Annotated in this window: 56 protein-coding genes (1 of these 56 running past the window's edge); 35 read left to right on the top strand and 21 right to left on the bottom strand. The window is 61.2% G+C overall.

Going from position 1 to position 55,718, the window contains the following annotated elements:
- The 4 genes from IE095_RS03290 to IE095_RS03275 form a co-directional block, all read left to right on the top strand.
- A protein-coding gene (locus IE095_RS03290; protein ID WP_189410204.1) for a sugar ABC transporter substrate-binding protein crosses the window boundary here: on the top strand, positions 1–831 show its 3' portion. The gene continues 189 nt to the left of window position 1, outside the view; only the last 831 of its 1,020 coding nucleotides appear in the window; its start codon lies off the left edge, out of view; the stop codon is at positions 829–831.
- A gap of 133 nt (positions 832–964) precedes the next feature.
- Complete coding sequence (locus IE095_RS03285; RefSeq protein WP_189410203.1) at positions 965–2,026, top strand: ABC transporter permease; 1,062 nt, start codon at positions 965–967, stop codon at positions 2,024–2,026.
- A gap of 13 nt (positions 2,027–2,039) precedes the next feature.
- A complete protein-coding gene (locus IE095_RS03280) occupies positions 2,040–2,813 on the top strand; it encodes an ATP-binding cassette domain-containing protein (protein WP_229804462.1) in 774 nt (257 codons plus the stop codon).
- Positions 2,810–3,427, top strand: a complete 618-nt coding sequence (locus IE095_RS03275) for a nucleoside triphosphate hydrolase (RefSeq protein WP_189410201.1) — start codon at positions 2,810–2,812, stop codon at positions 3,425–3,427. Before IE095_RS03280 ends, IE095_RS03275 begins: the two co-directional genes overlap by 4 nt.
- Here IE095_RS03275 and IE095_RS03270 read toward each other — a convergent pair.
- Positions 3,405–3,860, bottom strand: coding sequence for a low affinity iron permease family protein (locus IE095_RS03270; RefSeq protein WP_189410200.1), 456 nt, complete (start codon positions 3,858–3,860; stop codon positions 3,405–3,407). The genes IE095_RS03275 and IE095_RS03270 overlap by 23 nt on opposite strands.
- Before the next feature lie 39 nt (positions 3,861–3,899).
- Positions 3,900–4,640, bottom strand: coding sequence for an esterase/lipase family protein (locus IE095_RS03265; protein WP_229804461.1), 741 nt, complete (start codon positions 4,638–4,640; stop codon positions 3,900–3,902).
- A 75-nt stretch (positions 4,641–4,715) separates the two neighbouring features.
- On the opposite strand from IE095_RS03265, the gene IE095_RS03260 reads away from it, so the two are divergent.
- A complete protein-coding gene (locus tag IE095_RS03260; protein ID WP_189410199.1) occupies positions 4,716–5,168 on the top strand; it encodes an NUDIX domain-containing protein in 453 nt (150 codons plus the stop codon).
- 18 nt (positions 5,169–5,186) lie between these two features.
- Here IE095_RS03260 and IE095_RS03255 read toward each other — a convergent pair whose 3' ends face one another.
- A complete protein-coding gene (locus tag IE095_RS03255; RefSeq protein WP_189410198.1) occupies positions 5,187–6,209 on the bottom strand; it encodes a TraB/GumN family protein in 1,023 nt (340 codons plus the stop codon).
- Between the two features lie 206 nt (positions 6,210–6,415).
- On the opposite strand from IE095_RS03255, the gene IE095_RS03250 reads away from it, so the two are divergent.
- The 3 genes from IE095_RS03250 to IE095_RS03240 all read left to right on the top strand — a co-directional run bounded on the left by IE095_RS03250 (position 6,416) and on the right by IE095_RS03240 (position 9,990).
- Positions 6,416–6,703: a co-chaperone GroES gene (locus IE095_RS03250; RefSeq protein WP_189410197.1), complete on the top strand. Its 288-nt coding sequence runs from the start codon at positions 6,416–6,418 to the stop codon at positions 6,701–6,703.
- 102 nt (positions 6,704–6,805) lie between these two features.
- Positions 6,806–8,443, top strand: coding sequence for a chaperonin GroEL (gene groL / locus IE095_RS03245; protein WP_189410196.1), 1,638 nt, complete (start codon positions 6,806–6,808; stop codon positions 8,441–8,443).
- A gap of 539 nt (positions 8,444–8,982) precedes the next feature.
- Complete coding sequence (locus IE095_RS03240; protein ID WP_189410195.1) at positions 8,983–9,990, top strand: hypothetical protein; 1,008 nt, start codon at positions 8,983–8,985, stop codon at positions 9,988–9,990.
- Positions 9,991–10,444: 454 nt separating this feature from the next.
- On the opposite strand, the gene IE095_RS03235 is transcribed toward IE095_RS03240, so the two are convergent.
- Positions 10,445–11,224 carry an MBL fold metallo-hydrolase gene (locus tag IE095_RS03235; protein WP_189410194.1) on the bottom strand — a complete coding sequence of 260 codons (780 nt, stop codon included), beginning with the start codon at positions 11,222–11,224 and terminating at the stop codon, positions 10,445–10,447.
- 76 nt (positions 11,225–11,300) lie between these two features.
- Between IE095_RS03235 and IE095_RS03230 the strand changes: the two genes are divergently transcribed.
- The 6 genes from IE095_RS03230 to IE095_RS03205 all read left to right on the top strand — a co-directional run bounded on the left by IE095_RS03230 (position 11,301) and on the right by IE095_RS03205 (position 16,074).
- Positions 11,301–12,221 carry a manganese-dependent inorganic pyrophosphatase gene (locus IE095_RS03230; RefSeq protein ID WP_189410193.1) on the top strand — a complete coding sequence of 307 codons (921 nt, stop codon included), beginning with the start codon at positions 11,301–11,303 and terminating at the stop codon, positions 12,219–12,221.
- Positions 12,221–12,631 carry a GNAT family N-acetyltransferase gene (locus IE095_RS03225; protein WP_189410192.1) on the top strand — a complete coding sequence of 137 codons (411 nt, stop codon included), beginning with the start codon at positions 12,221–12,223 and terminating at the stop codon, positions 12,629–12,631. The genes IE095_RS03230 and IE095_RS03225 overlap by 1 nt, the downstream gene beginning before the upstream one ends.
- Before the next feature lie 9 nt (positions 12,632–12,640).
- A complete protein-coding gene (locus tag IE095_RS03220) occupies positions 12,641–13,537 on the top strand; it encodes a TIGR01459 family HAD-type hydrolase (protein ID WP_189410191.1) in 897 nt (298 codons plus the stop codon).
- 40 nt (positions 13,538–13,577) lie between these two features.
- Positions 13,578–14,501 (top strand): bifunctional riboflavin kinase/FAD synthetase, encoded by a 924-nt coding sequence (locus tag IE095_RS03215; protein ID WP_189410523.1) that lies wholly within the window; start codon positions 13,578–13,580, stop codon positions 14,499–14,501.
- 65 nt (positions 14,502–14,566) lie between these two features.
- Positions 14,567–15,022, top strand: a complete 456-nt coding sequence (locus IE095_RS03210) for a YcgN family cysteine cluster protein (RefSeq protein WP_189410190.1) — start codon at positions 14,567–14,569, stop codon at positions 15,020–15,022.
- Complete coding sequence (locus IE095_RS03205; protein WP_189410189.1) at positions 15,022–16,074, top strand: threonine aldolase family protein; 1,053 nt, start codon at positions 15,022–15,024, stop codon at positions 16,072–16,074. The genes IE095_RS03210 and IE095_RS03205 overlap by 1 nt, the downstream gene beginning before the upstream one ends.
- Before the next feature lie 91 nt (positions 16,075–16,165).
- Here the strand turns inward: IE095_RS03205 and IE095_RS03200 are convergent, their stop codons facing one another.
- Positions 16,166–16,759 (bottom strand): 2-hydroxychromene-2-carboxylate isomerase, encoded by a 594-nt coding sequence (locus IE095_RS03200; protein ID WP_189410188.1) that lies wholly within the window; start codon positions 16,757–16,759, stop codon positions 16,166–16,168.
- A gap of 93 nt (positions 16,760–16,852) precedes the next feature.
- Here IE095_RS03200 and IE095_RS03195 point away from each other — a divergent pair, with 93 nt between their 5' ends.
- On the top strand, positions 16,853–17,872 hold the full coding sequence (locus tag IE095_RS03195) for a ribose-phosphate pyrophosphokinase (protein WP_189410187.1): 1,020 nt from the start codon (positions 16,853–16,855) through the stop codon (positions 17,870–17,872).
- Between the two features lie 23 nt (positions 17,873–17,895).
- A complete protein-coding gene (locus IE095_RS03190; protein WP_189410186.1) occupies positions 17,896–18,867 on the top strand; it encodes a phosphatase PAP2 family protein in 972 nt (323 codons plus the stop codon).
- A gap of 13 nt (positions 18,868–18,880) precedes the next feature.
- Here IE095_RS03190 and IE095_RS03185 read toward each other — a convergent pair whose 3' ends face one another.
- From IE095_RS03185 to IE095_RS03150, 8 genes are all read right to left on the bottom strand, one after another.
- Complete coding sequence (locus IE095_RS03185; RefSeq protein WP_308428867.1) at positions 18,881–19,234, bottom strand: H-type lectin domain-containing protein; 354 nt, start codon at positions 19,232–19,234, stop codon at positions 18,881–18,883.
- A gap of 94 nt (positions 19,235–19,328) precedes the next feature.
- Entirely contained in the window at positions 19,329–19,727 is a 399-nt protein-coding gene (locus IE095_RS03180) for a F0F1 ATP synthase subunit epsilon (RefSeq protein ID WP_189410185.1), read from the bottom strand.
- Positions 19,728–19,737: 10 nt separating this feature from the next.
- Positions 19,738–21,177, bottom strand: a complete 1,440-nt coding sequence (atpD, locus tag IE095_RS03175; protein WP_189410184.1) for a F0F1 ATP synthase subunit beta — start codon at positions 21,175–21,177, stop codon at positions 19,738–19,740.
- A gap of 18 nt (positions 21,178–21,195) precedes the next feature.
- A complete protein-coding gene (locus tag IE095_RS03170; RefSeq protein WP_189410183.1) occupies positions 21,196–22,065 on the bottom strand; it encodes a F0F1 ATP synthase subunit gamma in 870 nt (289 codons plus the stop codon).
- A gap of 21 nt (positions 22,066–22,086) precedes the next feature.
- Entirely contained in the window at positions 22,087–23,625 is a 1,539-nt protein-coding gene (gene atpA / locus IE095_RS03165) for a F0F1 ATP synthase subunit alpha (RefSeq protein ID WP_189410182.1), read from the bottom strand.
- Positions 23,625–24,185 (bottom strand): F0F1 ATP synthase subunit delta, encoded by a 561-nt coding sequence (locus tag IE095_RS03160; protein WP_189410181.1) that lies wholly within the window; start codon positions 24,183–24,185, stop codon positions 23,625–23,627. The genes atpA and IE095_RS03160 overlap by 1 nt, the downstream gene beginning before the upstream one ends.
- A 338-nt stretch (positions 24,186–24,523) precedes the next feature.
- Positions 24,524–24,868, bottom strand: coding sequence for a hypothetical protein (locus IE095_RS03155; protein ID WP_189410180.1), 345 nt, complete (start codon positions 24,866–24,868; stop codon positions 24,524–24,526).
- Positions 24,869–24,871: 3 nt separating this feature from the next.
- On the bottom strand, positions 24,872–25,639 hold the full coding sequence (locus IE095_RS03150; protein WP_189410179.1) for a class I SAM-dependent methyltransferase: 768 nt from the start codon (positions 25,637–25,639) through the stop codon (positions 24,872–24,874).
- Between the two features lie 60 nt (positions 25,640–25,699).
- On the opposite strand from IE095_RS03150, the gene gloB reads away from it, so the two are divergent.
- From gloB to IE095_RS03125, 5 genes are all read left to right on the top strand, one after another.
- A complete protein-coding gene (gloB, locus tag IE095_RS03145; protein WP_189410178.1) occupies positions 25,700–26,467 on the top strand; it encodes a hydroxyacylglutathione hydrolase in 768 nt (255 codons plus the stop codon).
- Positions 26,468–26,627: 160 nt separating this feature from the next.
- The gene (gene clpA, locus IE095_RS03140) at positions 26,628–28,946 is read left to right on the top strand and encodes an ATP-dependent Clp protease ATP-binding subunit ClpA (RefSeq protein ID WP_189410177.1); all 2,319 of its coding nucleotides are present in this window, start codon (positions 26,628–26,630) and stop codon (positions 28,944–28,946) included.
- Positions 28,947–29,016: 70 nt separating this feature from the next.
- Positions 29,017–29,244 carry a type II toxin-antitoxin system CcdA family antitoxin gene (locus tag IE095_RS03135; RefSeq protein ID WP_189410176.1) on the top strand — a complete coding sequence of 76 codons (228 nt, stop codon included), beginning with the start codon at positions 29,017–29,019 and terminating at the stop codon, positions 29,242–29,244.
- Positions 29,244–29,552, top strand: coding sequence for a CcdB family protein (locus IE095_RS03130; protein ID WP_189410175.1), 309 nt, complete (start codon positions 29,244–29,246; stop codon positions 29,550–29,552). Before IE095_RS03135 ends, IE095_RS03130 begins: the two co-directional genes overlap by 1 nt.
- 1 nt (position 29,553) lies before the next feature.
- A complete protein-coding gene (locus IE095_RS03125; RefSeq protein ID WP_189410174.1) occupies positions 29,554–30,507 on the top strand; it encodes a M23 family metallopeptidase in 954 nt (317 codons plus the stop codon).
- On the opposite strand, the gene IE095_RS03120 is transcribed toward IE095_RS03125, so the two are convergent.
- The 4 genes from IE095_RS03120 to uraH form a co-directional block, all read right to left on the bottom strand.
- Complete coding sequence (locus tag IE095_RS03120; RefSeq protein WP_189410173.1) at positions 30,491–31,279, bottom strand: CPBP family intramembrane glutamic endopeptidase; 789 nt, start codon at positions 31,277–31,279, stop codon at positions 30,491–30,493. The two genes, IE095_RS03125 and IE095_RS03120, sit on opposite strands and share 17 nt — an antisense overlap.
- Positions 31,280–31,282: 3 nt before the next feature.
- Positions 31,283–32,500, bottom strand: coding sequence for a urate hydroxylase PuuD (locus tag IE095_RS03115; RefSeq protein ID WP_189410172.1), 1,218 nt, complete (start codon positions 32,498–32,500; stop codon positions 31,283–31,285).
- Positions 32,501–32,611: 111 nt separating this feature from the next.
- A complete protein-coding gene (locus tag IE095_RS03110; RefSeq protein WP_189410171.1) occupies positions 32,612–34,138 on the bottom strand; it encodes a DUF2125 domain-containing protein in 1,527 nt (508 codons plus the stop codon).
- 94 nt (positions 34,139–34,232) lie between these two features.
- Positions 34,233–34,586 (bottom strand): hydroxyisourate hydrolase, encoded by a 354-nt coding sequence (gene uraH / locus IE095_RS03105; RefSeq protein WP_189410170.1) that lies wholly within the window; start codon positions 34,584–34,586, stop codon positions 34,233–34,235.
- Between the two features lie 66 nt (positions 34,587–34,652).
- Here uraH and puuE point away from each other — a divergent pair, with 66 nt between their 5' ends.
- From puuE to IE095_RS03090, 3 genes are read left to right on the top strand one after another with little or no spacing between them, the layout of a single operon-like run.
- Positions 34,653–36,077 (top strand): allantoinase PuuE, encoded by a 1,425-nt coding sequence (gene puuE, locus IE095_RS03100; RefSeq protein ID WP_189410169.1) that lies wholly within the window; start codon positions 34,653–34,655, stop codon positions 36,075–36,077.
- The gene (locus IE095_RS03095) at positions 36,074–36,910 is read left to right on the top strand and encodes a bifunctional allantoicase/(S)-ureidoglycine aminohydrolase (protein ID WP_189410168.1); all 837 of its coding nucleotides are present in this window, start codon (positions 36,074–36,076) and stop codon (positions 36,908–36,910) included. Before puuE ends, IE095_RS03095 begins: the two co-directional genes overlap by 4 nt.
- A gap of 1 nt (position 36,911) precedes the next feature.
- Positions 36,912–37,382, top strand: a complete 471-nt coding sequence (locus IE095_RS03090) for an ureidoglycolate lyase (RefSeq protein WP_189410167.1) — start codon at positions 36,912–36,914, stop codon at positions 37,380–37,382.
- 21 nt (positions 37,383–37,403) lie between these two features.
- Here the strand turns inward: IE095_RS03090 and IE095_RS03085 are convergent, their stop codons facing one another.
- The 3 genes from IE095_RS03085 to IE095_RS03075 all read right to left on the bottom strand — a co-directional run bounded on the left by IE095_RS03085 (position 37,404) and on the right by IE095_RS03075 (position 40,417).
- Entirely contained in the window at positions 37,404–38,378 is a 975-nt protein-coding gene (locus IE095_RS03085) for a type I glyceraldehyde-3-phosphate dehydrogenase (protein ID WP_189410166.1), read from the bottom strand.
- A 62-nt stretch (positions 38,379–38,440) separates the two neighbouring features.
- Positions 38,441–39,253 (bottom strand): SDR family oxidoreductase, encoded by an 813-nt coding sequence (locus IE095_RS03080; protein ID WP_189410165.1) that lies wholly within the window; start codon positions 39,251–39,253, stop codon positions 38,441–38,443.
- Positions 39,254–39,262: 9 nt separating this feature from the next.
- Positions 39,263–40,417: a phytanoyl-CoA dioxygenase family protein gene (locus tag IE095_RS03075; protein WP_189410164.1), complete on the bottom strand. Its 1,155-nt coding sequence runs from the start codon at positions 40,415–40,417 to the stop codon at positions 39,263–39,265.
- 85 nt (positions 40,418–40,502) lie between these two features.
- Between IE095_RS03075 and IE095_RS03070 the strand changes: the two genes are divergently transcribed.
- From IE095_RS03070 to IE095_RS03035, 8 genes are all read left to right on the top strand, one after another.
- Positions 40,503–41,528, top strand: coding sequence for a LacI family DNA-binding transcriptional regulator (locus tag IE095_RS03070; RefSeq protein ID WP_189410163.1), 1,026 nt, complete (start codon positions 40,503–40,505; stop codon positions 41,526–41,528).
- Between the two features lie 210 nt (positions 41,529–41,738).
- Positions 41,739–43,814 carry an ABC transporter substrate-binding protein gene (locus IE095_RS03065; RefSeq protein WP_189410162.1) on the top strand — a complete coding sequence of 692 codons (2,076 nt, stop codon included), beginning with the start codon at positions 41,739–41,741 and terminating at the stop codon, positions 43,812–43,814.
- 79 nt (positions 43,815–43,893) lie between these two features.
- Positions 43,894–44,925, top strand: coding sequence for an ABC transporter permease (locus IE095_RS03060; protein ID WP_189410161.1), 1,032 nt, complete (start codon positions 43,894–43,896; stop codon positions 44,923–44,925).
- On the top strand, positions 44,922–46,052 hold the full coding sequence (locus IE095_RS03055) for an ABC transporter permease (RefSeq protein ID WP_189410160.1): 1,131 nt from the start codon (positions 44,922–44,924) through the stop codon (positions 46,050–46,052). The genes IE095_RS03060 and IE095_RS03055 overlap by 4 nt, the downstream gene beginning before the upstream one ends.
- 10 nt (positions 46,053–46,062) lie before the next feature.
- Complete coding sequence (locus IE095_RS03050) at positions 46,063–47,676, top strand: ABC transporter ATP-binding protein (protein ID WP_229804458.1); 1,614 nt, start codon at positions 46,063–46,065, stop codon at positions 47,674–47,676.
- A 10-nt stretch (positions 47,677–47,686) separates the two neighbouring features.
- Positions 47,687–49,054, top strand: a complete 1,368-nt coding sequence (locus IE095_RS03045; RefSeq protein WP_308428866.1) for an alpha-glucosidase/alpha-galactosidase — start codon at positions 47,687–47,689, stop codon at positions 49,052–49,054.
- Positions 49,055–49,057: 3 nt separating this feature from the next.
- Entirely contained in the window at positions 49,058–50,560 is a 1,503-nt protein-coding gene (locus tag IE095_RS03040; RefSeq protein WP_189410158.1) for a tryptophan halogenase family protein, read from the top strand.
- A 1-nt stretch (position 50,561) separates the two neighbouring features.
- Positions 50,562–52,052, top strand: a complete 1,491-nt coding sequence (locus IE095_RS03035; RefSeq protein ID WP_189410157.1) for an alpha-glucosidase/alpha-galactosidase — start codon at positions 50,562–50,564, stop codon at positions 52,050–52,052.
- 224 nt (positions 52,053–52,276) lie between these two features.
- Here the strand turns inward: IE095_RS03035 and IE095_RS03030 are convergent, their stop codons facing one another.
- A complete protein-coding gene (locus tag IE095_RS03030; RefSeq protein ID WP_189410156.1) occupies positions 52,277–52,687 on the bottom strand; it encodes an RrF2 family transcriptional regulator in 411 nt (136 codons plus the stop codon).
- A gap of 76 nt (positions 52,688–52,763) precedes the next feature.
- Here IE095_RS03030 and IE095_RS03025 point away from each other — a divergent pair, with 76 nt between their 5' ends.
- The 3 genes from IE095_RS03025 to IE095_RS03015 are packed head-to-tail and all read left to right on the top strand — an operon-like array spanning position 52,764 to position 55,010.
- Positions 52,764–53,201 (top strand): group III truncated hemoglobin, encoded by a 438-nt coding sequence (locus IE095_RS03025; protein ID WP_229804457.1) that lies wholly within the window; start codon positions 52,764–52,766, stop codon positions 53,199–53,201.
- A complete protein-coding gene (locus tag IE095_RS03020) occupies positions 53,198–53,824 on the top strand; it encodes a 5-formyltetrahydrofolate cyclo-ligase (RefSeq protein ID WP_189410155.1) in 627 nt (208 codons plus the stop codon). Before IE095_RS03025 ends, IE095_RS03020 begins: the two co-directional genes overlap by 4 nt.
- Positions 53,811–55,010 (top strand): NnrS family protein, encoded by a 1,200-nt coding sequence (locus tag IE095_RS03015; RefSeq protein WP_189410154.1) that lies wholly within the window; start codon positions 53,811–53,813, stop codon positions 55,008–55,010. Before IE095_RS03020 ends, IE095_RS03015 begins: the two co-directional genes overlap by 14 nt.
- Positions 55,011–55,718 lie beyond the last annotated feature (708 nt).

The following is a 55,718-nucleotide window of genomic DNA, read 5'->3' as shown; positions in this document are numbered from 1 at the left end:
AAGGTGGACGGCGACCATGACAGCCAGGTGGCGGCCATCGAAAGCTGCATCGCGGATGGGGCAAAGGGCATTCTGATCGCCGCCTCGGACACCAAGGCCATCGTGGATGCGGTGAAAAAAGCGCAAGAGGCGGGGATGGTGGTCATCGCCTTGGACACGCCGCTGGACCCGGCCGAAGCCGCCGATGCGACCTTTGCAACCGACAACCTTGAAGCCGGTCGTCTGATCGGGGCCTGGGCCGCAGCGACGATGGGCGACGGGGCAAAGGATGCCAAGATTGGCTTCCTGGATCTGGTGCCGTCGCAGCCGACGGTGGACGTGCTGCGCGATCAGGGTTTCATGATCGGTTTTGGCATCGACCCGAAAGACCCCAACGTGATCGGCGACGAGGATGATCCGCGGATCGTGGGCCATGACGTGACCAACGGCAACGAAGAAGGTGGCCGCAAGGCGATGGAAAACCTGCTTCAGAAAGACCCCGAGATCAACGTGATCCACACGATCAACGAACCGGCAGCGGTCGGGGCCTATCAGGCGCTGAAGGCGGTGGGGCGTGAAAATGACGTGCTGATCGTGTCGGTGGACGGTGGTTGCCCGGGCGTGGCCTCGGTCAAGGACGGGCAGATCGGGGCGACGTCGCAGCAATATCCGCTGCTGATGGCGGCGCTGGGCGTGGAGGCGATCAAGAAATTCGCCGACACCGGTGAAAAGCCGCAGCCGACACCGGGCAAGGCCTTCTTTGACACGGGCGTGGCGCTGGTCACGGACAAACCGGCGGCGGGCGTCGATTCGATCGACACCGCGAAGGGGACCGAGCTCTGCTGGGGCTGAGGGGCGCAAGAGTGTTGCGCGGAGACTGAGGTTTCCGCATGATCCCGAAAGGGGCCAGACAAGGGCGGCCGAGGAGGGCCGCCCTTGTTTTCAGAAGGCCAAAGGGGAAAGCCCCAAGGCAGGAGGGGATAGGATGAGCCAACCACAGGAATTCGAAAAGGTTCTGACCGGCAGCGTGACGACCGTCGCGCAGTTCGAGGACCACAAGTCGGGGCTGAAACGCTTGCAGCATTTCCTGCATTCCAGCCCGGCGATGGTGCCGCTGATCGTGCTTTTGGCGCTGATCCTGTTCTTTGGAATTGCAAAGGGCGAAAAGTTCTTTTCCGCCTATACGCTGACGCTGATCATGCAGCAGGTCGCCGTGGTGGGGATTCTGGCTGCGGCACAGACCTTGGTGGTGCTGACGGCGGGGATTGATCTGGCCATCGGTGTGATCATGGTGCTGTCCTTTGTCATCATGGGCAACATGGTGGTCAGTTACGGCATGCCTGCGGGCGTGGCCTTGATCGCCGGGTTTCTGGTGGCGGGGTTTTGCGGTTGGGTGAACGGGTTTCTGGTATCCAAGCTGAAACTGCCGCCCTTTATCGTGACGCTTGGCACGTGGAATATCATCATGGCGATCTGCCTGATCTATTCCGAGAATGCGACGATGCGCGAGGCGGATGTAACGGCGGCAACGCCTTGGCTGCATATCTTTGGCATCAGCTTCAAGATCGGGCCGGCAGTGGTGACCTTGGGCGTGCTGGCGATGATCGGCCTGTATGTCGTGCTGTGGTACATGCTGAATTATACGGCCTTTGGACGGCATATCTATGCTGTGGGGGATGACCCGGATGCCGCCGAACTGGCGGGGATCCGCACCAGCAAAGTGCTGACGGCGACCTATACGCTGGCGGGGCTGATCGCGGGGCTGGCGGCTTGGGTGTCCATCGGGCGAAACGGGTCAATCTCGCCCTCGACCGTGGTGACGGATTTCAACTTGCAGGCCATCACCGCGGCGGTGATCGGGGGGATTTCGCTGTTCGGCGGGCGGGGGTCGATTCTGGGGGTGCTGTTCGGGACGCTGATCGTGGGGGTGATGAGCATGGGTCTGAACATGCTGAACGCCGATCCGCAGTGGAAGGTGTTGCTGACGGGGGTGCTGATCATTGGAGCGGTGGCCATCGACCAGTGGATCCGCAAGGTTTCGGGCTAGGGAGGAGATGACGATGGAACCCATTCTTTCGGCCCGCGGGCTGGTGAAACGCTATGGCCGGGTGACGGCCTTGGACCATGCGGATTTCGATCTGATGCCGGGGGAGATTCTGGCGGTGATCGGGGACAACGGGGCGGGCAAGTCGACGCTGATCAAGGCCTTGTGCGGGGCGGTGAACCCGGACGAGGGGGAGATTAGGCTGGAAGGTCAGGTGATGAATTTCACCAACCCGATGCAGGCGCGGAATGCGGGGATCGAGACGGTCTATCAAAATCTGGCCCTGTCCCCTGCCCTGTCGATTTCGGACAATATGTTTCTGGGACGGGAAATCCGCAAGAAGGGCTTGGCGGGCAGCGTATTGCGGATGCTGGACCGGGGGGCGATGGAAAAGCGGGCGCGGGACAAGCTGTCGGAACTGGGGCTGATGACGATCCAGAATATCAGTCAGGCGGTGGAAACCCTGTCAGGGGGGCAGCGTCAGGGGGTTGCGGTGGCGCGTGCAGCGGCCTTTGGATCGAAGGTGGTGATCATGGACGAACCGACAGCGGCCTTGGGGGTCAAGGAAAGCCGTCGGGTGCTGGAATTGATCCTGGATGTGAAAAAGCGGGGGATTCCGATCATCCTGATCAGCCACAACATGCCGCATGTGTTTGAAGTGGCGGATCGGGTGCATATTCACCGGCTGGGGCGGCGTCTGGCGGTGATCAATCCGAAGGAACATTCGATGTCGGATGCGGTGGCCTATATGACCGGGGCGAAAGTGCCGGAAGGGGCGGTGGCGGCGTGACACCCGAGGCCTTGGCGAGCCTGATCCGGGCAAGGGCCGAAGACCAGCCGGGGCGGTTTCTGACCGCCTTGGCGGGGCCGCCGGGTTCGGGCAAATCGACGATGGCAGCGACTGTGGTGCAAGCCTTGGGGCCGGGGGCGCGGGCGGTGCCGATGGACGGGTTTCATCTGGACGACCGGGTGTTGGAGGCGCGGGGGCTGCGGTCGCGGAAGGGTTCGCCCGAGACGTTTGACGCGGCGGGGTTTCTGGCGCTGGTGCATCGGTTGCGGGATGAGGAAGGGGAAGTGGCGATTCCAATCTTTGACCGGGCGATGGAGTTGTCGCGGGCGGCAGCGGATATTGTGCTGCAAGAGGATCGGTTTCTGGTGATCGAGGGGAATTATCTGCTGCTGAACCGCAGCCCTTGGGCGGATTTGCGGGGGTTGTTTGATCTGACCGTGATGATTGACGTGCCCGAGGCAGAGCTGGACCGGCGTTTGCTGGCGCGCTGGGCGCATCATGGGAAAACGCCAGCCGAGGCGCGGGCCTGGATTGATGGGAATGATCTGCCGAACATCCGCTGCGTGCAGCGGGAATCGGGGCGGGCGGATATCAGTCTGCGTTGGGACGCCTGAGGTCGCCAGGCATGGCGTCGAGCAGGGCATCGGGAATGCCGGTGTCGGGTTTGCCTTGGGCGAGCATTTCGCGGGCCTTGGCGGCCATCGCCTCGTACTGATCGCGGAATTGGGCGAGTTTTTCTTCGCTGAGTTCCTCAAGATCGAGCAGCGAGATATGGGCGCCTTCGGTGGCGCGGATCAGTTCGTCAAGCTTCAGCTGGATGGCCATGGTGTCGCGGTTCTGGGTGTTCTGGATCAGAAAGACCATGAGGAAGGTGATGATGGTGGTGCCGGTGTTGATGACCAGTTGCCATGTGTCGGAAAAGCCGAAGATGGGGCCGGAGATCAGCCAGACGACGATGGAGCCGATGGCCATCAGAAAGACGATGGGATGGCCGGTGAAACGGGCCACGGCCTTGGCCGCATCGGAATAGAGTTGTCCGCCTGCCATGTTATCCTCCTGCTGGTGGGGCCCATGCGCCGAGGCACGTCAGGTTCCCTGCCGCAAGACGGCGAGGGCTTGGCCTAGGGTCATTTTCTCACGAAAGGCGCCGCTTTCCAGAAAAATCGCGGTTTGGGCGATGACCTGGGGGTTCATCATCATCCAAGTATGGCTGACGGGCATGGTGAGATGGGCACGCATTCCGGCGAGTTTGGTGCTTTCGACGGAAACCTTGCCATCATCGGGGCCGTTGATCATCGAGGACCAGAAGGGATTGAGGGATCGGCTGCCCGCAATGATGCCCAGATCGTAATGGGCCTTGGGCAGGCTGTCGGGGACGCCATCCGTGCCCAGTTCAAGGCCCGCGGGGCCGTGCATCCAGCGGAAGGCGGCGATGCCGCCCAAACGATCCACAAGTTCCGATCCGTGGTTCGGGGGGGCAAGCATGACGACGCGGCCCAGTTGGGGGATGTCTTGTTCCGCCAGATAGCGGCGCAGAAGAATGCCGCCCATGGAATGGGTGACAACATGGATGCGGGCGTCTTTCGGGCAATGCGAAAGGGCTTTGTGCAGGGTGGTCTGCGCGAGTTCGGCGAGGGCCAGACGGGTGGAGGGATAGGATTGGTTGACGACGTGATAGCCGCGCCGGGCCAGCGCCGCCTCCATCACAGCCAGCGACTTTTCGGTGCGGGCGAGGCCGTGCAGCAGAATGACGCATTCGGCGGCGCGGGCGGGGGCCGGTCCGTGGTGCAGTGCCAGAAAGGCAAGGCTGGCCATCCGTTTGATCATGAGCCAAGGATAGGCTTGGGGCTGGCCGATGCCAAGGGGCGGCCCCGCCCCTGAACCCGTCAAGTGTGGAAAACCATGCCCCGCCCCAAGTCACCGCGTCTGGCTGTTCGTGCCCTGATCCTGCAAGACGACCGGCTGTTGCTGGTGAATGCTTTTCCGGGCGGGCAATCCGACCTGTGGTGCGCGCCGGGGGGTGGGGTGGAAACCGGGGCGAGCCTGCCGGACAATCTGGCGCGGGAGGTGTTCGAGGAGACGGGGCTGCGGATTGCTGTGGGCGAACCGGCGCTGGTGAATGAATTCCACGATCCCAGCAGCGGTTTTCATCAGGTGGATATTTTCTTTCGCTGCCAGATCGTGGGGGGCATTGTGTCCGACGATTGGCGCGACCCCGAGGGGGTTGTGAACCGCCGCCGGTTCTTTGCGCAGTCCGAGATGGGGTCGATCCGGTTCAAGCCGGACAGTCTGGTTGCGGTGGCCTGGGGCAAGGCGGCAGCGGCCTATGATCCGCTGGAGCGGATCGTGTTCTGACCCCTACCCTGCTGGAAATCACAGGGGCAGGCGTTCGATGGTCCAGCCCTTCTGTTCCAGCAGATGCAACACGCCCGTATCGCCGGACAGATGCAGCGCACCGAAGGCCACAAAGACCGTGCCCTTATCGGCGGCCTCTTCGATCACCGGAATCCATGCGGCGTTGCGTTCGGTCAGCATGACCTTTTCCATCAGATCGAAATCGGCGGTGATGTCGGCCTTGGTGAAACCGGGGCGGTCGCTGGCTTGGGCCAGGGCATTGTCGCGGGTCAGTTCCCAGATCACACGGCTGTTCTGGGCAAAATATTCCTCGGCGGTGGTGAAGGTCATGTCCTGAATATGGCTTTCCATTTGCAGGGACATTTCGATCATTTCGATCTGATCCTCAGCCGAAAGGCTGTCGATCATCTTGAAGAGCGTGTCATAGGGTTCCAGCGCCTGCACCGAGAGGCTTTTTTCGGCGGCGAGTTTCATCAGTCGCATATCCAGCCCATTTTCGCGGGCCGCGTCCAAGGCCATGCAGGGCGGGGCCGAAAGCGTCATGGCGGCAAACCAAGGGCGGAACTTGGCGGCCATAAAGCCCGGCACCTGCCGGGCGGCCATGGCGGTTTTCAGCTTTTTCCAGATGTCAGGGGGCAGTTGTTCCATCAGGCTGGGCCCTTGGGTCAGGAACATCATGCCGGGTTCGCGCGCCATATGGGCCTTGAGCTGGCGCACCTCTTGGGGGCCAGCCTCAACCAGCAAACGCCCGGCCTTATCAAGGAGGGGGGCGACGGATTGCATAATCGCGTCATGCCGCCGGTCATCCAGATGATAAGTGCCCAGAATCGTCACCGTTTGCCCATCCCGCGTGGCCTGCCAGAGATTCCCCTGCGGGAAGGGGGCGGCCATGGTCACAGCCTCAATCTCGGCGCGCTTGTCGGAGGGCATGGTGGTCAGCAGGTTAACGCCGCCTTCACATCCTGCCCGTAAAAGGCCTGCGCCCGCCAGAAACATCAGGGCCGTGGCGAGAATCAGCCGGGGAAGGGACGCGTATTTCATGGATACTCCTGCACCTGTTGGGCAAAGCCTTGCACAGGTCGGGCGGTTCCACCAAGCGCGATCACGCTGTCATCAAAATTTTGCGCGGCCGTTCCATGCCAGCGTGGTTGACAGCGCCCTTGGGCCTGCCTAAATGCCCCGCTGTTGGCACTCGCGACAATCGAGTGCCAATCTTATTCAACCTGGAACCCGAGGGAGTTAACCAGATGGCTTTCAAACCGCTGCATGACCGTGTTTTGGTCCGCCGCGTCCAGTCGGACGAAAAAACCAAGGGCGGGCTGATCATCCCGGATACCGCCAAGGAAAAACCGGCAGAAGGCGAGATTGTCTCGGTCGGCGAAGGCGCGCGCAAGGATTCGGGCGAGCTGATCGCACCGTCGGTTAAAGCAGGCGACCGCATCCTGTTCGGCAAATGGTCGGGCACAGAAGTGACGCTGAACGGCGAAGAACTGCTGATCATGAAAGAAAGCGACATTCTGGGGATCATTTCCTGATCGCTTTCGGACGGTGGGTTTCACCCACCCTTGACGAATGACTGATGGTGGGTTTCGCCCACCCTACAAATTCAAACCTATCCACAGACTGGAGCAAGCGAAATGGCTGCTAAGGACGTGAAATTCGACACCGACGCCCGCGATCGGATGCTGCGCGGCGTGAACGTGCTGGCTGATGCGGTGAAGGTGACCTTGGGCCCGAAAGGCCGGAACGTCGTCATCGAGAAATCCTTTGGCGCACCGCGGATCACCAAAGACGGTGTGTCGGTTGCCAAGGAAATCGAACTGTCGGACAAGTTCGAAAACATGGGCGCGCAGATGGTGAAAGAAGTCGCCAGCCGCACCAATGACGAAGCCGGCGACGGCACGACGACCGCAACGGTTCTGGCCCAAGCGATCATCAAAGAGGGCATGAAAGCGGTGGCCGCTGGCATGAACCCGATGGACCTGAAGCGCGGCATCGACCTGGCGACCAGCAAGGTTGTCGAGGCGATCAAGGGTGCAGCCCGTCCGGTGTCGGACAGCGCCGAAGTGGCACAGGTCGGCACGATCTCGGCCAATGGCGAGGCTTTCATCGGCCAGGAAATCGCGAAAGCGATGCAGAAAGTCGGCAACGAAGGCGTGATCACCGTCGAAGAAAACAAGGGTCTGGATACGACCGTTGAAGTCGTCGAAGGCATGCAGTTCGACCGTGGCTTCCTGTCGCCCTATTTCGTGACGAACCCGGACAAGATGGTCGCCGATCTGGAAGACGCGCTGATCCTGATCCACGAAAAGAAACTGTCGTCGCTGCAACCGATGGTTCCGCTGTTGGAATCGGTGATCCAGTCGCAAAAGCCGCTGATCATCATCGCCGAAGACGTGGAAGGCGAAGCCTTGGCGACGCTGGTGGTGAACAAGCTGCGCGGCGGTCTGAAGATTGCTGCGGTGAAGGCACCGGGCTTTGGCGACCGTCGGAAGGCCATGCTGCAAGACATCGCGATCCTGACCGCTGGTCAGGTCATCAGCGATGATCTGGGCATGAAGCTGGAAAACGTGACCCTGGACATGCTGGGCCGCGCCAAGAAAGTGTCGATCAACAAAGACAACACGACCATTGTTGACGGCGCTGGCGACAAGGCCGAGATCGAGGCGCGTGTCGCCCAGATCCGCACCCAGATCGAAGAAACCTCGTCGGACTATGACCGCGAAAAACTGCAAGAGCGCGTGGCCAAACTGGCGGGCGGTGTTGCGGTGATCCGCGTGGGCGGGATGACCGAAGTCGAAGTGAAAGAGCGCAAGGACCGCGTCGATGACGCGCTGAACGCAACGCGCGCTGCCGTGCAAGAAGGCATCGTTGTGGGCGGCGGCGTGGCGCTGATCCAAGCGGGCAAAGTGCTGGAAGGCCTGACCGGCGAGAACAGCGACCAGAACGCCGGCATCGCCTTGGTGCGCCGCGCTTTGGAAGCACCGCTGCGCCAGATCGCGCAGAACGCAGGTGTGGACGGGGCTGTCGTGGCGGGCAAAGTCCGCGAGTCGAGCGACAAGACCTTTGGCTTTAACGCGCAGACCGAAGAATATGGCGACATGTTCAAGTTCGGCGTGATCGACCCGGCCAAGGTTGTGCGGACGGCGCTGGAAGATGCGGCCTCGGTCGCGTCGCTCTTGATCACCACCGAAGCGATGATCGCCGACAAACCGGCGGACAAAGCCCCGGCGATGCCGGGCGGTGGCGGCATGGGCGGTATGGGCGACTTCTGATCGCCGGATCGCTGCGAGAATCAGGAAGGGCGGCCCCGCTTGGGCCGCCCTTTTTCTTGGCGATTCGAAACCTGGGCGCAGTCGGATTTTCGGCCTGACAATTGCCGAAATTGTCAGGCCAACAGAAACAGCCCGCCAAGACGGCTTGGGCCGATGCGCCGAGGAAAGTGCGATGTTCTGCTGAATTACATCACAATTTAAGCAAAGGTTTGCGGATTCTGGCGTTTGCGGGCGAAAGCGCACCAAATCGCGGCTGCGGATGTGTTTCCTGCCATGAAGAAACGATCTTGGGATTAACTATGGATTTGTGACAGACTGTCCCCAATTGTGCCATGATTGCTGATTAGCTGTTGGCTCGGGTGTGGGTTCAAATGGCGAGAGGCCGAATCTGTCCTGTGTTGGTTATGAGTGTTGAAACGGTGCAGCGGCCGATAGGGGCGTGATCCGGTTCGAACAGAGTGAAGTTTCAACGGGGTGGCCGTGAGGGCAGCCTTTGTTGAACGTGGTACATCGGGCGAAACGGGAAAAGGAGCAGGACGATGTTGAAAGGAGCCTTGGGCAAGCTGATCGGTGGCGGCGGCGGCGCAGGCGACGATACGTCGTTTAACTTGGCGACTCCCTATGGGCGTCTTCAGGCGTTTTTCTATGAGATCGACCAGACCACGGCGGCGCGGCGGCTGACATTGGCCATCGGCGACGCGCAGGTGATTTTTGACGTTCAGAACAAGAAGGTTCTGCGTCTGATCGAATTGACACCCGACACCGACGGGCGCGGGGCTATCGCGTCGCGGATCGAGCGGGACTACAATCAGCTGGACGGGCAACTGAAGCTGTTGGCAGAAATCCTGACGACTTTTGTGTCGCGTGCCGGGGAATTCGACATGGTGTCGCGGCCTTCGCCCGTGACTTATCCGCCCAAGACCGATGGTTTCCCAGCGGCGGAATGGCGTTTTGCCTGCGATATGTTCGGCGTCGTGCCAGCCGCCGTGGTGCCGGAAGTCGCACGCGGGCCGGGTGCGGCCCCGGCACCTGCGGCGCCTTCGGGCGGCGCTTCAGCAGCGCCTTCGGCGCGCGAACCGGCGATGGCCGCCGCGGCCCAAGCGGCGGCAGGGCAAGCGGCCCAACCTGCGGCGGTGATGGCATCGGTCGCCAGCGCGTTGGCGGCAGCCCCTGCGGCAGCGGCGGCGGTCGCGACCGCGCCGATGGTGGATACGGCAGTGGTGGAACGGTTCTATGGTGCCGTGGCCAAGCATTGCGATCTGGCGATGATGATCGACGAAGATGGGGCGGTGCTGGAATTCACCGATGATGCCGCTGGCTGGTTCGATCTGGGCGGTGAAATCGCCAAGGATATGAAGGCCTGGGTCGAGGAAACGGCGCATCTGATGCCGGGTTCGCAGCTGGTGATGATGCGGTCGCCGATCCTGCAAAACCAATCGGTGATCTTTATGACGAATGGCAAGAAGACGGCGTTTGGCGCGTTCTCCAGCCATGTGACCGGGCGGATTTTCTCGCTGGCGAATGAATATGTGGGGCATCGCAAGTAAGACTTGTGGGGTTTCGAGAATGGAAAAGCCGGGGTCTGTGCCCCGGCTTTTTGCTTTGATCAGGCGTTTGTGTTGACGGCGGGGGATGGGTGCCCTAGGTTTCTCCTATCCGAAAATGGGGAGTGCCCTGCCAATGGACTATAAATTCACCGACATCTGATCCGACCGGATCATGGAATGCCGTGCCCCGCTACAGGCGGGTGATCTGAATTTGCATTGACAGGAAACATCATGCCGAAAAAACCGTTCGAGCCGCCCTTTGGGGCGTCATTCCCCGCTGCCGTCCCCCCTGCCCCGTTGCGCCCGGCCACACCGCCGGGAGGAACGAAAAAAACGGGGTTTGACCGCAATCTGGTGAAGCCGGGCCATGGTCCGGGCCGCCCGGCGCATCAGGCCCCAAGGCGCAGGCCACCCTCGGTGCGCTAAGCCCAAGACCGGCGGTGAAAGCCGCCGGTCAAGCCGTGGGGTTGTCGCCCAACGGGTCAAAGCCATAGCCCTGATCCCGGCGCAGGAGCCAGCCCATCGCGGGATGGTCCAGATGGCTGCCCGCGATCATCAGCCCCTCGTTCACGACGCGTTCAAAGAGCGAAAGTCGTGTGGCGCGGGCCAGTCCCATATCGGCATCGTCGGCCCAAGTGATTTGCGGATCGGCGAATTGCACGGCAGGAACATGGATGACATCGCCCATGATCATCAAACGCCCCTCGACCAGAAAACCCATATGGCCCGCCATATGACCCGGCAGTTGCACGGCCACCACCCCACGCATCGGCCCGTCACCCTGTTCCAAGGGCATGGTCATTTCACCCAAGGGGCTGTCGCCGATGCGGGCGCGGTAAAGGGCCATATCTTCGACCGGAACCCAGATGCGGCGGAGACCGGGCAGGATTTCGCGGCGGGCCAGACCGATGAGGCCGCCCATATGGTCGAAATGCGGATGGGTGAGGGCGACCTGCGCAATGGCGCGGGGGTCAAGGCCAGCCTCCATCATGGCGCGGTAAAGTCCGCCGGTGGTGGTTTCGGTGGCCCCGCCGCCGGTGTCGATGAGCAAGGCCCCGTCTGGCCCTTGGAGATGAAAGGCCCAGATCGGCAGGCTGGTCGGCCCCAGCACGGGATGCGCGCCTTCGCGCAGGCCGTCGGCCGGCACGGCGACGGTGCCGTCACAAAGGGCCGTGACGGTGATATCGCCCAATTCGGCGGTGACGAACCTTGGCCCTTGCCGGACAATGCGCATATCGTGCCCCCGTGACATTGCTGCTGGGCTTGCCTATAAGCCGCAGCGAAATTCCCAATCTTTGCAGGTTCGCACCATGACAACCCTCGTCTTCGGCCACAAGTCGCCCGACACCGATTCCACCGGCTCGCCCATCATCTGGGCTTGGTATCTGTCGGAAATCAAAGGCACGCCTGCGAAAGCGGTGCTTTTGGGTGAGCCGAACACCGAAGCGGCCTTTGTGCTGCGGCATTGGGATCTGGCCAAGCCCGAGATCATTGCGGATGTGGCGGCTGGGCAGGCCTGCGTGGTGGTGGATACGAACAACCCCGCCGAACTGCCGCCGTCGATTGCTGAGGCGAACCTGATGGGGATCATTGACCACCATATGCTGGTGGGCGGGTTGAAGACGAAGACGCCGATCGACATCACGATCCGCCCCTTGGCCTGCACGGCGACGATCATGCATGACCTGATGGGCGACGATCTGGCGAAAGCGCCACGCGGGATTAAGGGCGCGATGCTGTCCTGCATTCTGTCGGACACGCTGGAATTCCGTTCGCCGACGACGACGCCGCATGACCGCGCTGTGGCTGAAAAGCTGGCGGCGGATCTGGGCGTGTCGATTGCTGATTTTTCGGCGGAAATGTTTGCGGCAAAGTCGGACGTTTCGGCGTTCAGCGATGCGGAACTGCTGCGGATGGACAGCAAGGAATACAATGTGGACGGCAAGGAATTGCGGGTTTCGGTGCTGGAAACCACGGCACCGCAGGTTCTGATCGCGCGGAAAGACGCGCTGATGGCGGCAATGCCGGGTGTTGCGAAAGAGGACGGGGCGGATCAGGTTCTGCTGTTCATCGTGGACATCCTGAAAGAAGAAGCGACCTTGCTGGTGCCGAATGATCTGGTGAAAACGATGGCGGAAGCGTCGTTTGGCTGCTCGGTTTCGGGCGACACGGTGGTTCTGCCGGGGATCATGAGCCGCAAGAAGCAGATCATTCCGGCGTTGAAGCTGTAATGGTGGACATTCGTCCTTCGGACGATCCGGCGCTGTCGGATCGTCTTTTGGCACTGCTGTCGGACCATGCGACGGATCAGGGGTTTCCCTTTGGGCCGGGCGGGCGGATTGCGCTGGAGGCCTGGGAGGACGGGGTTTTTCTGGGTGGGCTGACGGCGCGGCATACGCTGGATTGGGTTTATCTGGAGCGGCTGGCGCTGTCGCCGGAAGGGCGAGGCCGGGGCGCTGGGGCGGGGCTTTTGGCGCAATGCGAAGCGGTCGCGCGTGAGGCGGGCAAGGCGGGGGTGATGTTGGACACCTTTGCCTTTCAGGCCCCCGGTTTTTATGAAAAGGCGGGTTACCTTCGGGTGGGTCAGGTGGATGACCATCCGAAAGGCAGCACACGCTATTTCTATGCCAAGCGGTTCTAAGGAGAAGACATGACCGAGGTGATTGCATCGCTGGCAGGGTTGGACGGGCGCTATCGCGCGTTGTTCTGCGACCTTTGGGGCTGTCTGCATGATGGCAAGCGGCCTTATCCCGCCGCCGTCGCCGCTTTGCAGGCTTTCCGGGCTGGGGGTGGGCGGGTCATTCTGGTGACGAACTCACCACGGCCGCGTTCGGATGTGATCCGGCAGTTGGATGGTTTGGGCGTGCCAAGGGATGCTTGGGACGACATCGCCTCGTCCGGGGATGCGGCGCAATATGCGGCGCTGACGGGGGCGGTGGGGTTCAAGGTGCATCATATTGGGGGGCCAAAGGACGAGTCGTTCTTTAGCGAATTGTCCGAGGATCTGAAGGTGATCGCCGCGCAGAACCCGGCCTTGGAGCGGGTGGCTTTGGCGCAGGCCGAGGGCTTGATCGTGACGGGGCTGCGGGATGATCAGACGGAGACGCCCGAGGATTACCGCGCGGAACTGCTGCTTGCGAAGACAAATGGGCTGACATTGCTGTGTGCGAACCCGGATATCATCGTGGATATTGGCGAAAAGCGGGTCTATTGCGCGGGGGCCTTGGCGCAGGCCTATGAGGAGATGGGGGGCGAGGCGCTGTATTTCGGCAAGCCGCATCCGCCGATCTATGATCTGGCGCGGCGTCGGTTGGCAGCCTTGAACGGCGGGGTGATCGACGACGCAGAGATCCTTTGCGTGGGCGATGGCATCAGCACGGATGTCCTGGGCGGGCAACAGGAGGGATTGGACAGTCTGTTCATCACCGGCGGGTTGGCCCACGCCGAATTCGGGGCGGATGTGGAAAACCCGGATGCCTTGCGCTTGCAGGATTATCTGGATGCCCGCGAACAGGTGGCAACCTATGCGATGGGTCGCCTGCGCTGAGCCTTGCAACTGGCCAAGCCGCGCGCGATAGAAAGCCATGATCAATATCCACCGCCATTGGCCACTGACCGACCCCGCTGCGCGCGGGGCCTCGGTTGCTATGGGCAATTTCGATGGGGTCCATCTGGGGCATCAGGCGGTGATTGATGCTGCAAGGCGGGATGCGCCCTTGGGGATCGTGAGTTTTGAACCCCATCCGCGTCAGGTGTTTCAGCCGGACGCGCCGCCCTTTCGGTTGATGAACCCCGAATCCCGCGCGCATCGGTTGGAAAAGCTGGGCGTGCGGCATTTGTATGAGTTGGCCTTTGACAAGGCGCTGGCGGGGCTTTCGCCCGAGGCATTCGTGGATCAGGTGCTGGCCAAGGGACTAGGCGTGTCGCATGTCGTGGTGGGCAGCGATTTTTGCTTTGGCAAGGGTCGGGCAGGGCGCGCGGCTGATCTGGAGCGGCTTTGCGCGGCGCGAGGCATTGAGACGACGATAGCCCCCCTTGTGGCGTTGGATGGGATCGAGGTTTCCTCAACCGCCATCCGTCTGGCCTTGACCGAAGGCCGCCCGCGCGATGCGGCCCGGATGTTGGGGCATTGGCATCGGATTGATGGCCCGGTGCTGCATGGCGAAAAGCGGGGGCGGGAGCTGGGCTTTCCGACCGCCAATATGGCGCTGTCGGGGCTGCATCTGCCGCGTCTGGGGGTCTATGCCGTGACGGTCGATATCCTGACCGGGCCGCAGCTGGGGCGCTATCATGGGGCGGCGTCCTTGGGCACAAGGCCGATGTTCGGGGAAAACCTGCCGAACCTTGAGAGTTTTATCTTTGACTTTAAGGGCGACCTTTATGGCCAGCATCTTTCGGTGGCCTTGGTCGAATATCTGCGGCCCGAGTTGAAATTCGACGGGCTGCCCGCGCTGATTGCCCAGATGAATGCCGATTGCGACGAAGCCCGGCGGATTTTGACGGCTCTTTAGTTCTGATCCGCCCCAAATGGGGCGGTGCCCTTCCCTTCGACTGTGAAAAGCGCCACGCTGCCCGGATGACCCAACGCCTTCGCCCCCAATTCTGGAAGACGGTTCCGCTGAACCAGATGACCAAGCCCGAATGGGAGGCTTTGTGTGACGGCTGCGGCAAATGCTGCCTGAACAAGCTGGAGTTTGAGGACACGAATGAGGTGCATTTCACGCGGATCGCCTGCCGCCTGCTGGATGGGGAAACCTGCCAATGCGCGCAATATCCGATCCGGCATCAGTTCGTGCCGGAATGCGTGACGCTGTCGCCGTCGAAACTGCCCGAGGTGGCCTATTGGCTGCCGCAGACCTGCGCTTACCGTCTGCTGCATCAGGGTGACCCCCTGCCCGCTTGGCATCCGCTGGAAACCGGCGATCCGATGTCGGTGCATCTGTCGGGCCATTCGGTGCGGGGCTGGACGATCCCCGAATTTGAAGTGCCGGAAGAAGACTGGGAAGACTATATCATCGAAGAGGCCCCCTGATGGAATTCGCATCCGACAACACCAGCCCCGTGCCGCCGCAGGTTTTGGCGGCGCTGACGGCGGCCAACACGGGGGCGCAGATGCCCTATGGCAACGACACGGTGATGGAAGCGGTCCGCGCCCGCGTGCGTGCGGTGTTCGAGGCACCGGAGGCGGCGGTCTATCTGGTGGCGACGGGAACGGCGGCGAATGTGCTGTCGCTGGCGACCTTTTGCCCGCCTTGGGGGGCGATTTATTGCCATCGGGTTGCCCATATCGAAGAAGACGAATGCGGCGCGCCGGAGTTTTATACGGGCGGGTCCAAGCTGGTCCTGATCGACGGGGATCACGCCAAGATGACGCCCGAAGGGCTGCGCCGGGCCTTGGGCTTTACAGCGCGGGCGGGGGTTCACAATGTGCAGCGCGGGATGCTGTCGCTGACGAATTCGACCGAGAATGGCACGATTTATACGCCTGCCGAAGTGGCAGCGCTGACGGCAGAGGCAAAGGCCTATGGCCTGCCCAGCCATATGGACGGGGCGCGGTTCACCAATGCTTTGGTGAGTGCGGGTTGCTCGGCTGCGGAAATGACATGGAAGGCGGGGATCGATGTCTTGTCCTTTGGCGGCACCAAGAACGGGCTGCTGGGGGTTGAGGCGGTGGTGATCTTTGATCCGACGAAAGCGTGGGAGTTTGAACTGCGCCGCAAGCGGGGAGGGCATCTGTTTTCCAAGCATCGCTATTTGTCGGCGCAGATGCTGGCTTATCTGACGGATGATCTGTGGCTGGAAAACGCGCGGCGGGCCAATGCGGCGGCGGCGCGTTTGTCCAAGGGGATTGCGGCGATTCCGGGGGCGAGCCTTGTTCATCCGACGCAAGCGAATGCGGTCTTCGCCGCCTGGCCGCGTTCGGGGCATATTCGGGCGCAGGCGGCGGGGGCGCATTACTATTTGTGGCCGGGGGATCAGTCGATGGAGGGGCCGGGGGAGGAATCCTTGGCGGCGCGGCTGGTGTGCAGTTGGTCCACGACGGATGCCGAGATTGACGCGATGGTTGCGGCCGTTCGGGGTTGATGGGAGGAAGATGGGCAGATTGCCCATCCTACGGGTGCGCAATCACCGAAATGCCGCCGGTAGGATGGGCCATTGGCCCATCGTCGCGCGGTTAGAGTTTCCCTTGCAGGTGCAGGTCCAGATCGGCGATGCGGTCTTGGCCCCAGAATTTCTCCTCGCCCACTACAAAGAATGGCACGCCGAAGACGCCGCGCACCACGGCTTCTTCCAGATTGGCCGCATAGCTTTCCGCCTCGGCCACCATGAAGCGGTCGGCGAGTTTTGGGTCAAAACCGTTGGCACCCAGAATGTCGCGGATCACATCATCGTCGGAAATGTTCTGCCCCTCGGCCCAGACAGCGCGGCCAAAGCCCTGCACCAGCCCGTGCAGATCGCCGCCGCCCGCATTCTGCGCGGCAATGACCGCGTAGGAGGACGGCGCGGGGTTCACTGGGAAGTGCGCAGGTTTCAGGTTCAGGGGCATCCCTCGCTTGGCCGCTTGCCGCCGCAGTTCTTGCAGGCGGTAGGCTTTGCGGCTGTCATGCCGTTCGGCCAGCACCTGCCCGCCGGTGCGGGGAAACAGGGCGGGGGCGTCCAGCGGGATAAAGCGAACAGTCGCGCCGTTGCGTTCAACCACCTGCTGAAACTCGGCGCCGCCCAGATAGACGAAAGGCGAAATCGTCGCAAAAAAGTAATCTATCTGCATCTGTTAGCGCCCCCAATGACTGGCCTTCGGTTCCCAAGACCGTAACCCGGTGATAAGCGGTGTCAACGCTCCCGAATCCGCGCAAGGTGCCCCATGCCCGCCATCACCGAACCCAAGCTTATCTCTGGGAACGCCAATCTTCCGCTTGCCAAATCCATTGCCCGCCGCATGTCGATGCACCGGGGCATGTCGGTCAATCTCGTCGATGGGCGGGTGGAAAGGTTCAACGATCAGGAGATTTTCGTCGAGGTTTACGAAAACGTCCGCGGCGAGGATATGTTCATCATCCAGCCGACATCGAACCCGGCGAACGACAATCTGATGGAACTGCTGGTCATTGCTGATGCTTTGCGCCGGTCGTCGGCAGGGCGGATCACCGCGGTTATCCCCTATTTCGGTTATGCGCGGCAGGATCGCCGCACCAAGGCGCGCACGCCGATCAGCGCGAAACTGGTGGCGAATCTGATTGCCCAATCGGGGATTGAGCGGGTTCTGACGATGGATCTGCATTCGGCACAGATTCAGGGGTTTTTTGATATTCCGGTGGACAACCTGTATGCCTCGCCCATTTTCGCCTTGGATATCGAGCATAATTTCAAGGGCAAGATGGCCGATCTGATGGTGGTTTCCCCAGATGTCGGCGGTGTGGCGCGGGCCCGGGAAATTGCAAAGCGGATCAATGCGCCGCTGTCGATCGTGGACAAGCGCCGCGAAAAGGCGGGCGAGATTGCGGAAATGACCGTGATCGGGAACGTCGAAGGCAAAAGCTGCATTCTGGTGGACGACATCTGCGACACGGCGGGGACGTTGTGCAAAGCGGCGGAAGTGCTGATGGAAAACGGCGCGACTGAGGTGCATGCCTATATCACCCACGGCGTCCTATCCGGCCCGGCGGTGGAGCGGATCACGAAATCGGTGCTGAAATCGCTGGTGATCACCGACAGCATCGAGGCGACGGATCAGGTGAAAGCCTGCAAGTCGATCCGTATTGTGCCGACGGCCCCAATTTTCGCGCAGGCGATCCTGAACATCTGGAACGGGACAAGTGTGTCGTCGCTGTTTGAGACCGAAACCCTTGCCCCGATTTATGAGGGCATGTATTCGCGAGATTAGGATGTCGGCCTGACCGGCGCAGGATGATCGGGACAGGCATGACGACGACAGGTTCTGGATCAGCGGGCCCCTTTTCACCGCATGCCGTCGGATCGCTGCTGCGGCCTGCGGAATGGTTGCTGTTCGGCCTTGTGGTGGCTTTGGGGCTGGGCAGCGTCGCGTTGGCGTTGACTCAGGGGCGGCAGGTGGCTTGGTCAGAGTTCGCTCTGGGAATTCTGGCGGCCTTGGGCATGATCGTGCTGGGGGTCTATGCCAGACGCTACAAAGCGTCGCCGCGTCTGGGACTTTGCGCGATTGGTGTCGGCCTGTTCATGAGCTTTTGCGCCTTTGCAGCCATCTTTATCTTTTCGCTGTTTCCGCTGCCGCATCCTTTGGTGGATAGCGGGCTGATGGCGGTCGATGCGCAGCTGGGTTACGATTGGGGCGGTTTTGTCAGAGGATTGGCCGAATATCCCGCTTTGGGCATTGCGCTGGGTCGGATCTATGACACGGCTTTGGTGCAGGTTGCGCTGCTGATTGTCATTCTAGGGCTGATGGGACGAGAGACGGATCTACACCGGATGCTTTTGGTGGGTATGGCAGCTTTGGGCCTGGCGGTCGGCTGCTGGTGGCTTTGGCCCAGTATCGGCCCGGCGGCCTATATCCAGATCGCGGCCGAGACGGCGGCGCGGATCCATTTGGTGGTGGATTCGGAATATGGCGCCAAGTTGGTGCAACTGGTGGAACGGGGGCCAGATCGGATCGGGCCTGATACGATCATAGGGGTGGTGGCCTTTCCATCCTATCACATGGTGATGGCGCTGTTGGTGGCATGGTATTCCTACAGAACGATGTTCTTCGGGCTCTTTGCCTTGGCAAGTCTGGCGATGATCCCCGCCACCCTTTCGCATGGGGGGCATCATCTGGTGGATGTGCTGGCGGCTGTGGTGCTGTTCCTGTTTTGCGAAATAGTGGCGCGCAGAATGATTAGTGGTAAGGCGGACGGCGCGATCTAGCTGGTTGCTTTTGCTACTCAATCTCCCACACATCTTCGTCTTTGATGGCGCCAATGGCAGTCCAGTCGGCGCGGACGCGGGCGATGCGGGTGTCGGCCCAGGTGCGGAAGATGATGGTAAAGCCTGTCGATGTCACCTCATCCACACCAAGGTCCATGCGGCCGTTCTGACGGTTGTCCATGTCCCACATCGATAGACCTGTCAGGACAGCGGGTGGTTCCAAAAAGGGTTCCTTGAACTTGACCTCGCGCCGCACTTCGCGGGGGCCCTGCCCCGTCCACATTTCACCGCCATCGGCAAAGTCGGAGAACAGCATGAGTTTCCCCTGCTGAATGCCTATGACGCCCCGCGTAATCCGCTTCACCATTCAATTCCTTAAAATCCCGACCCAATCGCATCATAGCAAAAGAAAAAGGCCCCGGTAAACACGGGGCCTTTCGGTTGTCTCACGTTCGGACAGATCAGTGCCCGGTTGCGGCCTTGAGCGCCACGAAATCCGACACCAGCTTGTCCGCCGCATCGCGGCCATCCGGCGGGGCGGCGGCGGCTGCCGCCCGGGCTTGGGCGATCAACTCGTCCATGACCGCTGCGTTCGCCTCTTCCACCGGAATGGCACGTTCGGCCAGAACCGAAACGCCGGTTGCGGTGATTTCGGCAAAACCGCCGGTCACGGCATAGGCCTTGGTGCCTTCGTTCGAAACGGCGCGCAGCAGGCCGGGGCGCAGGGTGGTGATGGTGGGGCTATGCCCCGCCATCGCCGTCATGTCGCCTTCGACCGCCGGGATCTGGACCTCGGTCGCCTGAACCGAAGCCAGGCGACGTTCGGGGCTGACCAGATCGAATTGCAGGGTTCCTGCCATTTCAATCCCCTCAGGCTGCTGCCGCAGCCAGTTTCGCGGCTTTGGCTTTCACGTCTTCGATGTCGCCGACCATATAGAAGGCGGCCTCGGGCAGATGGTCATATTCGCCTGCAACCACGGCCTTGAACGAGGCGATGGTTTTGTCCAGCGGAACCTGAACGCCGTCCGAACCGGTGAAGACTTTCGCCACGTCAAACGGCTGCGACAGGAAACGCTGGATTTTCCGGGCGCGGGCCACGGTCAGCTTGTCCTCTTCCGACAGTTCGTCCATCCCAAGGATGGCGATGATGTCTTGCAGCGATTTGTAGCGTTGCAGAACGCCCTGCACCGAACGGGCCACGTTATAATGCTCTTCGCCCACGATTTTCGGGTCCATCAGACGCGAGGTGCTGTCCAACGGGTCCACCGCCGGATAGATCCCCAGTTCCGAAATGGCGCGGCTCAGGGTCGTCGTTGCGTCCAAGTGGGCGAAAGAGGTGGCCGGGGCCGGGTCGGTCAAGTCGTCGGCCGGAACGTAGATGGCCTGAACCGAGGTGATCGAGCCGTTCTTGGTCGAGGTGATGCGTTCTTGCAGGGCACCCATGTCGGTCGCCAGCGTCGGCTGATAGCCCACGGCCGACGGGATACGGCCCAGCAAAGCCGACACTTCCGAACCCGCTTGGGTAAAGCGGAAGATGTTGTCGACAAAGAACAGAACGTCGGTACCCGACTGGTCACGGAACTGTTCGGCCAGCGTCAGACCGGACAGGGCCACACGCATACGCGCCCCCGGGGGTTCGTTCATCTGACCGAAGACAAGCGCCACTTTGGACTTTTCAAGGTCGTCAATGTTGATAACGCCGGCCTCGATGAATTCGTGATAAAGGTCGTTGCCTTCACGCGTCCGCTCACCCACGCCTGCGAACACGGAATAGCCCGAGTGCACTTTGGCGATGTTGTTGATCAGTTCCTGAATCAGAACCGTCTTGCCCACGCCTGCGCCGCCGAACAGGCCGATCTTGCCGCCCTTGGAATAGGGGGCCAGCAGGTCAATCACCTTGATGCCGGTGACAAGGATCTGGGCTTCGGTCGACTGTTGCGCAAAGTCCGGGGCCGGCTGGTGGATCGCACGGGTTTCCGTCGCCGCAACCGGGCCTTTTTCGTCGATGGGCTCGCCCACCACGTTCAGGATGCGTCCCAGCGTCGCGTTGCCGACGGGAACCGAGATCGCAGCCCCGGTGTCGGTCACAGCGGCACCACGGACCAGACCTTCAGTCGCGTCCATCGCAATCGCGCGAACGGTGTTTTCGCCCAGATGCTGCGCCACTTCCAACACCAGCCGCTTGCCGTTGTTTTCGGTTTCGAGCGCGTTCAGAATTGCGGGCAGAGCCCCTTCGAATTGGACGTCCACAACAGCGCCGATGACCTGCGTCACCTTGCCTGCTGCGGCTGCTTTCGGTGCTTTCGCCATATCTTTGTCTCCGGTTCCTTAAAGCGCTTCGGCGCCCGAGATAATCTCGATCAGTTCTTTGGTGATCGCGGCTTGGCGCGAACGGTTGTACTGGATGGTCAGCTTGTTGATCATCTCGCCCGCGTTGCGGGTCGCGTTGTCCATGGCCGACATCCGTGCGCCCTGTTCCGAGGCCGCGTTTTCCAGCAAGGCGGTGAAGACATGCGTCGCCAGACCGCGCGGCAGAAGATCGGCCAGAATGGCCTCTTCGCCGGGTTCGTAGTCGTAAAGCGCGGAAACCGTCGCCTCGCCTTCGAACTTGGCCGGGATCACCTGCTGCGCCGTCGGGATCTGGCTGATCACCGATTGGAAGCGGTTGAAGAACAGCGTCGCCACATCGAATTCGCCCGCCGCAAAGCGGGACAGGATTTCCTGCGCGATGGTCTGCGCGTTGGAATAACCCACGCGTTTCACTTCGCTGAGGTCAACGTGGTTGACGAACAGATGGCCCAGATCCCGCTTGAGCTGCTCGCGGCCTTTTTTGCCGACGGTCAGAATCTTGACGGTTTTACCCGCCGCGATCAGGGCATTGGCATGGGCGCGTGCCAGACGGACGATGGTGGAGTTGAACCCCCCGCACAGCCCGCGCTCTGAGGTCATGACGACCAAGAGATGCACCTGATCGCCGCCCGTCCCCGCCAGAAGGCGGGGCGCGCTTGTCGATTGGCCTACACCTGCGGCAAGGCCTGCCATCACGGCGTTCATCCGTTCGGCATAGGGACGCGCAGCCTCGGCAGCATCCTGCGCACGGCGCAGTTTTGCGGCAGCGACCATCTGCATCGCCTTGGTGATCTTCCGCGTGTTTTTCACGCTTCCGATCCGGTTTTTAAGGTCCTTTAGGCTCGGCATTCACCCGGCTCCTTTGACCTATTACACGAAGTCTTTGGCGAAAGCGTCCAGCGCAGCGCGGATCGACTTTTCCAGATCGCCCGCCACTTTGCGGTCGTTCTTGGTGATGTCGTCCAGCAGATCCTTGCCGGTGGAACGCAGGTATTTCAGCAATGCCGCCTCATACCGGCCCACGTCTTTCACCGCGACCTTGTCGAGATAGCCGTTGGTGCCTGCATAGATGATGCAGACGATTTCGGCGTTGGTCAGGGGCGAGTATTGCGGCTGTTTCATCAGCTCGGTCAGACGGGCACCCCGGTTCAGCAACTGCTGGGTGGAGGCGTCAAGGTCGGAACCAAACTGGGCAAAGGCCGCCATTTCGCGGTATTGGGCCAGTTCCAGTTTGACCTTACCGGCGACCGATTTCATGGCGTTGGTCTGGGCGGAAGAGCCCACACGCGACACGGAAAGGCCGGTGTTCACAGCCGGGCGGACGCCCTGATAGAACAGTTCGGTTTCCAAGAAGATCTGGCCGTCGGTGATCGAGATCACGTTCGTCGGAATAAAGGCCGACACGTCGCCGCCCTGGGTTTCGATGATCGGCAGAGCGGTCAGCGAGCCAGCGCCATGGTCTTTGTTCAGCTTGGCCGAACGTTCCAGCAGGCGGGAGTGGAGGTAGAACACGTCGCCCGGATAGGCTTCACGCCCCGGCGGACGGCGCAGAAGCAGCGACATCTGACGGTAAGCCACAGCCTGTTTGGAGAGATCATCATAGATAATCAGGGCGTGACGGCCGTTGTCGCGGAAGTATTCCGCAATGGCGGTCGCCGAATAGGGCGCCAGGAACTGCATCGGGGCCGGGTCCGAAGCGGTGGCGGCAACGACGATGGTGTAGTCGATGGCGCCGGTTTCTTCCAGTTTCTTCACCAACTGGGCGACGGTCGAACGCTTTTGGCCGATGGCGACATAGACGCAATACAGCTTTTTCGATTCGTCGGTGCCAGCGGCGTCGTTGTACGACTTCTGGTTCAGGATCGTGTCCAGCGCGATGGCGGTCTTGCCGGTCTGACGGTCACCGATGATCAGCTCGCGCTGGCCACGGCCAACGGGGATCATCGCGTCCACCGATTTCAGGCCGGTGGCCATCGGCTCATGCACGCCACGGCGGGGAATGATGCCCGGGGCCTTGACGTCGGCCACGCGCCGCTCGGTGGCCGCAATCGGACCTTTGCCGTCAATCGGGTTGCCCAGACCATCGACAACACGACCCAGAAGCGCGTCACCAGCAGGTACGTCCACGATGGACTTTGTGCGCTTGACGGTGTCGCCTTCCTTGATCGCGCGGTCGTCACCGAAGATCACGACGCCGACGTTGTCGATTTCAAGGTTCAGCGCCATCCCGCGGATGCCACCGGGGAATTCGACCATTTCACCGGCCTGAACATTGTCCAGCCCGTGGACGCGGGCAATCCCGTCGCCAACGCTCAGCACCCGGCCCACTTCGGCCACGGCGGCGTCTTTGCCGAAGTTCTTGATCTGCTCTTTCAGAATAGCAGAGATTTCAGCAGCCTGGATTCCCATTACCCAACCTCTTTCATTGCATTTTGCAGGGCCGAAAGCTTCGACTTGATCGAGGTGTCGATCATGGTCGAGCCCAGCTTGACGATCATGCCACCGATAAGGGATTCATCGACGGCGGTTTTCAGTTTCACTTCCTTGCCGGCCTTCGCTTTCAGCGTCGCAGCCAGTTTGTCGGCTTGCGTTGCGGTCAGCGCAGTGGCCGAGGTGACTTCGGCGGTGATCTCGCCCTTTTCGGCGGCGATGCGGGCGCGCAGATCGGCGACCAGCGGGGCCAGCGCGAAAAGACGGCGATTAGCGGCCATCAGCGCAAGAGTGTTCTTGGTGATATCCGACAGGTTCAGCGCCGCGCCAAGGGCGGCAATGGCCTTGCCCTGTTCGTCGCGGGTGATGACCGGCGAGGCGATCATGTCGCGCAGATCGGCGCTGGTGGTGAGGGCTGCGTCAAGCGCATCCACATCTTTTTCAAGGGCGTTGAGGGCGCTGGCTTCGCGTGACAGTTCAAACAGGGCCTGCGCATAGCGCGCCGCGATGCCAGAAGAAATCGAAGCTGGTTCCGACACGTCATTCCTTCCGCTTTGGGGCCTTGCCGCTGGCTGAAGGGCTGCTTGGGCAAGGCGTATCATTCGGGGAACGGGCGGTTCCCTGCAAATTCGAGGCGTCTCTAGCAGAGCCTTCCCAACCCCGCAACCGATTAGCTTGGGAAATGTGGAAAGGGGGTTATGGGCAAAAATGAATGATTTCCGTGGCTTGTATTGTTCTGCCCTTCTGGGCTGCAAAATCTGGTCAAAAGTTTCTGGGTCAGGCCGTCGGGGCGCGTAACAGAATGGTGAAGATCGGGTGAATCGGGGGGGCTTTGGGAAAGAACGGTGGCCTTCCCCAAAGCGAGGACGATAACGTTTCAGGCGCGGCGGCAGCCCATAAGATTGCCGTCGTTGTTGTTCCAATCGAGATAGCCGATGTTGTCGTCCAGATGCCCTGTCACACCGAAATCACTGACCAACGGGCCGTCTTGTGGCAGAAGATAGGGGCCGTCATAGGCGAGGGTGCCTGTGCCGTTTGAGGCATTGTCGACCGGATCAAAGGCGGTGTTGGTGGCGGTGAAAGTATAGTTGGTGCCCGTGATCGCGACGATGCCGATGGGGATGTTGCCATTGGCGACACAACGCCAAGTGCCATCGGCCTGCTGGGCCAAGGCTGTCAGGGGCATGATGAGGGCGAGAGAAAGCAGAGTTTTGCCGAACATGGTCTACCTTTCAAGGGTTGGGGTCTGCAGTGGGGTGGGAACAGGTTCGGGGGCAGCGCCCAACGCTTTCAGCGGGCGACGAACGACAGCACCGAGACCGCCACGGGTGGGGGCATAAACCTGCTTTGACGCCTCAACGATCAGCACACCACCCACCAGCCAAGGCATGAAGCGCCCCCCTGCCTTTTCCCAGAACCCCGATGTGCGCAGCCAAAAGCGGCGCGGTGATGGCGGCGAGAACAGCGCCGCCTGATGGCGTTCGGGGGTAAAGCCGTGGAGTTTCAACTGATCCTCCAACTGGCGCAGGGAATAGGGGCGACCAAAGCCAAAAGGGGTGCCGTCGCCCCGCGCCCAAAGGCCGGATCGGTTGGGGACGATGAACAGCGCCTTGCCGCCCGGCCCCAGAACGCGGTGGCTTTCTTCCAGCACGCGGCCCGGATGTTCGCTGGTTTCCAGCCCGTGCATGACGATGAGGCGGTCGACGAGGCCGGTGGGCAGCGGCCAATCGGTTTCTTCGCAAAGGACCGAGACATTCTCGGCCCCCGCAGGCCAAGGCATCACCCCTTGAGGGCCGGGCATAAGGCCGATGACGCGCCGCGCCTCAGGCAGAAAGGGGCGCAGCAGGGGCACTGCAAAGCCGTAGCCGACGACCGTTTGGCCATTGAAACCGGACCAAAGCCCCATGACGCGGTCACGGATCGCCCTTTGGGCAACGCGGCCCAATTGGGTGCGGTAGTAAAAGTTCCGCAGGTCAAGAACATCAAGATGCATTGCGGCGGCTGGCCCTGTGACTACATTGGGCCCAGCATACCGCAGATTGGAACGATGGAAATGGCGCTTGAACTGGTGACGATCCCCTGTCTTTCGGACAATTACGCCTTTCTGGTCCATGATGTGGCCAGCGGGGCCACGGCGCTGATCGACGTGCCCGAGGCTGGGCCGATTCTGGCCGTGTTAAAGGAAAAGGGCTGGACGCTGGACCAGATCTGGCTGACGCACCATCATGACGACCATATTCAGGGCGTGCCGGACATGGTGGTGACGACGGGGGCCAAGGTTCTGGGGGCCAAGGCCGATGCGCACCGCCTGCCGCCTTTGGATCTGGTGGTGGAGCCGGGGCAGAGCTTTGATTTCGCGGGCGAGCCGGTGGAGATTATCGACGTGCCAGGCCATACGGTCGGGCATATCGCGCTGTATCTGCCCAAGTCGGGCTATGCCTTTACCGCCGACAGCCTGATGGCGATGGGCTGCGGGAGGTTGTTTGAGGGGACGCCCGCACAGATGTGGGACACGATGCAGCGTCTGTCCGCCCTGCCCCCGGAAACGGTGATCTGTTCGGGCCATGAATACACCACCGGCAATGCGCGCTTTGCGGCAAGCCTTGAACCCGAAAATCCGGCGCTTATCTTGCGGGTTGCGGCGATTGCGGCCGCACGGGAAAAAGGGCAGCCGACTGTTCCTTCGCTGTTGTCGGATGAACTGGCGACCAACCCCTTCCTGCGTGCCCATCTGCCTGCGCTGAAGGCGGCGGTGGGGATGGAAGGGGCCAGTGATGTCGATGTCTTTGCCGAAATCCGCACCCGGAAGAACAATTTCTGACGCCTTTGATCACGTTTTCCTGCAAGAGACCCTCTGCCCATCAAATGGGCAGAGATTTGACTTGAAGTCGTCGGAATAAAACCGATCTTTAAACTTATGAGACAAGGGTAGGAACTGGGCTATTCCGCCACCCCCGCCCGCAGGACAGGAGCACGCCATCGTGCCATCATTTTCGACGACGCTTGAACAAGCCATCCACGGGGCGCTGGCTCTGGCCAATGCCCGCCGCCACGAGTTGGCAACCCTGGAGCATCTGCTGCTGGCCCTGATCGACGAACCGGATGCGGCAAGGGTGATGAAGGCTTGTTCGGTCAATCTGGACGAATTGCGCAAGACGCTGACCGATTTTATCGAGGATGACCTGTCGACCCTTGTGACGGATGTGGAGGGGTCTGAGGCCGTACCGACCGCCGCCTTCCAGCGTGTGATCCAGCGCGCCGCGATCCATGTTCAGTCGTCGGGGCGGACCGAGGTGACGGGGGCCAATGTCCTTGTCGCGATCTTTGCCGAACGCGAGTCGAACGCGGCCTATTTCCTGCAAGAACAGGACATGACCCGCTATGACGCGGTGAATTTCATCGCGCATGGCGTGGCGAAAGACCCGTCTTATGGCGAAGCCCGTCCTGTCGCCGGGGCCGAAGAACATCATGAGACGCCCAAGGCCGAGGCCGGGGAGGCCAAGGAATCGGCGCTGTCGAAATACTGCGTCGATCTGAACGTGAAAGCCCGCAAGGGCGACGTTGACCCACTGATCGGCCGCGAGTCCGAGGTGGAGCGTTGCATTCAGGTGCTTTGCCGCCGCCGCAAGAACAACCCGCTGCTGGTGGGCGATCCGGGCGTGGGCAAAACGGCCATCGCCGAAGGTCTGGCGCGCAAGATCGTGCAGGGGGAAACCCCAGATATCCTGTCGGGTGCCACGATCTTCTCGCTCGACATGGGCGCATTGCTGGCCGGCACCCGCTATCGCGGCGACTTTGAAGAACGGCTAAAGGCCGTGGTGAAAGAACTTGAGGATCACCCCGACGCTATCCTGTTCATCGACGAAATCCACACGGTGATCGGCGCAGGCGCGACCTCGGGCGGGGCGATGGATGCCTCGAACCTGCTGAAACCGGCGTTGCAGGGCGGCAAACTGCGCTGCATGGGTTCCACCACCTATAAAGAATTCCGTCAGCACTTTGAAAAAGACCGCGCCCTTTCCCGCCGGTTCCAGAAGATCGACGTGAATGAACCTTCGGTGCCGGATGCCATCAAGATCCTGATGGGGCTGAAGCCGCATTTCGAAGAACACCACGACCTGCGCTACACCAACGACGCCATCAAGGCTGCGGTGGAACTGGCCTCGCGCTACATCAACGACCGCAAGCTGCCCGACAGCGCGATTGATGTGATTGATGAGGCTGGGGCGGCACAGCACCTTCTGCCCGAATCGAAAAAGCGCAAGACGCTGGGCCTGAAAGAGATCGAGGCGGTGGTGGCGAAAATCGCCCGCATCCCGCCGAAGAACGTCAGCAAAGACGATGCCGAAACCCTGCGCGATCTGGAAAAGACGCTGAAACGTGTGGTCTTTGGGCAGGACAAGGCGGTGGAAGCCCTGTGTTCCGCCATCAAACTGGCCCGCGCCGGCCTGCGCGAACCGGAAAAGCCCATCGGCAACTATCTCTTCGCCGGGCCGACGGGTGTGGGCAAGACCGAGGTGGCCAAGCAACTGGCCAGCTCCTTGGGTGTGGAACTGCTGCGTTTCGACATGTCGGAGTATATGGAGAAACACGCCGTTTCCCGCCTGATCGGTGCTCCGCCCGGCTATGTCGGCTTTGATCAGGGCGGCATGCTGACCGACGGCATCGACCAGCACCCGCATTGCGTGCTGCTGCTGGATGAAATCGAAAAGGCGCATCCGGATGTCTACAACATCCTGCTGCAGGTGATGGACCACGGCAAACTGACCGACCATAACGGCCGTCAGGTGGATTTCCGCAACGTGATCCTCATCATGACCTCGAACGCCGGGGCCGCCGACATGCAGAAAGCCGCCATCGGTTTCGGCCGCGACAAGCGCGAGGGCGAAGATACCGCCGCCATCGAAAAGCTGTTCACCCCCGAATTCCGCAATCGTCTGGACGCTGTGGTCAGCTTTGCGGCGCTGCCGAAAGAGGTGATCCTGCAAGTCGTCGAAAAGTTTGTGCTTCAGCTTGAGGCGCAGCTGATAGACCGCAACGTGCATATCGAACTGACGCCCGAGGCGGCGCTTTGGCTGGGAGACAAGGGTTATGACGACAAGATGGGCGCGCGGCCTTTGGGCCGGGTGATCCAGGAACACATCAAAAAGCCGCTGGCCGAGGAGCTGCTGTTCGGCAAGCTGCAAAAGGGTGGTGTGGTGATCGTTCGGGTCAAGGACGATGCCATCGTGCTGGATGTGCAGGAACCACAGAAGCCACGGCTGACGGGTCAAAAGCCGCCCCTGCTGACGGCGGAATGAAGGAGGGGCGGGTGAAAACCCGCCCTTTTCATTGTGGATCGGTGGTCTGTTTTGCGGTATGTTTCAGACCATGACAGCCCATCGCCGCCCCACCAGCATGACCTTGGACGCCGCCCTTTTGGACGAGGCGAAAAGCCATGGCATCAACCTGTCCCGCGCCGCCGAGGCGGGGATATTTGCGGAGCTGAAACAGGCGCGGGCTGAGGCCTGGAAGCGCGAGAATGCCGAGGCGATCCAGCGTTACAACGCCTTTGTGGAAGCCGAGGGTTTGCCCCTAGAAGCCTATCGGGTTTTCTGATGGCCGTCGCCGCGCGGCAGTTCGACATTTGCAGGCTTGGCAAAAGCGCCCTTACCGTGGTTTTGCAAGACGACCTACATGAGGGGCTTGCCACACGAATCGTCGCCCCTTTGATCCCATTGGCGAAAATCGGGCCACAACCGCGCGGGCTTTGTCCCACTGTGCAATTCAACAGTCAGCCCTATGCGGTTCTTATCCAATCGCTAAGCGCGGTGCCGTTGGGCGATTTGCGGGAAACGCTTGGGCAAGCCCGCCAGCTGCGCGACGATCTGACCCGCGCGGTTGACCTGCTGTTCAAGGGGCTTTGACATGCGTCTGATGCTTGCCCTGAGCCTTTTCGCCCTGCCGGCCCAAGCCTTTGACCTTGGCTTTCCAGTGGATTGCACGCTGGGCGAGACATGTTTCATCCAGCAATTTTCCGACCACGACCCCGGCCCCGCCGCCACGGATTTTACCTGCGGCACCTTGGCCTATGACGGGCATGACGGCACCGACTTTGCCCTGCCCTCACTGGCGGCGATGGAGGCGGGGGTGAATGTTCTGGCTGCGGCCGAAGGGGTTGTGCTGGGGGTGCGGGATGGAATGGCGGATGTTCTGGTGACGGATGCCAACCGGCCCGAGATTGCTGGGCGGGAATGCGGAAACGGTGTGGTTCTGGGCCATCCGGGCGGCTGGCAGACGCAGTATTGCCACATGAAACAGGGCAGTCTGAACGTCGGCAAGGGCGAGACCGTGGAACAGGGCCAAATCCTGGGACAGGTCGGGCTTTCGGGCGAAACGCAGTTTCCGCATGTACATCTTTCGGTGCGGCGGGGGGATAAGAAGATCGACCCTTTCGCGCCCGAAGATCAGGCCCGTTGCGGTGCCGCGCAGGCCACGCTGTGGGAGGAGCCGATCACCTATCAGGCGGGCGGCATCATCGCGGCGGGCTATGCCGATCATTTGCCGGAATTTGAGGCGATCAAGGCAGGGATGACCGTGCCCGACGCGTTGCTGCCCGATGCCTCGGCGATGGTGGCTTGGGCGTATGTGTTTGGCGCGCAAGCGGGGGACGAGTTGCACCATGCCACGACCACAGCCGAGGGCGACATGCTGATCGATTTTTTTCCGCTGGAAAAGACGCAGGCCCAACTTTACCGCGCCTTTGGCAAGAAACTTTCGGCGGGAGGTTGGCCGCCCGGCACCTATACGACGGTCTTCACGCTTATGCGGGATGGGGTTGAAATCGACAGCGCGACGGCGACGGTCACGGTTCTGCCCTGACCCGGTGGATGTGGCGCAGCAGGTAAAGCGCATAAAGCGCGATGGGCAGTTGGAATGCAATCGCCAAGAGACCTTGGCGCAGACCAACACTGGCGGCAGCTTCGGTCATGTCCACCTGCCCCATCGCGGCCCCCCCCGCCGTGAGCAGGGCAAAATTCCAGACGGCATGAAACACAATCGGCGGCCAAAGCGACCTGCTGCGCAGGCGCAGGGCGATCAGGAACAGGCCCGAAAGGCTGGCCGCAACCGATTGCAGCAGGGCTAAGAACAACATTCCCGTGCCAAAGGCGTTCAGGCTGTGGATGGCCCCGAACAGCAGCGAACTGGCCAGAATGGCGGGCCAGATCGGCCAGCGGCGGGCGAAGGCGGCAAAGAGGATGCCGCGGAACATCAGCTCTTCGGAAAGGCCGACGAACAGGCAGTTGATCAGCACAATCAGCACAAAGCCCAAAGGTGGCAGGCCGACGATCAGGGCCATCAGGGCAAAAAGCAGAATGTAAAGCGAGGGGAACCACGCCAGTTGCAAAGCGGCCAAGCTGTTGGTTTGGACAAAGCCCAGATCACGCCAACCCAGCCAACGCGCCACTAGCAAAAGGAACAGCGCCGCCAGCAGGATTTGCCAAGTGACACCGGCACTGATCGCCTCGATCTGCGTGCGCTGGACGCCGCCGGAATTCAGGGTGCTGCCCAGAACGGTGATCGCCATCCAAAGAAACAAGATCAGCAGGGCGGCGGTGATAGGATGGCGTTGCAGCCAGTTGCGCAGGACCATGTCTTAGCCGCGCCCCGCCCGGAACCATGCGACGATGGCGGCGCGTTCTTCGGGTTCCATAGAACTTAGGTTGGCGGGGGGCATGGCGTGGCTGTATCCGGCTTGCATGGCGATCTGTTCGGCATGTTCGGCAATCTGTTCGGGTGTTTCCAGCCGCACGCCCTTGGGGGGCCAGTATAGCCCCGCCCAGGCGGGTTCAGCGGCGTGGCACATGGAGCAGCGGCCCTGCACAATGCTGACCACATCCTCAAACCCCGCCGCCTGTGCAAAGCTGTGCGCCTTTGGCCCCAAAGCCTCCCCCTCGGCCTTGCGCATGGGCTGGGCGGACAGCCACATCGCCAGCAGGAACAGGGCAACGGTCAGGGGCCATGTCCAATGCGGGTTGCCTTTGCGGGCATGGACGGTGTTGAACCAATGGCGGATGGTGACGCCCATCAGGAACACCAGCGCCGCGATCAGCCAGTTGTATTCGGTGGCAAAGACCAGCGGATAATGGTTCGACAGCATCAGGAACAGGACGGGCAGCGTCAGATAGTTGTTGTGGGTGCTGCGCTGCTTGGCGATTTTGCCATATTTCGGATCGGGTTTGCGACCGGCCTTTAGATCGGCCACGACGATCTTTTGATTGGGGATGATGACCAGGAAGACGTTCCCGCTCATGATTGTGGCGGTAAAGGCCCCCAGATGCAGCAGGGCGGCGCGGCCGGAAAAGACCTGCGTATAGCCCCAAGCCATCGCCACCAGCAGCACGAACAGCGCGACCATCAGGGCCGTCTGGTTGGCGTTCACAAAGACGCGGCAGAGCGTGTTGTAGGCCAGCCAGCCAAAGGCCAGCGAGGCGATGGAGATCAGGACGGCTTGGGTGACGGTCAGTTCCATGACCGAAGGGTCAATCAGATAGAATTCGGCCCCAAGGTAATAGACCAGCACCAGCATGGTGAAACCCGACAGCCAGGTGGCATAGCTTTCCCATTTGAACCAAGTGAGATGTTCGGGCATCGAGGCGGGGGCGACCAGATATTTCTGGATGTGGTAAAAGCCGCCGCCGTGGACCTGCCATTCCTCACCATCGGCCCCGCTGGCCAGATTGCGGTCGCGGTAAAGGCCAAGGTCCAGCGCGATGAAGTAAAAGGACGAGCCGATCCAGGCGATGGCGGTGATGACATGCGTCCAGCGCGCCGCAATTTCGATCCACGCCCATAACACCGCCCAGTCATACATTTTGGCACCTCTGCTTTGCTACAGGCTAGCGCCTTCGCGGGCGTCTGGGAATCGCCAAACGAAAAAGGCCGCCCCGAAAGGCGGCCCTTGGTGGCATTCCCTTGGGAATGCTTATTGGATTTGCATGCCGTTGACGAAGATGCTGCCGTCTTCTTTCGCCTCAATCGCGGTGACAAGGCTGTCATCGCCATTGCCGGGTTTGAAGAACATGCCCATCATCATGCGCGCGCTGTCGACCTGCTGTTGCGGCAGAAGACCCAGCGCCACCAGCTTGTCCATCAGGCCATTGGCCCCATCGAGTTGGACATCGGCAACGCCAGCCGGAACCGGAACACCCATCGAATTGTCGAAGGTGAAGTTGCCGGTTGCGGCGACCGAAGCGCCTGCCACCGACAGGTTCATCGCCGAAATCGACAGGCTGTCGATGGCGGGAGCCGACGGTTCGGTGCCGGCTTCTTCGGCGGCAATCATGCCGAAAACGTCGAACACGGCCTTGCCCGAGGTGTCGATTTTCAGCATCAGCGGATCACGCGGCAGCGTGGCCCCCGCATCGACCATGGCCCAGACTTCTTCGTTCAGGGTCAGCGATTCTAGGCCCAGCAGGAATTTGAAGTCCTGTGCTTCGTTGCCCATGATGGGCATCCGGAAATCGATGGAGACCGGGCCGAAGACGGCATTGACCGGCACGGGGACCATCGGCGAGGTAAAGGCTGCGTCACCACCCGTCGAAGCGGCCGACATACCAAGGCCGGTCTTGTCAAAGGACAGGCTGATCTTGCTGGGCTGACCGTTGGTCACGACTTCATACGCAAACATTGGGTTCAGTTCCTTGGTGGTGCCACGGGTTGCCCCTTGGTCGATCACCGCTGAAATGGCCAAGCCGTCGTTCATCAGCGCCAGAAAATCCGCAGCGGTCTTGACGTTGAACAGGCTTTGCGTCGCCCCAAAGGTGATCGTGGAATCACCCGCCATCGTGTCAACTTCGCCGGTCTGATCCGAAACGATCGTGCCATCAATGGCTTTCGTTTGGGTGCTGTGGGTCGTTTTGCCCGCCGTGAATTTGACGCCCAGTGTATCATTGCTGCCGGTGGTGTAGACATAGCTGCCCAACTGATCCAGCGTTTCGCCGCTGAAGGTAAAGACGCCCGGCACAACTTCCATCGACATGTCGTCCACCACTGGGGGCGGACTGAAATCGCCAGTCACGGTCTGTTTTGGGACGGCATAGTCATAGGTGGTGACGCCACCTTCGGACTTGGCGGTCACAGCCAGACCTTCGTTGACGATGGTCATGGCACCATGGCCGAAAACACCGCCCTCGGCACCATAGCTGGCCTTCATTTCCGGTGCGGTTGTGATCGCCACCGAACCATCACTGTTGTCGGTCATCGTGACTTCGGCCAGTGACACGTCCAGATTCAGGCCCTCGGTCGGCACCGACTGTTTCAGGCTCAGGCCGGTCAGTTTCAGCACGCCGCCTTCGCTGGCGACCGATTCAGCGGCCAAGGTCAGGCCGGATTTGGTGGCGGTGTCCTGCCAGCTGGCCCAGATTTCATCGCCGGTCAGGGCATGGGCGGCGGTGGAACCCAACAGCAGGGCGGTAACACCGACAACCGGCGCGAATTTGCGGAAATACATCGAGGCCTCCAAAGGTTCAGGTTGCGCTGCTATCTATGCCATCTTTTTGCCATAACAAGCGCAAAGTGCTGCAACTGCGAGAGTTTTGCGAAAATCAGCTGCCGCGATAGGTGGAATAGCCAAAGGGCGACAGCAGAAGGGGCACATGATAGTGCTGATCCGCATGGGGCACGCCAAAGCGGATGGGGATCTGGTCAAGGAACAGGATGCCGTCACCCTGCCCCGTGGCGCGCAGATAGTCGCCTGCAAAAAAGATCAGCTCGTAGTGGCCTTCGGTCAGCGCCTTGCCTTCCAACAGGGGGCCATCGGTGCGGCCATCGGCATTGGTGACGGTTTCGGCGATCTTGCGGTGGCTGTTGCCGGTGACGCGATAAAGGGCGATGGTGATGCCCGCCGCCGGTTTGCCCAGCGCCGTATCCAGAACATGGGTTGTCAGACGCCCCGTCATTTTGCCCCCGCTTTTCATTGCCTGAAAAACGGTTAGCATCATTTCGGAACAAGTCGATAGGCCATCATGAACAATCCCCCCCGCTATCCCCGCGATTTCACCGGCCATGGGGCGAATGCGCCGGATGCCCAATGGCCCGGCGGGGCGCGGATCGCGATTTCGCTGGTGCTAAATTACGAAGAGGGCGGCGAGAACAACGTGTTGCATGGCGATACGGGGTCTGAGGCGTTTCTGTCCGACATCGCCGGGGCCCAGCCTTGGCCGGGCAAGCGGCATTGGAACATGGAATCGCTGTATGACTATGGCGCGCGGGCGGGGTTCTGGCGCTTGCATCGGTTGTTCACCGGGCGGGGTTTGCCGGTGACGATCTATGGCGTGACCTCGGCCTTGGCGCGGAACCCGGAACAGGTGGCCGCGATGAAGGCGGCGGGCTGGGAGATTGCGAGCCATGGGCTGAAATGGGTCGATCACCGCGATATGCCGATGGAGGAGGAACGGGCGGCGATTGCAGAATCGATCCGGCTGCATACCGAGGTGGTGGGTGAACCGCCGCGCGGCTGGTATACGGGGCGCTGTTCGGAAAACACGGTGCAGTTGACGGCCGAGACGGGGCAGTTTGACTGGGTGTCGGACACCTATGACGACGACCTGCCCTATTGGCGCGAGGTGGGGGCGCGGGATCAATTGGTGATCCCCTATACGCTGGAAGCGAACGACATGCGCTTTGCCACGGCCCCTGGCTATATCGAAGGCGAGCAGTTCTTTACCTATCTGCGGGATACGTTCGATGTTTTATATGCCGAAGGCGCGGCCGGGGCGGCCAAGATGTTTTCCATTGGGTTGCACTGCCGGTTGATCGGGCGTCCGGGCAAGATTGCGGGATTGATCCGCTTTCTGGACCATGCGGCGAAACATGAGGGTGTCTGGTTTGCCAGCCGTGGGCAGATTGCCGAACATTGGGCGAAAACCCATCCGCATCAGCGCTTTGAACGGCCCTCGCAGATGGGGCGTGATCGGTTCATGGCGCTCTATGGCGGGATTTATGAACATTCGCCCTGGATTGCCGAACGGGCGTTCGGTTTGGAGCTGGGGCCTGCGCATGACAGTGCCTTAGGTCTGGCGAATGCCTTGGCGCGGGTGTTTCGGAGTGCGTCGCAGGGCGAAAAGCTGGGCGTGTTGCGCGCGCACCCTGATCTTGCGGGGAAGCTGGCGGCGGCGAAACGGCTGACGCCGGAAAGCACTGCGGAACAGGCGAGTGCCGCCTTGGATGCGCTGACGGATGCGGAACGCGAAAGGTTCAGCGCATTGAACGCGGCCTATACCGCGAAACACGGCTTTCCCTTTATCATCGCCGTGCGCGACAACACCAAGGCCAGCATCCTGCGGGCCTTTGAAACCCGTATCGCCAACGACACCGCCACCGAATTCGCCACCGCCTGCGGGCAGGTGGAACGCATCGCTTATCACCGTCTGAAAGGTCTGCTGAAATGACCGGCTATTATTTCCCCCCCGGCGGCCTGCCGCCGCAAACGCAAAAGATGACGGGACAGGCGGTGTTCACCAATGCCTATGCCTTTATCCCGAAGGGCTGTTTTTCGGACATCCTGACCAGTTATCTGCCGGGTTGGACGGGCACGAAAATGTGGCTGATCGCGCGGCCCATGACCGGGTTCAGCGAGACCTTTTCGCAATATGTGATGCAGGTGGCCCCCGGTGGCGGATCGCAGATGCCCGACCCGGACCCTGCGGCGCAGCATGTGATTTTCGTGACGGATGGGCTGATCGAACTGACGATTGCCGGGGATTGTCAGGAATTGGAGGCGGGGGGCTATGCCTATATCCCCGCCGGAACGCCCTGGACCTTGCGGGCCGAGGGGCAAAGCCCGGCGCGGTTTCATTGGGTGCGCAAGATCTGGGAACCGGCAGCGGGGATGAGCAAGCCGAAACCCTTTGTCACCTCGGACAAAGAGATCAAGCCGATTGCTATGCCCGATACGAATGGCGTCTGGGCCACGACGCGCTTTGTGGAACCGGATGATCTGTCGCATGACATGCATGTGAACATCGTGACCTTTCAGCCGGGCGGGGTGATCCCGTTTGAGGAAACCCATGTGATGGAACACGGGCTTTACGTGTTGCAGGGCAAGGCGGTCTATAAGCTCAATCAAGACTGGGTGGAGGTGGAGGCAGGCGATTTCATGTGGCTGCGCGCCTATTGCCCGCAGGCCTGCTATGCGGCGGGGCCGGGGCCGTTCCGCTATCTGCTTTACAAGGACGTGAACCGGCACGCGAAACTGCGCGGGCCGTTTTCCGTGGCGGGTTAAGATGCGCCAGATCCAGATCGAACCGCTGACGCCCGAGGCTTTTGCGCCCTATGGCGATGTGCTGGAGGCGGCGGGGGATTTTCGTCTGATCAACGAGGGGCTTTGCCAGCGGCATCATGACCGGGCGCGGTTGGACTTTGGCGAGGGGCGGGCCGGGATTTCGATGTTCCGGGCCAAGGCGCGGGCGCTGCCCTATGCGCTGACCTTGATCGAACGGCATCCTTTGGGATCACAGGCCTTTGTGCCGATGACGGAACATCCGTTTCTGGTCATCGTGTCGGACGGGCCAGAGGCGCGGCCTAGGGCGTTGCTGACCAATGGGCAGCAGGGGATCAATCTGCATCGGGGCACTTGGCATGGGGTGCTGACGCCCTTGCAGGAACCAGGGTTGTTCGCGGTGGTGGACATGATTGGTGAGGGGGCCAATCTGGAGGAGTTCCGCTTTGCCGAGCCTTGGATGGTTGTGGCGTAGGATGGGCCATTGGCCCATCCATCACCCCATGCGCAAGGCCACATCCAGCATGCGGTTGGAAAAGCCCCATTCGTTGTCATACCAACCATAGACCCGCAGCAGCCCGCCCGCCGTCACCCGTGTCTCTGGCAGGGCCATGACGATGCTTTCCCCCCTGCCCCGCAGATCGGAGGACACCAAGGGCCGGTCGGTCGCGCCAATGACGCCGCCTGTGGCGCGGAACAGAGCGTTCACCTGATCGGCTGTGACGGGTTGCGAGGTCATCACCGCCAGATCGACGGCAGAAACGCTCGCCACCGGCACCCGCACGGCGCTGCCCTGCACGCGGCCCGCCAGATGCGGCAGGACAAGGTCCAGCAGCCGTTGCGCGCTGGTGGTGGTGGGGACCATCGACAATGCCGCCGCCCGGCTGCGGGCGGCATCGGCGGCAGGGGCATCGACGGTGGGCTGGCTGCCGGTATAGCAATGGATGGTGGTCATGCTGCCGGTGATCAGGCCGAAATGATCATCCAGCAGCCGCACCAAAGGGGCCAAGGCGTTGGTGGTGCATGAGGCGTTGGAGACGATCTTTTGCCCCGCCAGCCCCTGATCATTGGCGCCCAGAACCACAGTGAATTCGGCGGCGGCCGAGGGACCCGAGACCAGAACCCGCGCGGCCCCGGCGGCCAGCCCGCGGCCCGCGACCGCGGCACTGTCGGCGCGGCCGGTGCATTCCATCACCAGATCGACGCCAGACAGGTCCAGCGTGGAAATATCCGCCGTGCGATGCAAGGGGATGGTACGGCCATTCACCAGCAAGGCCCCGTCTTGCAGCGCCACAGTGCCGGGAAACGGACCAAAGACGCTGTCATATTCAAACAGATAGGCGCACATCTCGGGCGTGGCGATGTCGTTCAAGCCGACGATCTGCAGCCCCGGCCAGCGATGCCCGTGCAAGGCCCAAGCCCGCAGAACCGAACGCCCGATCCGCCCGAATCCGTTGACGAACACCCGCATGACTGGCCCCCTGCTTGCCCCTTGGCCGCATTGGTGAACCGCCTTGCGGGCGCCTGCAACCCCTATCCCAAAGGCTGCGCGGGAGCGGGGGCCTGTCCGTCATAGCCACCCCAGACGGATTGGTCATAATGGATCACCGAACCCGTCATCATACCGCTGTCAGCGCTGGCCAGAAACAGCACCGCCCGCGCCACCTCGGCGGGGTCGATCAGGCGGCCAAATGGCAGGCCTGCGGCGGCCTTTTCTTCCCATGCCGGGTCGCCGCTTTCGGCGGCTTGCAGGGCGCGTTCGTGGTCCGAGGCCATCCAACCGATGTCCAACTGGTTCACCCGCACGCCATTGCGCATCAGGGCAAAGCCCGCGTTGCGGGTCAGCGTGGCCAAAGCGCCTTTCGAGGCCGAATAGGCCGAAAGGAAAGGCTGCCCCGCGCGGGAGGAGGCAGAACCGATGTTGATGATCGCGCCCCCGTTGCCGTCGCGGTTCATGCGCTTGACCGCCTCTTGCATCAGAAAGAATGGGGCGCGGAGGTTCACGGCCATGATCCGGTCGAACAGATCGGCGCTGGTGTCCAAAAGCGTGCCCCGGTCGGTCAGTCCCGCCGCATTGACCAGAATGTCGATGCGTCCAAAGGCGTGATCGGCCTGTTCGACCACGCTCATGACCTGCGCCTGATCCCCCAGATCGGCGGCGATGGTGATGACCCTGACCCCGGTTTCTGCGGTAATCGCCTGCGCCAGCCTGTCGCCCTTGGCCCGGTCGCGGCCCACAAGCGCCACACCCTGCGCCCCGGCCCGCGCGAAAGCCCAAGCGATGGCGGCCCCCAAACCTTGGGTGCCGCCGGTGACAATGGCAAACTTGCCTTCAATACGGTTCATCATCGCCCCTTAGGTCAGGTTCTTGTGGTCCAGATCGGCCAAGACGGCGCGGAACTTGTCAAGATCCCAACCCTCGGCCAAGGCTTGGCGGAAGAAATCGGCTTGGGTTTTCGGGGCCAGTCCACCGATGGGCGGGTTGCGGTCCAGATTGGTGGGGAAAGGATAGCCTTCGGCGCTGGCCGCAATGACATTTTCGGCGTCAAGGTTCGCCGGGGCGGCTTGCAGCACAGGGAACAGGGCCTGCACCATGCGGCTGCGGTTCACCGATTCCATCGCGCGGCCAAAGGCCGAGGAGACCTGCAAAAGGTTGACCAGACGGAAGCGGTCGGTGGTGTGGTTTGTGCCCGCGCCGTGAAAAACGGCGGGGTTAAAGAACAGCACATCGCCCTTTTGCAGCGGCAGTTGCACGTGATGTTCGGCGAAATAGGCCTGATATTCCGGTCGGGTAAAGGCGAGATAACCCTCATAGAATTGCTGCGAGAAGGGCAGCAGCAGGGTCGGGCCGGTTTCCACCGGCATATCGCAATGGGCGACGGCCCCTTGCAGAGTCAGCACGGGTGAAACGCCGTGGATATGGGCTGGGAACTGCGCCATGCGGGCAGCGGACATAAAGCCCAGATGATAGTCGCGGTGCGGGGTTTGGGCGGCACCGCCGGGGTTCACTCGGTTGACTTGGGCGGTCATTTGATAGGCCGGGCCAAGCCAAGCCCTGGACGCCAAAGCGATCGAGGCACAGGAATAATAGGCGGCAAAGTTGGCGGGGTCGGCGAGGCAATGCTTTTCCAGCGAATTCCAGATGCGGTCATTCGCCCCCGGCTTGGCGAAATGGTCGCCGCCGCCTTTGGCTGCGGCTTTTTCCTCGGCGATGATCTGGTCAAAGACGACGCTGGCGCGGTCGATCATGGCGTGATCGATCATGGCCTGCCGGATCACCACGATGCCCGCACCATGGGCAAAGACATTGGCCCATTCCTGCATCAGCGCCTGCGGATCGGCGGCCTCGACTTTTGCGCCGTCATAGATTGGGATGTTGCGGATCACGTCGCTGGCATGGGGCACATCGGCGGCACTGGTCGTCTGGCTGACGATCCGCCGAAAGGTTTCGAAGTCACCGCTGTCGGCGTTCAGCCACACGGGGCGGCGGGTCGGGGTCTGGATGTTCATGATGGCTCCTCCTGCTTTGCAACATCGCTGGGATGGGCGGGCGGAAACAGTGGACTTTCACCTCAAAATCACCTCAAATCTGGGGATGGGTCGCAAATTCACCATCAAGGAAATCGCGCATCAGGCGGGGCTTTCACCCGCGACGGTGGACCGGGTGCTGTATGACCGCGCCCATGTGCGGGGGGCGACGCGAGACCGGGTGGCGGCGGCTTTGGCTGAATTGGAAGGGCAATATGCCGCCAGCGCCTTGCAGGGGCGCAAGATCACGCTGGATGTTCTGATCCAGGCACCGGGGCGTTTTTCATCCGCCGTGCAGCAGGCGTTTCAGGCGGAACTGCCGCTGATGAAGCCCGCCACCTTTCGCGCGCGGTTTCATCTGGCCGAAGTGATGGACGAGACCGAGGTGATCGCACGGCTGCGGGCCATTGCGCGGCGGGGAACGCAGGGCATCGTGTTGAAAGTACCCGCAACCCCGGCGATTGAGGGCTGTCTGGCCGATCTGGCGCGCAGGGGCGTGCCGGTGGTGACCTATGTGACGGATGTGGCAGCCCCCCTGCGTCTGGCCTATGTCGGCATGGAAAACGCAAGGGCGGGGGCGACGGCAGCCTATCTTTTGGGGCGGATGGCGAGGGGTGGGCGGGTGCTGATCACCCTGTCGAGCCAGATGTTTCAGGGCGAGGATCTGCGGCGCAAAGGTTTTATCGACCATCTGGCACGGCACTTTCCGGATCTGGCGACGACGACGGTTTCCGAAGGTTTCGGGGTGAACCGCACCACGGGGGATATTGTGGGTCGGGCGTTGGAGGAACACACCGATATCGCGCATGTCTATTCCATCGGGGGTGGCAATGCCGCGATCCTTGACGCCTTCGCTGCCGCGCGCCGGCCTATTGCGGTCTTTGCGGCACATGATCTGGACCGGACCAACCGCCAGCTTTTGAGGACAGGTCAGGTGAGTTTCGTCATCCACCATGATTTTCGTCAGGATGCACGGCGGGTCTGTCTGCATTTCAGCCAGCACTATCGGCTGATCGACCGCGATCTGCATCTGGGCGAGACCGAAATCCGCATTGCCTGCCCACTGCCCGGTTTTGATTCGACCGCCGATTAGCGGTCAGAGCGTCAACGTTTCCGGCATTGTCCATTAATTGACAACAATGCAAAATCTTAGAAAGCCGGAATACAATCTGCCAATCGGATATTGTTGCACCGACCCGCCCTGCCCCATGCTGATCCCATCCTGAAGGTGGTGAGGAGACTACCGGGGGGATTCGTGTCTGGAACCACGAAAATCAGGCCGGAAGCGGCCATGGGAGGAAAGATGAACAAGACACTCCGTCGCGCCGCTTGGTCGGCGCTGATGCTGGGTGCGTCGACGTTGGCGGTGCAGGCCGAAATGGTTGCGCCCACCACGCCGCCGGACCCGCCCAAGTTCGATGCGCAGGGCGAGCCGATCTTCGTCAACCGCAGCGACATCTTTGAATACAAAGCCCTGCCCGCCTATTCCGAACCGGCTTGGGTCACGGCTTTTGTCGATGCGGGCAAGCTGCCGCCCGTGGCGGAACGGCTGCCCAAGGAACCGCTGGTCTATAAGACGGCGAATATGCCGGACGGGGCCGGGGTTTATGGCGATGTGATGCGCCATGTGATCGGCGGGCGTCCCGAAGGCTGGAACTTCTGGGCGGGGCAATCCTATGGCTGGGGCGGGATCGACATTGGTCTGGTCGAATGCCTGACGCGGACGGGGCCTTTGTTCACGGTGAACCCGGCGGATCTGCAACCGCTGCCGAACCTCGCGAAATCCTGGGAATGGTCGGAAGACGGCAAGCTGCTGACGGTGCATCTGATCGAAGGCGCGAAATGGTCGGACGGCGATGCCTTTGACACCGAAGACATTGATTTCTACTGGAACGACGTGATCATGGACGCCGAAGTGACCCCGCTGATGGGTGCGACCGAGGCGACCTATGGCAATGCCAAGCTGACGGTGGTGGATGCCTATACGTTCACGATGGCCTTTGAACAGCCGTTCCCGGAATCGGTGCTTTATGCGATGGCCTATGGCAACTTCTGCCCCGGCCCGTCGCATATTCTGAAACCGAAGCATCCGAAACATGGCGGCGAAAGCTATGAGGCTTTCCAAAAGGCCTTCCCCTCGGACATGATGAACTTCCCGGTGATGGGGGCCTGGGGCGTGGTGGAACACCGGCCCGATGACATCATCGTGCTGCGTCGGAACCCTTATTACTGGAAGGTCGACGAAAACGGCCAGCAACTGCCCTACCTAGACGAAATGCAGTATCGCCTTTCGACTTGGGGCGACCGTGACGTTCAGGCTGTCGCAGGGACGGGCGATTTCTCGAACCTTGAACAGGCTGAAAACTATGTCGAAAGCCTGAAGAAAGCCGCTGATCCGGCCAGCCCGGCGCGTCTGGCCTTTGGGCCGCGGACCATCGGCTATTCGCTGCTGCCGAACCTGTCGGGCAATGGCTGGGGTGAGCCGAACGAGGGCAGCCAAGCCGTGCGCGAGATGAACCGGAACGCCGATTTCCGCATGGCGATCAGCTATGGTCTGGACCGTCAGCGTCTGGGCGACAGCCTTGTGAAAGGCCCGTTCACGACGATCTATCCGGGCGGCCTGTATGCGGGAACATCCTATTACGACAAGGATTCGACCGTTTACTATCCGTTCTCGGTGGAAACGGCCAAGGCGCATCTGGAAAAGGCCGGTCTGGTCGATACCGATGGCAATGGTTTCGTGAACCTGCCGGATGGTGGCGCCGATCTGAACGTCACGCTGCTGGCGAACGCCGAATATGCGACGGATAAGAACCTTGCCGAAGGCGTGGTGGCGATGATGGGCGATATTGGGGTCAAGGTTTCCCTGTCGCTGCTGCCGGGCAAGGATCTGGACAATGCGCGCGATTCTGGGCGCTACGACTGGTTTGTGTTCCGCAATGCGACCGACCTGATCACGGTCGTTCAAGGCACGGCGGCGCTGGCCCCTGTGGGTCCGCAGACGGCGGTGAACCACCGGGCGAATGGTGCGGGCGAGCTGGATCTGATGCCGTTCGAGGAAGAGATGGTGAAAACCGTCAACGCCTTTATCAGCAGCCGCGATCCGGCGGAGCGGGTGGAGCTGATGAAGACCTATCAGAAGCTCTATACTGAAAACCTGTTCGCCATTGGCCTGACGGCCTATCCCGGCGCGCTGGTGGTCAACAAGCGTTTCGCCAACATCCCGGCGGGGGCCCCGATCTTTATGTACAACTGGGCCGAGGACAACATCATCCGCGAACGGGTCTATGTGCCGGCAGATGCGCAGATTGGCGCGGAACTGCACCCGAACACCCTGCCGGGTGAATTGGGCGGCGCTGGTCCTGTGACCGCGAACTAAGGCGTTCCTCCCGCGATGCTGGTGGGCGGCAGACAACCGTCCGCCCACCGGCCCCCTTCCCCTACCCCATAGGTGCCCCATGTTGCGCTATCTGCTGGTCCGCCTTGGGCAGGCCATTCCCGTGCTGGTGGTGATGAGCATCATCACCTTTGCCATCATCCAAGCCCCGCCCGGCGACTATGGCGACTTTATCCGCACGAACATGATCACCCAAGGCAATGCGACGCCCGAAGCCGCCAGTGCCGCCGCCGACGCCTACCGTGAACGCAACGGGCTGAACGATCCGATGATCGTGCAATATGGCCGCTGGGTCTGGGGCATCGTCAGCCGCGGGGATTTCGGTCAATCCTATGCCTATAACAAACCGGTCAGCGAAGTGGTGATGCAGCGCCTTCCCGCGACCATTGCAATTGCCTTGACCTGCCACCTGCTGGCCTCGCTTTTGGGCATCAGTTTCGGGATCATCGCAGCGACCAAACAATACACTTGGATCGACAGCCTTTTGTCCTTTGTCTCGTTCCTAGGCATGACGATCCCGCGCTTCCTGCTGGCACTGATCATCCTCTATGTGCTGGCCTATAAGCTGAACGTGCAGGAAATCGGGTCGTTCTATTCATCGAAATTCGGTGGGCAGCCCTATTGGCTGGGCTGGTTCGACTTCAACTGGGCCAAGCTGTGGAACCTGATCCAGCATATCTGGCCGGTCATCGCCGTGGCGACGATTGGTGGCCTTGCCTACAACATGCGGGTGATGCGGGCGAACCTGCTGGACACGCTGAACGCGCAATATGTGGAAACCGCGCGGGCCAAGGGCCTATCGGAAAGTGCTGTCGTCTTGAAACATGCGGTGCCCAATGCGCTGCATCCCTTGGTCGCCTATCAGGGGGTGGTGCTGCCCTATATGCTGACGGGCGAGATCGAGGTGGCCATCGTCTTTGGTTTGGCAACCATCGGGCCGGCCATCGTGGGGTCGATGAACATCGGGGATACCTATGTGACGGCGACCCTGCTGCTGGTGCTGGGGGCGACGCTGATCATCGGGAACATCATCGCCGACCTGTTGCTGGTGGCGCTTGATCCACGCATTCGCGTTGGCGGAGGTGCAGCATGAGCGGGCCTGTGATCCACGAAGGCGAAGAAACCGATGCGCGCCTGTCCAGTGCGCCAAAGGAAAGCCAAAGCTATCCAGCGCTGGTCTGGCGGCGGTTCCGCAAGTCGCTGCCGGGGATGATCGGGCTGATCCTGGTGGGGACGATGCTGTTCGTATCGATCTTTGCGGAGTTCTTTTCGCCGATGGACCCGAATGCCTCGACCACCTCTTTCGCGCCGCCGGACAAGGTGTCGTTCTTTACCAAAGATGGTTTCACCCTGATGCCGGTCGCCTATCCGATTGCGGAAAGCGACGAGCTGGACCCGGTGACCTTTCAGCCCCTGATGGGGCCGGATCTGGACAATCCCCGCGGTCTGCGGCTGTTCGGCAAGGGCTGGTCCTATCGCCTGTTTGGCCTGATCCCGATGGACCGGCATTTCATCGTGACCAGTGACGGTTCCCCCTTGCACCTTTTGGGCACCGACAAGCTGGGGCGGGATATCCTGTCGCGGGGGATCATGGGGTCGCGGATCACGCTGATGATCGCCTTGGTGTCGATCACGCTGATCACGGTGGCGGGGACGCTTCTGGGCATCACCTCGGGCTATCTGGGGGGCAAGTTTGACCTGTGGTTCCAGCGGTTTGTGGAAATCATCCTCGCCTTCCCGCAACTGCCTTTGTATCTGGCTTTGGCCAGCCTGATCCCTGTCACGGCGCCGTCCAGTGTGTTCCTGTCCTTTGTGATCCTTGTGATCGCAGGTCTTGGCTGGGCGCAGTTGTCGCGGGAAGTGCGGGGGAAAACCATGTCGATGGCCCGCGTCGACTACGTCCGCGCCGCGATGGCGGTGGGGGCGAGTGATGGGCGGATCATCACGCGGCATATCCTGCCAAACGTTTCCAGCCATGTGATCGTGGCGGTGACCTTGGGTATTCCCAGCATCGTTCTGCTGGAAAGCTTCCTTGGGTTCTTGGGCTTTGCCGTGAAGGCACCGCTGATTTCCTGGGGGATGATGTTGCAGGATGCGGGCACCTTCAGCGTGATCGGTTCCTATCCTTGGATCCTGTCGCCCGTGGGTTTCGTGCTGCTGACCGTCTTTGCCTTCAACGCGCTGGGTGACGGTCTGCGCGATGCCATTGATCCGTATTGAGGGGGTGATGATGACCGAGAATCTGGTGATCGAGGCCCGCAAGCTGGGCGTGACCTTCAAGGTCGATGGTGGGGTTGTCGAGGCGGTCAAGGATGTGTCCTTTCGCCTGCACAAGGGACAGACGATTGCGTTGGTCGGCGAAAGCGGATCGGGCAAATCGGTGACGGCGCGGGCGGTGATGCGGCTGTTGTCGAAACGGGCGAGGGTGACGGCGGGCAGCGAGATCACCTATGCCGGGCAGAACATGGCGCGGCTGTCGGCCGCGGCGATGCGTGGGCTACGCGGCAATCGGCTGTCGATGATCTTTCAGGAACCGATGTCGTCCTTGAACCCGGTGTACACCATCGGTTCGCAACTGGCCGAGGCTTTGCGGATTCACCAAAAGATGACCCGGGCCGAAGCCTTGGCACGGGCGGTGGAACTGCTTCGCGAGGTGCAGATCCCCGACCCGGAACCGCGGGTGGGGCAGTATCCGCATCAGTTGTCAGGCGGGCAGCGGCAGCGGGTGATGATCGCCATGGCCTTGGCGAACAACCCGGATGTGCTGATTGCGGATGAACCGACAACGGCGCTGGATGTGACGGTTCAGGCGGAAATCCTGAACCTGATCAAGGCGCTGAAGGAAAAGACGGGGATGGCGGTGATCTTGATCACGCACGACCTGACGGTGGTGAAACAATTCGCGGATCATGTCTATGTCATGCAGCACGGCGTGGTGCGCGAAGAGGGGCCGACGGAGCAAGTCTTTGCCAATCCGCAGCATCCCTATACGCGGCGTCTGCTGGGGTCGGAACCGAAGGGTCGGGCGAATGCGCTGGTGGGCACGCCGGACACCGTGCTGGAGGGCCGGAATGTCCGCGTGACTTTCACCTTACGCAAGGGTGGGGCCTTCCGGGGAACCTATTCCGATTTGCAGGCGGTGGATGGGCTTTCGCTTTCGCTGAAGCGGGGGGAAACTTTGGGCTTGGTCGGCGAAAGCGGATCGGGCAAGACGACCTTTGGTCAGGCGCTGATGCGGTTGAACCGCATGAACGAAGGGGCGGTTGAGTTTCTGGGACAAAGGATCGACGGTTTTGACCGGGGCCAGATGAAACCCTTGCGGCAAAAGATGCAGATCGTGTTCCAAGACCCGTTCAGCAGCCTGAACCCCCGCATGTCGGTGCGCCAGATCATCGAGGAGGGTCTGATCGTGAACGGCATCGGCAATGGCCGGGCCGACCGTTTGGACCGGGTGCGCCAAGCCCTGCGCGATTCGGGGATGCCGGACGGCATTTTGTCGCGCTTTCCGCATGAATTTTCCGGCGGTCAGCGGCAAAGGCTTGCCATCGCGCGGGCGATTGCGCTGGAGCCGGAATTCATTCTGCTGGACGAACCGACCTCTGCCTTGGACCTGTCGGTGCAGGCGCAGATCATCGACCTTTTGCGCAAATTGCAGGCCGACAAGGGGCTGTCCTATCTGTTCATCAGCCACGACCTGAAAGTGGTGCGCGCCCTGTGCCACCGCGTCATCGTCATGCAACACGGGCGGATCGTCGAGGAAGGCCCCGTCGCCGAAGTGCTGGAAAACCCCGCAAGCGAATACACCCGCCGCCTTGTGCGCGCGGCGTTCGAAATCTCAACCTAAGGATAAGATCATGGCGAAACCCGTCATCACATTCATCGGCGCAGGCAGCGCCGTTTTCACCAAGAACATCGCGGGGGACATCCTGCAAAGGCCAGCGCTGGCTGGGGCTGAAATCCGGCTGATGGACATCAACCCGGAACGGCTGGCCGAAAGTGAGATTATCGTGGGCAAGATGGCCCAGACGCTGGGCGGCAAGGCCACGATCAAGACCTATACCAACCAGCGCGCTTCGCTGGATGGGACCGATTTCGTGGTCTGCTGCTTTCAGGTCGGAGGCTATGATCCCTGCACGATCACCGATTTTGAGGTGCCGAAGAAATTCGGCCTTCGCCAGACCATCGCCGACACCTTGGGCATCGGTGGCATCATGCGGGGTCTGCGGACGGTGCCCGTGCTGTGGGGCATCTGCGAGGATATGCTCGCGGTCGCGCCGCAGGCGATCATGCTGCAATATGTGAACCCGATGGCGATCAACACCTGGGCGATTGCGGCGAAATATCCGACGATCCGGCAGGTGGGGCTTTGCCATTCGGTGCAGGGCACGGCCTATGAACTGGCGCGCGATCTGGACATTCCTGTCGAGGAAATCCGCTATCGGGCCGGTGGGATCAACCACATGGCGTTCTATCTGAACTTTGAACATCGGCAGGCGGATGGCTCTTACCGCGATCTGTATCCTGATCTGGTGAAAGGCTACCGCGAGGGGCGTTTCCCGAAACCCAGCCACTGGAACCCGCGCTGCCCGAACAAGGTGCGATATGAAATGCTGAGCCGTCTGGGGCATTTCGTGACCGAATCCAGCGAACATTTCGCGGAATACACGCCTTGGTTCATCAAGCGTGACCGCCCGGACCTGATCGAACGCTTTGGCATTCCTCTGGACGAATATCCGAAACGCTGCATCGAACAGGTGGCGCGCTGGAAGAAAGAGGCCGAGGTGTTGAAAAACGCCGAAACGGTGGAGATGAAGGACAGCCATGAATATGCCTCGGAAATCATCAACTCGGTGGTGACGGGCCAGCCTTCGGTGATCTACGGCAACCATGCGAACCGGGGCTATATCCCGCAACTGCCGGATGGCTGCGCGATTGAGGTGCCGACTTTGGTCGATCACATGGGCCTGCAACCGACCATCGTGCATGACATCCCGCCGCAACTGATTGCCCTGATGCGGACGAATATCAACGTGCAGGAACTGACGGTTGCGGCGCTGATTAAGGAAAACCCGGAGCATATCTATCATGCGGCGATGCTGGACCCGCATACCGGGGCGGAACTGGATCTCGACCAGATCTGGGCGCTGACGCATGACCTGCTGGCCGCGCACGGCGATTGGTTGCCGGAATGGGCGCGGGTGCCCATGCGCAAGGCGGGCTGAACCATGTGGCCCGCGCATATCGTCATTCTGGGCGGTGGAACCGCGGGCTGGCTTTCGGCCATGATGCTGACCGACGTGGCCGCGAAAAGCGGCCACGCGACAAAGGTGACGGTGATTGAATCGTCGAAAATTGGCGTGATCGGGGTGGGCGAGGGTTCCACCGCCGTCTTCCGCCAGATGCTGCGCCGCTTTGGTCTGGATGAGGAAGAATTCCTGCGGGAAACCGGGGCGACGATCAAGCTGGGCATCCGGCACAAGGACTGGCGGCGGGTGGGTTTCACCTATGACGGGCCGATTGACGACCCGCATCTGGTGGCGGATGGGGCGCCGCTGGACCGCTATGCGATTGCCGCCGGGCGTCCGGTGACCGAGGCGCATTTGTTCCAGCATCTGCTGAACGGCAACAAGGGGCCCTATGCCTTGCGGGATGGCAGGCGGCTGCCGGTGGGGCCGTTCCATTATGCCTTTCATTTTGATCAGGCCTTGGTCGGCCAATGGCTGCGGAAAAAGGCGCGCGGCATTGCCTTGATCGACGATCAGGTGACGGGAGTTGAGCTTGGCGGCGATGGGATCAAAGCCGTCACCTTGGAAAGCGGGCAGCGGGTAGAGGTGGACTTTTTCCTCGATTGCTCCGGTTTCCGCCGCCGTCTGATTTCGGAACTATCGCCGCGCTGGATCAGCTTTGGCGATGTGCTGCCCATCAACCGCGCTTTGCCCTTTTGGATTGATCTGAAAGAGGGGGAGGAGATCGCGCCCTGCACCCTTGCTTGGGCGCAAAAGAACGGCTGGATGTGGGGGATTCCCACGCAAAGCCGCTTTGGCGCGGGCTATGTCTATTCCGACCGCCATATTTCGCCCGATGAGGCGAAGGCGGAAATCGAGGCGGCGCTGGGCCATCCGGTCGAAGCGCGGGGCGATATCAAGATCGACGCGGGGCGGATGGCCGAGGCTTGGATCGGGAATTGTCTGGCGATGGGGCTAGCCTCGAGCTTTCTGGAGCCGCTTGAGGCGACCTCGATCCACGGGACCATCGTGCAACTGATCATGTTCACCGAATGGTTGGGCCAACCCGAAGGCCGCGCGAAATACAACGTCGCCTTTGCGCGCCAAGTGGATGATTTCCGCGATTTTGTGCGCCTGCACTATGTGACCGAACGCCGCGATTCGGCTTTCTGGCGCGATGTGACGGCGAACCATCCGGATTTCGTCACCGACCGCTTAAAACTGTGGCAGACGAAAACCCCCACGCGCGACGATTTTCCCCGCTTTCCCCCCGGCCTTGAAAACCTTGGTCTCGCCCATGTGCAGGAACAGCTTTACGTGCCCGTTCTGGATGGCCTTGGCCTGTTGAACCGCGACGTGGCCCGCGCCGAGATGGCCGCTGATCCCCGCGCCCGCGACCATGCCCGCGCAACCCATGCCGCCCTTGTTTCCGAATATCGCCGCGCGGCGGGTCAAGCCCTGCCCCACCGCGCTTGGCTTCAATCTTTGCACAAAGGAACCTGACATGCCTGCCTTAAAGATCACCATCATCGGCGCGGGAAGCGTTGGTTTCACCAAGAAACTGGTGTCCGACATCCTGAAAGTCACCGAATTCGAAGATATCGAAATCGCCCTGACCGACATCAATGCCCACAATCTGGATATGGTCGCCCAGATCATCCGGCGGATTGTCGATGTGAACGGATTGAAGACCACCGTCACCCACACGACCGTCCGCCGGAAAGCGCTGGAAGGTGCGCGTTATGTGATGAACTGCGTGCGGATCGGCGGATTGGAGGCTTTTGCCGACGACATCCGCATTCCGCTGAAATATGGCGTCGATCAATGCGTGGGCGATACGATCTGCGCCGGGGGCATTCTGTATGGCCAGCGCGGAATTTCCGCGATGCTGGATTTCTGCAAGGACATCCGCGAGGTCGCCGAACCCGGCGCTTTGCTGCTGAACTATGCCAACCCGATGGTGATGATGACCTGGGCCGCGATTAACCATGGCGGGGTCAAGACCGTGGGCCTTTGCCATGGCGTGCAGAACGGCCACCGCCAGATTGCGCGGGCCCTGGGCGTGCCGATGGAAGAAACGGACATCATCTGTTCGGGCATCAACCATCAGACCTGGTATCTGGATATACGCCACAACGGCCGTCAGATCAGCAAGGACGAATTGATCGCTGCCTTTGAACGGCATCCCGTTTTCTCGGTGCAGGAAAAGGTGCGCATCGATGTGCTGAAACGCTTTGGTTTCTATTCGACGGAATCCAACGGTCACCTGTCGGAATACTTGCCGTGGTATCGCAAGCGGCCCGAGGAAATCATGAACTGGATTTCCACCGATGAATGGATTCACGGCGAAACCGGGGGCTATTTGCGTTACACCACCGAAAACCGGAACTGGTTTGAAACCGATTTCCCGATGTTCCTAGACGAGGCGGGGAAACCGCTTTCGACTTATGAACGCACAGACGAACATGCGAGCCATATTCTTGAGGCGCTGGAGACCGGCCGGGTCTATCGGGGGCATTTCAACGTGAAAAACGGCGGGGTGATCAAGAACCTGCCCGCGGATTGCATCATCGAAAGCCCCGGTTTCGTGGACCGTTTCGGCATCAACATGGTCGAAGGCATAACCCTGCCCGACGCCACGGCGGCGACTTGTTCGGCCTCGGTGAACGTGCAAAGGATGAGTGTGAAGGCCGCGATCACCGGGGATGTGGAACTTCTGAAACAGGCTGTCCTGCATGACCCGCTGGTGGGGGCAATCTGCACACCGGATGAGGTGTGGCAGATGGTCGATGAAATGCTGGTCGCCCAAGCGCAATGGCTGCCGCAATATGCCGACGCCATTCCAGCGGCCAAGGAGCGGCTGAAGAACCCGAAGGTGAAGACCCGTGAATGGGAAGGGGCGGCGCGGCTGAAAGTGCGCTCTGTCGAGGAAATGCGCGATGCGGATGCCCGCAAGAAGGGCAAGACCGATTTGGGCAAAAGGGTGATGAGCTAGGCTTACCGCAACTGCATTGCAGCCATGCAGGGATAGGCGTTGTTTCAACAGGGTGGCACACATAGCTATTGGACAGGTTTTGCTGCAACTGCAAAATCACCAATGGAGACGATGATGACCACCCTGACCAACACCCGCAAAGCCCTGCATGACTGGCTGTCCGTTCTGGGCACCGCTTATGTCGCGGCCCGCCGCGAACGGGCACGCTGGGGCGCGTTGTAAGATCAGCCGATAGGCGTCAGCGCCACATCGGCCAGCGTGGACTTGTCCAGCGCGGTCAGAAATGCGTTTTCGGCATGGCGCAGCCGCGTCTTCAGCCGACAGTGGCCGTCGATGCGGCATAAGTTTCCGCCCTTGGCGAAACATTCGACCAAGGGCTGCCCCTCTTCCAGCAGACACACGATCTGGGCAAGCGTCACCTGATCGGCAGGCCGGGCCAGCATGGCACCGCCGCCTCCTCCCCTGCGGGTTTGCAGGATCCCCCCTTGCGCGAGCTTTTGCACAATCTTGGCCAGATGATGCCGGGACAGGCCGAACTCCTCGGCCAGTTCCGTTGTGGAATGCCCCCGCTCCGGCTCTGCCGCCATACGCATCAGAATGCGCATTCCGTAGTCGGTGAAAGAGGTCAGGCGCATGGTTCCCTCTGAATTGGTATTTACAATACTTATTTGAGCATCTAGCACAAGACAATCCTTATGACCGCGAGTCGTGATGAAACCCCTGCCCTCCCGCCGTCCCGAAATGACCGAACGCCTGATGACGGAAACCGGGCTGGACGAGGCACTGCTGCGGGAGGTGGTGCATGGTTTTTATACCAAGGTGCGGGCGGATGCCCTGTTGGGCCCGATTTTTGCCGAACGCATTCAGGATTGGGAACCGCATCTGGCGCGGATGGTGGACTTCTGGTCCTCGGTCGCGCTGATGACCGGGCGCTATCACGGCACACCGATGGCGATGCATGTGAACTTGCCCGTGGCGCAGGGCCATTTTGAACGCTGGCTGGAGTTGTTCCGCGAAACGGCGCGGGCCTTGTGCCCAGCGCAAGGCGCAGCGCATCTGATCGAACGGGCAGAACGGATCGCGCAATCGCTGCATATGGGGATCGCCGACCATCGGCAATTCATGACGATGTGGAAGGCCGCGCCATGAATCCCCTGGCCTCGCCCGTCTGCTATGCCGAAGACGCGGAACAAGCGCGGGATGTGGCGAACTGGCGGCGGGCGGAACGCAAGCACCTGCTGACCGAACGGGCGGCGCTGTCGATCACAGATCGACAAGCGATGGCGCAGGCTTTGGCTGGGCATTTGGATCAGCTCTTGGCGCGGCGGTTTGGGACCATGTCTGGGCTTGTCCTGTCGTTTTACTGGCCCATCCAATCGGAACTCGACCTGCGTTTCTGGGCAGTACGCGTGCATAATAACGGGGTGAAACTGGCCCTGCCGGTGGTCGAAACCCCACAAGCGCCCTTGATCTTTCGCCCTTGGACACCGGGCTGCGCGATGCAGCGGGGTTTCTGGAACATTCCGGTGCCCGATACCGTCGAAAGCGTCCTTCCCGACATCGCGCTGGCCCCCTTGGTCGGCTGGGACGATCAGGGTTATCGGCTGGGCTATGGCGGTGGCTATTTTGATCGGACGTTGGCGGCGATACGGCCCCATGCGATTGGCGTCGGTCTCTCACAGGCGCGACTGACAACGATCTTTCCGCAAGTGCATGACATCCGCCTGGACGCCATTCTGACAGAAAAGGGGACTGCGCATGAGCAGTGCTGAGGCGATGCGGCAATGGCAGGGGCCTGCCGTTCTAAGCTATGGTTTCCGTCCCTTTTTCCTTCTGGCAGGGTTCTGGGCCGCAGGCGCGATGGTCTTCTGGATCCTGATGCTGGCCGGATCAGAACCCTTGCCCATCGGGTTTGATCCCTTTGCCTGGCATGGCCATGAATTCCTGTTCGGCTATGGCATGGCTGTAATCGCAGGCTTTCTTCTGACCGCCGTGCCGAACTGGACTGGACGGTTGCCCGTGGTGGGCTGGCCCTTGGCGGGGCTTGTGGCGCTTTGGATTTTGGGACGGGTGGCCATGGCTTTGTCGGGCTGGCTGCCCTTTGCTGCGGTGCTGGGGGCAGATCTGGGGCTGCCCCTGGCGCTCATCCTGTTTCTGGGCCGCGAAATCTGGGTGGGGCGAAACTGGAAGAACCTGCCGGTTCTTGGCCTTTTGGCCCTGCTGACGCTGGCCAATGTCCTGTTCCATGTAGAACTTAGCGCCGATGGCGCCGGAATGCGGCTGGGATTGGCGGCGGTGCTGATGATGATCACGCTGATTGGCGGGCGGATCATTCCCAGCTTTACCCGCAACTGGCTGGTGGCGCGCGCCTCAACCCATTTGCCCAGCGCCTTTGGGCCTGCCGATGGCGGGGTGATCGCGGTGACAGGTCTGGCCTTGTCAGCCTTTGTGCTGCATCCGAACGGCGCGATCACCGCCGCGCTGTTGATCATCGCCGGGCTGGCCAATCTTTGGCGGCTGTCGCGCTGGCAGGGCTTGCGCACCGGGGCTGAACCTTTGCTGGCCGTGCTGCATGTGGCTTATGGCTTTCTTGCCTTCGGCTTTCTGGCCAGCGGCGTGGCGGCACTGGATCTGCTGCCGCAGGCCGGTGCCAGACATATCTGGATGGCCGGTGCGATTGGCCTGATGACCCTGGCCGTGATGAGCCGGGCCGCCTTGGGCCATTCGGGGCGTGCGCTGCATGCGGGAACCGGCATCACACTACTTTATCTTGCGCTGACGGGGGCGGTGCTGGCGCGTTTTCTGGCAAGCTTTGGCGGCGCGGGCTGGTTGCATCTTTCGGCGGGCCTTTGGATTGCCGCTTTTGGCGGCTTTGCCCTGGTCTATTGGCCGATCCTGACCCGCCCGAAAATTGCAGCACGAAAGCCCTCTGGCCAACACGGCTCGTCCAGATCGTAGGACAATCCAACCGAAGCGCGATGTTGGGGGGGAGTGCCGTTTCTCGGAAGTTTGCGACGGTTTGATTTCTTGGGTTCTGAAGGCGACATTCCTTTACACGGATGTCTTCCGTAGCTCTAGGATCACGCTGGCGATCCTTTCGACCCAAGGCTTATGCACACGCGCCGCGCTGCTGGGCAGTGCGGAATGTTACAACAACATGGCTGGCTCGTCCGCTGGCCAGACGGAGGTCATACCAAGTCGCCCAAGCATGGCACGACCCACCGAGAAAAGTGCTGGACCCGCACGGATTGTTTCATGATTCGGCGAAAAGAGGCTTCCGCAGCCAACCCCGATTTGACTTGGCCAATCTGACGATCCGACGGTGTCGCGTTTTCGCCCATCCAGCAGGCAGATCAGCACAATCCTTGGCGTCAAATCGCGTCAAGGTTGTGTATTTTGTCCGATACTGCCCCAATATTGAGCGCGTCCCAAAATTGACATTATCACAACAAGGTTTCGCCCCCCGCCCTTGGTCTGCCATCGTTGAAATATTGCGAACGGTCTGGACCAGCTTGGCGGACCGTCTTCAGGAGGGCTGGATGGTGGGGAAACCGACGCTTCAGGAGGTGACAACACTTCACGATGGCGATCGCTCACCCGATGTCGCGGTGGGGAAACCGGCGTTTCAGGGGGTAACGGGACTGCCCACGGCAGACGAACTGCCGT

Source organism: Neogemmobacter tilapiae (assembly GCF_014652215.1).
Classification (GTDB): domain Bacteria; phylum Pseudomonadota; class Alphaproteobacteria; order Rhodobacterales; family Rhodobacteraceae; genus Neogemmobacter; species Neogemmobacter tilapiae.
This window is presented reverse-complemented; position numbering and strand designations above follow the sequence as displayed.

Excerpts from the sequence above, each read along its gene's own strand:
- IE095_RS03080 (WP_189410165.1), bottom strand. The coding sequence starts at position 39,253 with ATGAACCGTATTGAAGGCAAGTTTGCCATTGTCACCGGCGGCACCCAA.
- IE095_RS03050 (WP_229804458.1), top strand. The coding sequence starts at position 46,063 with ATGACCGAGAATCTGGTGATCGAGGCCCGCAAGCTGGGCGTGACCTTC.
- IE095_RS03090 (WP_189410167.1), top strand. The coding sequence starts at position 36,912 with ATGCGCCAGATCCAGATCGAACCGCTGACGCCCGAGGCTTTTGCGCCC.
- atpD (WP_189410184.1), bottom strand. The coding sequence starts at position 21,177 with ATGGCGAAAGCACCGAAAGCAGCCGCAGCAGGCAAGGTGACGCAGGTC.
- IE095_RS03210 (WP_189410190.1), top strand. The coding sequence starts at position 14,567 with ATGACCCAACGCCTTCGCCCCCAATTCTGGAAGACGGTTCCGCTGAAC.
- IE095_RS03170 (WP_189410183.1), bottom strand. The coding sequence starts at position 22,065 with ATGCCGAGCCTAAAGGACCTTAAAAACCGGATCGGAAGCGTGAAAAAC.
- IE095_RS03280 (WP_229804462.1), top strand. The coding sequence starts at position 2,040 with ATGGAACCCATTCTTTCGGCCCGCGGGCTGGTGAAACGCTATGGCCGG.
- IE095_RS03285 (WP_189410203.1), top strand. The coding sequence starts at position 965 with ATGAGCCAACCACAGGAATTCGAAAAGGTTCTGACCGGCAGCGTGACG.
- groL (WP_189410196.1), top strand. The coding sequence starts at position 6,806 with ATGGCTGCTAAGGACGTGAAATTCGACACCGACGCCCGCGATCGGATG.
- IE095_RS03095 (WP_189410168.1), top strand. The coding sequence starts at position 36,074 with ATGACCGGCTATTATTTCCCCCCCGGCGGCCTGCCGCCGCAAACGCAA.
- IE095_RS03240 (WP_189410195.1), top strand. The coding sequence starts at position 8,983 with ATGTTGAAAGGAGCCTTGGGCAAGCTGATCGGTGGCGGCGGCGGCGCA.
- IE095_RS03065 (WP_189410162.1), top strand. The coding sequence starts at position 41,739 with ATGAACAAGACACTCCGTCGCGCCGCTTGGTCGGCGCTGATGCTGGGT.
- IE095_RS03185 (WP_308428867.1), bottom strand. The coding sequence starts at position 19,234 with ATGGTGAAGCGGATTACGCGGGGCGTCATAGGCATTCAGCAGGGGAAA.
- IE095_RS03265 (WP_229804461.1), bottom strand. The coding sequence starts at position 4,640 with ATGATCAAACGGATGGCCAGCCTTGCCTTTCTGGCACTGCACCACGGA.
- IE095_RS03200 (WP_189410188.1), bottom strand. The coding sequence starts at position 16,759 with ATGCAGATAGATTACTTTTTTGCGACGATTTCGCCTTTCGTCTATCTG.
- IE095_RS03235 (WP_189410194.1), bottom strand. The coding sequence starts at position 11,224 with ATGCGCATTGTCCGGCAAGGGCCAAGGTTCGTCACCGCCGAATTGGGC.
- IE095_RS03180 (WP_189410185.1), bottom strand. The coding sequence starts at position 19,727 with ATGGCAGGAACCCTGCAATTCGATCTGGTCAGCCCCGAACGTCGCCTG.
- IE095_RS03115 (WP_189410172.1), bottom strand. The coding sequence starts at position 32,500 with ATGTATGACTGGGCGGTGTTATGGGCGTGGATCGAAATTGCGGCGCGC.
- IE095_RS03110 (WP_189410171.1), bottom strand. The coding sequence starts at position 34,138 with ATGTATTTCCGCAAATTCGCGCCGGTTGTCGGTGTTACCGCCCTGCTG.
- IE095_RS03120 (WP_189410173.1), bottom strand. The coding sequence starts at position 31,279 with ATGGTCCTGCGCAACTGGCTGCAACGCCATCCTATCACCGCCGCCCTG.
- IE095_RS03260 (WP_189410199.1), top strand. The coding sequence starts at position 4,716 with ATGCCCCGCCCCAAGTCACCGCGTCTGGCTGTTCGTGCCCTGATCCTG.
- IE095_RS03190 (WP_189410186.1), top strand. The coding sequence starts at position 17,896 with ATGATCGGGACAGGCATGACGACGACAGGTTCTGGATCAGCGGGCCCC.
- IE095_RS03155 (WP_189410180.1), bottom strand. The coding sequence starts at position 24,868 with ATGTTCGGCAAAACTCTGCTTTCTCTCGCCCTCATCATGCCCCTGACA.
- IE095_RS03135 (WP_189410176.1), top strand. The coding sequence starts at position 29,017 with ATGACAGCCCATCGCCGCCCCACCAGCATGACCTTGGACGCCGCCCTT.
- IE095_RS03250 (WP_189410197.1), top strand. The coding sequence starts at position 6,416 with ATGGCTTTCAAACCGCTGCATGACCGTGTTTTGGTCCGCCGCGTCCAG.
- IE095_RS03025 (WP_229804457.1), top strand. The coding sequence starts at position 52,764 with ATGAAACCCCTGCCCTCCCGCCGTCCCGAAATGACCGAACGCCTGATG.
- IE095_RS03060 (WP_189410161.1), top strand. The coding sequence starts at position 43,894 with ATGTTGCGCTATCTGCTGGTCCGCCTTGGGCAGGCCATTCCCGTGCTG.
- IE095_RS03130 (WP_189410175.1), top strand. The coding sequence starts at position 29,244 with ATGGCCGTCGCCGCGCGGCAGTTCGACATTTGCAGGCTTGGCAAAAGC.
- atpA (WP_189410182.1), bottom strand. The coding sequence starts at position 23,625 with ATGGGAATCCAGGCTGCTGAAATCTCTGCTATTCTGAAAGAGCAGATC.
- IE095_RS03230 (WP_189410193.1), top strand. The coding sequence starts at position 11,301 with ATGACAACCCTCGTCTTCGGCCACAAGTCGCCCGACACCGATTCCACC.
- IE095_RS03035 (WP_189410157.1), top strand. The coding sequence starts at position 50,562 with ATGCCTGCCTTAAAGATCACCATCATCGGCGCGGGAAGCGTTGGTTTC.
- IE095_RS03040 (WP_189410158.1), top strand. The coding sequence starts at position 49,058 with ATGTGGCCCGCGCATATCGTCATTCTGGGCGGTGGAACCGCGGGCTGG.
- uraH (WP_189410170.1), bottom strand. The coding sequence starts at position 34,586 with ATGACGGGGCGTCTGACAACCCATGTTCTGGATACGGCGCTGGGCAAA.
- IE095_RS03255 (WP_189410198.1), bottom strand. The coding sequence starts at position 6,209 with ATGAAATACGCGTCCCTTCCCCGGCTGATTCTCGCCACGGCCCTGATG.
- IE095_RS03055 (WP_189410160.1), top strand. The coding sequence starts at position 44,922 with ATGAGCGGGCCTGTGATCCACGAAGGCGAAGAAACCGATGCGCGCCTG.
- IE095_RS03075 (WP_189410164.1), bottom strand. The coding sequence starts at position 40,417 with ATGAACATCCAGACCCCGACCCGCCGCCCCGTGTGGCTGAACGCCGAC.
- IE095_RS03205 (WP_189410189.1), top strand. The coding sequence starts at position 15,022 with ATGGAATTCGCATCCGACAACACCAGCCCCGTGCCGCCGCAGGTTTTG.
- IE095_RS03020 (WP_189410155.1), top strand. The coding sequence starts at position 53,198 with ATGAATCCCCTGGCCTCGCCCGTCTGCTATGCCGAAGACGCGGAACAA.
- IE095_RS03125 (WP_189410174.1), top strand. The coding sequence starts at position 29,554 with ATGCGTCTGATGCTTGCCCTGAGCCTTTTCGCCCTGCCGGCCCAAGCC.
- IE095_RS03220 (WP_189410191.1), top strand. The coding sequence starts at position 12,641 with ATGACCGAGGTGATTGCATCGCTGGCAGGGTTGGACGGGCGCTATCGC.
- IE095_RS03085 (WP_189410166.1), bottom strand. The coding sequence starts at position 38,378 with ATGCGGGTGTTCGTCAACGGATTCGGGCGGATCGGGCGTTCGGTTCTG.
- IE095_RS03030 (WP_189410156.1), bottom strand. The coding sequence starts at position 52,687 with ATGCGCCTGACCTCTTTCACCGACTACGGAATGCGCATTCTGATGCGT.
- IE095_RS03270 (WP_189410200.1), bottom strand. The coding sequence starts at position 3,860 with ATGGCAGGCGGACAACTCTATTCCGATGCGGCCAAGGCCGTGGCCCGT.
- IE095_RS03045 (WP_308428866.1), top strand. The coding sequence starts at position 47,687 with ATGGCGAAACCCGTCATCACATTCATCGGCGCAGGCAGCGCCGTTTTC.
- IE095_RS03225 (WP_189410192.1), top strand. The coding sequence starts at position 12,221 with ATGGTGGACATTCGTCCTTCGGACGATCCGGCGCTGTCGGATCGTCTT.
- gloB (WP_189410178.1), top strand. The coding sequence starts at position 25,700 with ATGGCGCTTGAACTGGTGACGATCCCCTGTCTTTCGGACAATTACGCC.
- puuE (WP_189410169.1), top strand. The coding sequence starts at position 34,653 with ATGAACAATCCCCCCCGCTATCCCCGCGATTTCACCGGCCATGGGGCG.
- IE095_RS03195 (WP_189410187.1), top strand. The coding sequence starts at position 16,853 with ATGCCCGCCATCACCGAACCCAAGCTTATCTCTGGGAACGCCAATCTT.
- IE095_RS03070 (WP_189410163.1), top strand. The coding sequence starts at position 40,503 with ATGGGTCGCAAATTCACCATCAAGGAAATCGCGCATCAGGCGGGGCTT.
- IE095_RS03015 (WP_189410154.1), top strand. The coding sequence starts at position 53,811 with ATGAGCAGTGCTGAGGCGATGCGGCAATGGCAGGGGCCTGCCGTTCTA.
- IE095_RS03150 (WP_189410179.1), bottom strand. The coding sequence starts at position 25,639 with ATGCATCTTGATGTTCTTGACCTGCGGAACTTTTACTACCGCACCCAA.